The sequence below is a fragment of the Brevibacillus sp. GCM10020057 genome, assembly GCF_042683565.1.
Lineage (GTDB): Bacteria > Bacillota > Bacilli > Brevibacillales > Brevibacillaceae > Brevibacillus.
Window position 1 is genome coordinate 1 of the sequence record NZ_JBHUJW010000023.1, and the last position, 57,671, is coordinate 57,671.

At 55.3% G+C, this 57,671-nt stretch carries 57 protein-coding genes and 1 rRNA gene (1 of these 58 running past the window's edge); 4 read left to right on the plus strand and 54 right to left on the minus strand.

Going from position 1 to position 57,671, the window contains the following annotated elements; all coding sequences use genetic code 11:
- Positions 1–663: ribosomal RNA gene (locus ACFSO0_RS06885) — 16S ribosomal RNA — on the minus strand; the annotation flags it as partial.
- A 300-nt stretch (positions 664–963) separates the two neighbouring features.
- On the opposite strand from ACFSO0_RS06885, the gene ACFSO0_RS06890 reads away from it, so the two are divergent.
- Entirely contained in the window at positions 964–1,632 is a 669-nt protein-coding gene (locus tag ACFSO0_RS06890; RefSeq protein WP_376878243.1) for an endonuclease/exonuclease/phosphatase family protein, read from the plus strand.
- On the opposite strand, the gene ACFSO0_RS06895 is transcribed toward ACFSO0_RS06890, so the two are convergent.
- The 30 genes from ACFSO0_RS06895 to ACFSO0_RS07040 form a co-directional block, all read right to left on the minus strand.
- A complete protein-coding gene (locus ACFSO0_RS06895; protein WP_376878246.1) occupies positions 1,612–3,084 on the minus strand; it encodes an alkaline phosphatase family protein in 1,473 nt (490 codons plus the stop codon). The two genes, ACFSO0_RS06890 and ACFSO0_RS06895, sit on opposite strands and share 21 nt — an antisense overlap.
- Before the next feature lie 128 nt (positions 3,085–3,212).
- Positions 3,213–4,712 (minus strand): S41 family peptidase, encoded by a 1,500-nt coding sequence (locus ACFSO0_RS06900; protein WP_376878249.1) that lies wholly within the window; start codon positions 4,710–4,712, stop codon positions 3,213–3,215.
- Positions 4,709–6,709: an S-layer homology domain-containing protein gene (locus ACFSO0_RS06905; RefSeq protein WP_376878252.1), complete on the minus strand. Its 2,001-nt coding sequence runs from the start codon at positions 6,707–6,709 to the stop codon at positions 4,709–4,711. The genes ACFSO0_RS06900 and ACFSO0_RS06905 overlap by 4 nt, the downstream gene beginning before the upstream one ends.
- 62 nt (positions 6,710–6,771) lie before the next feature.
- A complete protein-coding gene (locus tag ACFSO0_RS06910; protein WP_376878887.1) occupies positions 6,772–7,887 on the minus strand; it encodes a Nif3-like dinuclear metal center hexameric protein in 1,116 nt (371 codons plus the stop codon).
- Positions 7,863–8,597 carry a tRNA (adenine(22)-N(1))-methyltransferase gene (locus ACFSO0_RS06915; RefSeq protein ID WP_376878255.1) on the minus strand — a complete coding sequence of 245 codons (735 nt, stop codon included), beginning with the start codon at positions 8,595–8,597 and terminating at the stop codon, positions 7,863–7,865. The genes ACFSO0_RS06910 and ACFSO0_RS06915 overlap by 25 nt, the downstream gene beginning before the upstream one ends.
- Positions 8,598–8,736: 139 nt before the next feature.
- Positions 8,737–9,876, minus strand: coding sequence for an acyl-CoA dehydrogenase (locus tag ACFSO0_RS06920; protein WP_376878258.1), 1,140 nt, complete (start codon positions 9,874–9,876; stop codon positions 8,737–8,739).
- 200 nt (positions 9,877–10,076) lie between these two features.
- Positions 10,077–10,241 (minus strand): hypothetical protein, encoded by a 165-nt coding sequence (locus ACFSO0_RS06925; protein WP_376878261.1) that lies wholly within the window; start codon positions 10,239–10,241, stop codon positions 10,077–10,079.
- Between the two features lie 90 nt (positions 10,242–10,331).
- On the minus strand, positions 10,332–11,246 hold the full coding sequence (locus ACFSO0_RS06930) for a hypothetical protein (protein WP_376878264.1): 915 nt from the start codon (positions 11,244–11,246) through the stop codon (positions 10,332–10,334).
- Positions 11,247–11,342: 96 nt separating this feature from the next.
- Positions 11,343–12,470 carry an RNA polymerase sigma factor RpoD gene (rpoD, locus tag ACFSO0_RS06935; RefSeq protein WP_376878267.1) on the minus strand — a complete coding sequence of 376 codons (1,128 nt, stop codon included), beginning with the start codon at positions 12,468–12,470 and terminating at the stop codon, positions 11,343–11,345.
- A 34-nt stretch (positions 12,471–12,504) separates the two neighbouring features.
- Positions 12,505–14,370 (minus strand): DNA primase, encoded by a 1,866-nt coding sequence (gene dnaG / locus ACFSO0_RS06940; RefSeq protein WP_376878270.1) that lies wholly within the window; start codon positions 14,368–14,370, stop codon positions 12,505–12,507.
- Between the two features lie 201 nt (positions 14,371–14,571).
- Positions 14,572–15,408 carry a pyruvate, water dikinase regulatory protein gene (locus ACFSO0_RS06945; RefSeq protein WP_376878273.1) on the minus strand — a complete coding sequence of 279 codons (837 nt, stop codon included), beginning with the start codon at positions 15,406–15,408 and terminating at the stop codon, positions 14,572–14,574.
- An 11-nt stretch (positions 15,409–15,419) separates the two neighbouring features.
- On the minus strand, positions 15,420–16,064 hold the full coding sequence (gene ccpN / locus ACFSO0_RS06950; RefSeq protein WP_376878276.1) for a transcriptional regulator CcpN: 645 nt from the start codon (positions 16,062–16,064) through the stop codon (positions 15,420–15,422).
- Positions 16,065–16,182: 118 nt separating this feature from the next.
- A complete protein-coding gene (gene glyS, locus ACFSO0_RS06955) occupies positions 16,183–18,252 on the minus strand; it encodes a glycine--tRNA ligase subunit beta (RefSeq protein ID WP_376878279.1) in 2,070 nt (689 codons plus the stop codon).
- The gene (gene glyQ, locus ACFSO0_RS06960) at positions 18,245–19,165 is read right to left on the minus strand and encodes a glycine--tRNA ligase subunit alpha (RefSeq protein WP_376878282.1); all 921 of its coding nucleotides are present in this window, start codon (positions 19,163–19,165) and stop codon (positions 18,245–18,247) included. Before glyQ ends, glyS begins: the two co-directional genes overlap by 8 nt.
- A gap of 284 nt (positions 19,166–19,449) precedes the next feature.
- A complete protein-coding gene (recO, locus tag ACFSO0_RS06965) occupies positions 19,450–20,217 on the minus strand; it encodes a DNA repair protein RecO (RefSeq protein WP_376878285.1) in 768 nt (255 codons plus the stop codon).
- Positions 20,208–20,363 (minus strand): YqzL family protein, encoded by a 156-nt coding sequence (locus ACFSO0_RS06970; RefSeq protein WP_376878288.1) that lies wholly within the window; start codon positions 20,361–20,363, stop codon positions 20,208–20,210. Before ACFSO0_RS06970 ends, recO begins: the two co-directional genes overlap by 10 nt.
- Before the next feature lie 102 nt (positions 20,364–20,465).
- Positions 20,466–21,383, minus strand: a complete 918-nt coding sequence (era, locus tag ACFSO0_RS06975) for a GTPase Era (RefSeq protein ID WP_376878291.1) — start codon at positions 21,381–21,383, stop codon at positions 20,466–20,468.
- Positions 21,376–21,774: a cytidine deaminase gene (locus ACFSO0_RS06980; protein ID WP_376878294.1), complete on the minus strand. Its 399-nt coding sequence runs from the start codon at positions 21,772–21,774 to the stop codon at positions 21,376–21,378. The genes era and ACFSO0_RS06980 overlap by 8 nt, the downstream gene beginning before the upstream one ends.
- A 171-nt stretch (positions 21,775–21,945) precedes the next feature.
- The gene (locus tag ACFSO0_RS06985) at positions 21,946–22,329 is read right to left on the minus strand and encodes a diacylglycerol kinase family protein (RefSeq protein WP_376878297.1); all 384 of its coding nucleotides are present in this window, start codon (positions 22,327–22,329) and stop codon (positions 21,946–21,948) included.
- A gap of 9 nt (positions 22,330–22,338) precedes the next feature.
- Entirely contained in the window at positions 22,339–22,818 is a 480-nt protein-coding gene (ybeY, locus tag ACFSO0_RS06990; RefSeq protein ID WP_376878300.1) for an rRNA maturation RNase YbeY, read from the minus strand.
- 30 nt (positions 22,819–22,848) lie between these two features.
- Positions 22,849–23,823: a PhoH family protein gene (locus tag ACFSO0_RS06995; protein ID WP_376878303.1), complete on the minus strand. Its 975-nt coding sequence runs from the start codon at positions 23,821–23,823 to the stop codon at positions 22,849–22,851.
- Between the two features lie 39 nt (positions 23,824–23,862).
- The gene (gene yqfD, locus ACFSO0_RS07000) at positions 23,863–25,077 is read right to left on the minus strand and encodes a sporulation protein YqfD (RefSeq protein WP_376878306.1); all 1,215 of its coding nucleotides are present in this window, start codon (positions 25,075–25,077) and stop codon (positions 23,863–23,865) included.
- Between the two features lie 22 nt (positions 25,078–25,099).
- Positions 25,100–25,396: a sporulation protein YqfC gene (yqfC, locus tag ACFSO0_RS07005; RefSeq protein ID WP_055743267.1), complete on the minus strand. Its 297-nt coding sequence runs from the start codon at positions 25,394–25,396 to the stop codon at positions 25,100–25,102.
- A 264-nt stretch (positions 25,397–25,660) separates the two neighbouring features.
- Positions 25,661–25,855: a sigma-70 RNA polymerase sigma factor region 4 domain-containing protein gene (locus ACFSO0_RS07010; RefSeq protein ID WP_376878310.1), complete on the minus strand. Its 195-nt coding sequence runs from the start codon at positions 25,853–25,855 to the stop codon at positions 25,661–25,663.
- 178 nt (positions 25,856–26,033) lie between these two features.
- Positions 26,034–26,519 (minus strand): hypothetical protein, encoded by a 486-nt coding sequence (locus ACFSO0_RS07015; protein ID WP_376878313.1) that lies wholly within the window; start codon positions 26,517–26,519, stop codon positions 26,034–26,036.
- An 11-nt stretch (positions 26,520–26,530) separates the two neighbouring features.
- Positions 26,531–27,529, minus strand: coding sequence for a flotillin-like protein FloA (gene floA / locus ACFSO0_RS07020; protein WP_376878316.1), 999 nt, complete (start codon positions 27,527–27,529; stop codon positions 26,531–26,533).
- A gap of 7 nt (positions 27,530–27,536) precedes the next feature.
- Positions 27,537–28,886, minus strand: a complete 1,350-nt coding sequence (locus tag ACFSO0_RS07025) for an NfeD family protein (protein WP_376878319.1) — start codon at positions 28,884–28,886, stop codon at positions 27,537–27,539.
- A 161-nt stretch (positions 28,887–29,047) separates the two neighbouring features.
- The gene (locus tag ACFSO0_RS07030) at positions 29,048–29,494 is read right to left on the minus strand and encodes a GatB/YqeY domain-containing protein (RefSeq protein ID WP_376878321.1); all 447 of its coding nucleotides are present in this window, start codon (positions 29,492–29,494) and stop codon (positions 29,048–29,050) included.
- Positions 29,495–29,511: 17 nt separating this feature from the next.
- Entirely contained in the window at positions 29,512–29,685 is a 174-nt protein-coding gene (gene rpsU, locus ACFSO0_RS07035) for a 30S ribosomal protein S21 (protein ID WP_376878324.1), read from the minus strand.
- A 108-nt stretch (positions 29,686–29,793) separates the two neighbouring features.
- A complete protein-coding gene (locus ACFSO0_RS07040; RefSeq protein WP_376878327.1) occupies positions 29,794–30,123 on the minus strand; it encodes a histidine triad nucleotide-binding protein in 330 nt (109 codons plus the stop codon).
- A 182-nt stretch (positions 30,124–30,305) separates the two neighbouring features.
- On the opposite strand from ACFSO0_RS07040, the gene ACFSO0_RS07045 reads away from it, so the two are divergent.
- On the plus strand, positions 30,306–31,688 hold the full coding sequence (locus tag ACFSO0_RS07045; RefSeq protein ID WP_376878330.1) for a UDP-N-acetylmuramoyl-tripeptide--D-alanyl-D-alanine ligase: 1,383 nt from the start codon (positions 30,306–30,308) through the stop codon (positions 31,686–31,688).
- Positions 31,689–31,746: 58 nt separating this feature from the next.
- On the opposite strand, the gene ACFSO0_RS07050 is transcribed toward ACFSO0_RS07045, so the two are convergent.
- The 3 genes from ACFSO0_RS07050 to ACFSO0_RS07060 form a co-directional block, all read right to left on the minus strand.
- On the minus strand, positions 31,747–31,881 hold the full coding sequence (locus ACFSO0_RS07050; protein ID WP_376878332.1) for a hypothetical protein: 135 nt from the start codon (positions 31,879–31,881) through the stop codon (positions 31,747–31,749).
- Between the two features lie 25 nt (positions 31,882–31,906).
- Entirely contained in the window at positions 31,907–33,070 is a 1,164-nt protein-coding gene (locus ACFSO0_RS07055; RefSeq protein ID WP_376878335.1) for a TolB-like translocation protein, read from the minus strand.
- Positions 33,071–33,278: 208 nt separating this feature from the next.
- Positions 33,279–34,409, minus strand: coding sequence for a D-alanine--D-alanine ligase (locus ACFSO0_RS07060; RefSeq protein ID WP_376878338.1), 1,131 nt, complete (start codon positions 34,407–34,409; stop codon positions 33,279–33,281).
- 225 nt (positions 34,410–34,634) lie between these two features.
- On the opposite strand from ACFSO0_RS07060, the gene ACFSO0_RS07065 reads away from it, so the two are divergent.
- The gene (locus tag ACFSO0_RS07065) at positions 34,635–35,126 is read left to right on the plus strand and encodes a hypothetical protein (RefSeq protein WP_376878341.1); all 492 of its coding nucleotides are present in this window, start codon (positions 34,635–34,637) and stop codon (positions 35,124–35,126) included.
- A 52-nt stretch (positions 35,127–35,178) separates the two neighbouring features.
- On the opposite strand, the gene ACFSO0_RS07070 is transcribed toward ACFSO0_RS07065, so the two are convergent.
- Positions 35,179–36,474, minus strand: a complete 1,296-nt coding sequence (locus ACFSO0_RS07070) for a class I SAM-dependent rRNA methyltransferase (RefSeq protein ID WP_376878344.1) — start codon at positions 36,472–36,474, stop codon at positions 35,179–35,181.
- A gap of 121 nt (positions 36,475–36,595) precedes the next feature.
- Here ACFSO0_RS07070 and ACFSO0_RS07075 point away from each other — a divergent pair, with 121 nt between their 5' ends.
- Positions 36,596–37,537 carry a Na/Pi cotransporter family protein gene (locus tag ACFSO0_RS07075; protein ID WP_376878347.1) on the plus strand — a complete coding sequence of 314 codons (942 nt, stop codon included), beginning with the start codon at positions 36,596–36,598 and terminating at the stop codon, positions 37,535–37,537.
- A 14-nt stretch (positions 37,538–37,551) separates the two neighbouring features.
- Here ACFSO0_RS07075 and ACFSO0_RS07080 read toward each other — a convergent pair whose 3' ends face one another.
- The 19 genes from ACFSO0_RS07080 to ACFSO0_RS07170 form a co-directional block, all read right to left on the minus strand.
- The gene (locus ACFSO0_RS07080) at positions 37,552–38,217 is read right to left on the minus strand and encodes an LrgB family protein (RefSeq protein ID WP_376878350.1); all 666 of its coding nucleotides are present in this window, start codon (positions 38,215–38,217) and stop codon (positions 37,552–37,554) included.
- Positions 38,210–38,605, minus strand: a complete 396-nt coding sequence (locus tag ACFSO0_RS07085) for a CidA/LrgA family protein (protein ID WP_376878353.1) — start codon at positions 38,603–38,605, stop codon at positions 38,210–38,212. Before ACFSO0_RS07085 ends, ACFSO0_RS07080 begins: the two co-directional genes overlap by 8 nt.
- 105 nt (positions 38,606–38,710) lie before the next feature.
- The gene (deoC, locus tag ACFSO0_RS07090; protein ID WP_376878356.1) at positions 38,711–39,376 is read right to left on the minus strand and encodes a deoxyribose-phosphate aldolase; all 666 of its coding nucleotides are present in this window, start codon (positions 39,374–39,376) and stop codon (positions 38,711–38,713) included.
- A gap of 3 nt (positions 39,377–39,379) precedes the next feature.
- Positions 39,380–39,808, minus strand: coding sequence for an NUDIX hydrolase (locus ACFSO0_RS07095; protein WP_376878359.1), 429 nt, complete (start codon positions 39,806–39,808; stop codon positions 39,380–39,382).
- Entirely contained in the window at positions 39,805–41,163 is a 1,359-nt protein-coding gene (gene mtaB, locus ACFSO0_RS07100; protein ID WP_376878362.1) for a tRNA (N(6)-L-threonylcarbamoyladenosine(37)-C(2))-methylthiotransferase MtaB, read from the minus strand. The genes ACFSO0_RS07095 and mtaB overlap by 4 nt, the downstream gene beginning before the upstream one ends.
- A 23-nt stretch (positions 41,164–41,186) precedes the next feature.
- Positions 41,187–41,945, minus strand: a complete 759-nt coding sequence (locus tag ACFSO0_RS07105) for a 16S rRNA (uracil(1498)-N(3))-methyltransferase (protein WP_376878365.1) — start codon at positions 41,943–41,945, stop codon at positions 41,187–41,189.
- A gap of 18 nt (positions 41,946–41,963) precedes the next feature.
- Complete coding sequence (gene prmA, locus ACFSO0_RS07110; RefSeq protein ID WP_376878368.1) at positions 41,964–42,905, minus strand: 50S ribosomal protein L11 methyltransferase; 942 nt, start codon at positions 42,903–42,905, stop codon at positions 41,964–41,966.
- 69 nt (positions 42,906–42,974) lie between these two features.
- Positions 42,975–44,096, minus strand: coding sequence for a molecular chaperone DnaJ (gene dnaJ / locus ACFSO0_RS07115; RefSeq protein ID WP_376878371.1), 1,122 nt, complete (start codon positions 44,094–44,096; stop codon positions 42,975–42,977).
- Positions 44,097–44,247: 151 nt separating this feature from the next.
- Positions 44,248–46,080 (minus strand): molecular chaperone DnaK, encoded by a 1,833-nt coding sequence (dnaK, locus tag ACFSO0_RS07120; RefSeq protein ID WP_376878374.1) that lies wholly within the window; start codon positions 46,078–46,080, stop codon positions 44,248–44,250.
- A 50-nt stretch (positions 46,081–46,130) separates the two neighbouring features.
- Positions 46,131–46,670, minus strand: coding sequence for a nucleotide exchange factor GrpE (gene grpE / locus ACFSO0_RS07125; protein ID WP_376878377.1), 540 nt, complete (start codon positions 46,668–46,670; stop codon positions 46,131–46,133).
- Positions 46,671–46,726: 56 nt separating this feature from the next.
- Positions 46,727–47,755, minus strand: coding sequence for a heat-inducible transcriptional repressor HrcA (gene hrcA, locus ACFSO0_RS07130; protein ID WP_376878380.1), 1,029 nt, complete (start codon positions 47,753–47,755; stop codon positions 46,727–46,729).
- 145 nt (positions 47,756–47,900) lie between these two features.
- A complete protein-coding gene (gene hemW, locus ACFSO0_RS07135; RefSeq protein ID WP_376878383.1) occupies positions 47,901–49,043 on the minus strand; it encodes a radical SAM family heme chaperone HemW in 1,143 nt (380 codons plus the stop codon).
- 57 nt (positions 49,044–49,100) lie between these two features.
- Positions 49,101–50,918 (minus strand): translation elongation factor 4, encoded by a 1,818-nt coding sequence (lepA, locus tag ACFSO0_RS07140; RefSeq protein ID WP_376878386.1) that lies wholly within the window; start codon positions 50,916–50,918, stop codon positions 49,101–49,103.
- Positions 50,919–51,189: 271 nt separating this feature from the next.
- The gene (locus ACFSO0_RS07145) at positions 51,190–52,281 is read right to left on the minus strand and encodes a M24 family metallopeptidase (protein ID WP_376878889.1); all 1,092 of its coding nucleotides are present in this window, start codon (positions 52,279–52,281) and stop codon (positions 51,190–51,192) included.
- Between the two features lie 162 nt (positions 52,282–52,443).
- On the minus strand, positions 52,444–53,337 hold the full coding sequence (locus tag ACFSO0_RS07150) for an ABC transporter permease (RefSeq protein WP_376878389.1): 894 nt from the start codon (positions 53,335–53,337) through the stop codon (positions 52,444–52,446).
- A gap of 13 nt (positions 53,338–53,350) precedes the next feature.
- A complete protein-coding gene (locus ACFSO0_RS07155) occupies positions 53,351–54,361 on the minus strand; it encodes an ABC transporter permease (protein ID WP_376878392.1) in 1,011 nt (336 codons plus the stop codon).
- Between the two features lie 124 nt (positions 54,362–54,485).
- Positions 54,486–56,147, minus strand: coding sequence for an ABC transporter substrate-binding protein (locus tag ACFSO0_RS07160; RefSeq protein ID WP_376878395.1), 1,662 nt, complete (start codon positions 56,145–56,147; stop codon positions 54,486–54,488).
- Positions 56,148–56,268: 121 nt separating this feature from the next.
- A complete protein-coding gene (locus ACFSO0_RS07165; protein WP_376878398.1) occupies positions 56,269–57,240 on the minus strand; it encodes an ABC transporter ATP-binding protein in 972 nt (323 codons plus the stop codon).
- Between the two features lie 18 nt (positions 57,241–57,258).
- Positions 57,259–57,671: the 3' portion of an ABC transporter ATP-binding protein gene (locus ACFSO0_RS07170; protein WP_376878400.1), read on the minus strand. The gene runs 556 nt beyond the window's last position; 413 of the gene's 969 nt are visible here — the last part of the coding sequence; the start codon falls outside the window, past its right edge; the stop codon is at positions 57,259–57,261.

Here is a 57,671-nt window from a genome sequence, read left to right on the forward strand (position 1 = left end):
TTCCTCTTCTGCACTCAAGCTCTGCAGTTTCCGATGCGAACCGGGGTTGAGCCCCGGGCTTTAACACCAGACTTACAAAGCCGCCTGCGCGCGCTTTACGCCCAATAAATCCGGACAACACTTGCCACCTACGTATTACCGCGGCTGCTGGCACGTAGTTAGCCGTGGCTTTCTCGTCAGGTACCGTCAAGGTACCGCCCTGTTTGAACGGTACTTGTTCGTCCCTGACAACAGAACTTTACAATCCGAAGACCTTCATCATTCACGCGGCGTTGCTCCATCAGACTTTCGTCCATTGTGGAAAATTCCCTACTGCTGCCTCCCGTAGGAGTCTGGGCCGTGTCTCAGTCCCAGTGTGGCCGGTCACCCTCTCAGGTCGGCTACGCATCGTCGCCTTGGTAGGCCGTTACCCCACCAACTAGCTAATGCGCCGCAGGCCCATCCGTAAGTGATAGCTTGCGCCACCTTTCCGTCTTCTCTCATGCGAGAGCAGACTCTATCTGGTATTAGCATAAGTTTCCCTATGTTATCCCAGTCTTACGGGCAGGTTGCCTACGTGTTACTCACCCGTCCGCCGCTAGCCTCCGAAGAGACTCGCTCGACTTGCATGTATTAGGCACGCCGCCAGCGTTCGTCCTGAGCCAGGATCAAACTCTCCAATAAAGTTTGATAGCAATCTGACTTCAGTAAAACACAAGCTTCTTGCACAGATTCATTCTATCCGGTTTTCAAGGAGCATCCTGTTTTCCTCGTCACCACTAGCAGAGGCGACGTTTTTTAATATAGCATAGGCTAAAACGGATTGCAACAGGAAATTATAATTAAGTTTGAAGTTTTTTTGTGTCTTAAAAATCCCCGGGCATCGCCGGGTTTTTCAAAATAACATGGACATCCCCGGTGAATCCAATGGGTATTCCGTCCATACTAAATACAAACATACATCACACGATAAGGAAGTCGAGTATGCTTCGAGCAGTCAGCTACAATATTCATAGCGGGCGCGACCTTTTCTGGCGCAAGCGTCTCGTACAAATGGCCCAGACCTTGCAAGAGCTACAGCCGGACATCATCGGGCTGCAGGAAGTACATCAAAACAGCAAGTACGGCGATCAGGCCGCTCATATCGCGGAACAGTTGGGCTATGAGTATGTATTCGCTCCGTCCATTCCGCTGGCCGACGGGTATTATGGCATTGCGCTGCTGACCCGGCTGCCGGTCGCAAGCTCCCAAGTCATACCGCTCCCGGCCAAGCGTGAGAAACGCACCTTGCTCACCGTGAACGTCACTTGGGCGGGCCAAAACATCTCGATTTGGAACACCCATTGCAGCCTGAATCAGGCGAGCCGCAGATACCAGCTGCAAAGACTGACAGAGCTGACTCGCGCTCAACGGGACATCCCCCGTCTGCTCATGGGCGATTTCAACTCATCCGCGATATCGTTTTCCCCGTATTATGTGGATTGCGCCAAGGAGCTCGGCAAAGAAAGCTTGCACACGATTCCCGCTTTCCGCAGAAGGCTCGACTACATCTTCGCTTCCCATCACTGGCAAGTATGCAGCTACGAGCTCTCCCCCGTCTCCTGGTCCGATCATTTGCCTGTCATCGTCGACTTACGGCTGCTTGACGCCTAGCTCTTGCAGGATAAAATCTTTCACATCGACCAGCCTGGCCGGTGTAGGGAAGCGCTGGGCGGCGCCGACAACAAGCAGCGGAATGATGGAATCCTGCTTGTGCAAGGAGCCGTGGCTCCCGCCGCCCAAGTGAGTAGGGGCACATTCCGACAAAAATTCATACCCGATGGCCGCACTTACGACAATTACGGGTGCCGTTTGCGAAAAAAAGGCGCCATACAATCGCGAAAACGCATCCGGAAACGTGTCGAACAGGAGCAATTCTCCATCCGTGGCCACATCCAGCACGGCGAGCTCTCCCTCCACGCTCCAGCGTCTACCGTACACGTCCCGATACGGACCGCCGCGCCAGAAGCGCATCAGCCGGTCCGTTCCTCCACGCCGCACTACGATCTGACTGTCTTCGCGCCAGGCAATCAGGTCGATTCGCTCGTCTACGGAAACTGCCTCCACGATCGGCAGCAACTTGCTCTCGTCGGTCGGGTACAGGTAAGACATCCGTTCATTGTTGCAGATCACCACATCCATTTGCGGGGTTACTTGCGCCCCTAACGGCTGAATGGAAAAGCGGGAGAGCAGGCTGTCCAAGCGAATGTTGTGATCTTCACTCTCTCCAATCAACGTCTGCCCGTGGTCGCTGATCAGAATGCAGACGTTGCGCTCCAGTACCTGCTCCCACGAGTCGAAGCTGTCCAAAAAGCGGACCAATTGCTTGTCCACATCAGCCAAATGCGAAATCGCATCCAGTGGCGATTTGTGCAGCTTGTGATCGTTTTCGGGTAAATAGACAAGGGTAAAATCCGGTTGGTTGCCGCTGCGAATGACTTCAATCAGCACATCGATCGCATACGTGTCGTTGATGCCGTAGCCTTCCGATAACGTCTGTGCCATATTCCACGTAATCGGACGAAAAATAGGCGGCCGAACCAAAGTTCCCAGGCTCATGATCGTCGGGCCGCTCACCTTTTCCCGCAGTTGAAAGGCTGTCAAGGCATCGAGCAGCGGCGGGATATGTACCTGGTGCTGCTTGTGGCCCCGATGTGCGATTACGTTAATGGAGCCGGAGACGAGCTTGTTCTCCTCGAGAATTTCGTGGATGGTCGGCACATCCTTGCTCAAATGCCGTTCGTTCAAATCAAAGAGCACATTCGTGGCACAATGCGTGATCCCTAGCTTCTTGACAGGAATGGCCCCATTAATATAGTTGTACATCTTCCCTTTCGCAGGATCATACCAGACCAGCCCGGGAACTTTGTGTTCATCCGGATACACCCCGGTAATCAGCGAGCAGTCGATCGAAGCGGTCATAGTCGGAAAAACGGTGACACAATCAGGAATATACTGCCCTCGCTCCATCAGAAATTGCATAGCTGGCGCTTTTTTCGCGGCGATGCATCGCTCCAGGACGTCCGGCATCATGGAGTCGATCAGGAAAAGAATTACCTTTTTCATCCGTCTGCCATCCTTAGTCTGACATGTCATCGTACATGCTAGTGTTCGATTTCTATTCCCCTGCTATTCGCACCGCGCGAAAAAGCCCGTCCGCCACATTCACTGGCAGACGGGCTCTGGCCGCTCTCTTACCTTCCCTGGTATACAAGCGTATTGACGCCATCTTTGCGTTGAAGCTGCAAGACAGGATGGCTTTTCAAATAAGGAGCAAGCGCAACGTAGTCTTTCTCCCCGATGGACGTATCCCCCAAAAGATGCTGGAGAACGGCTGCTTTGATCTGCAGTCCATCGGCTCCCTGCTTGAACAGCGGATCGACAGTTGGAAACGGCACCCCGTTGATGACCGTATCGCCGTTTTCATCACTCAGTTCCCACGATTTTACATTCAAGGAGCGGAGAGCTTCCACGACCTGTGCGGCATAGTCCTCGACGACCAGATCCGGCGTGAGGCCGATGTGGTTGACGACGGTATGCTTCGGCGTAAAGTATTCGTTCAAGGTCAGCTTCAGGGCGTCTCCATCTGAAAGCGGGATTACTTGCTGTGCGCTGCCTTTTCCATACGTCTTGGTGCCGACCAGCTTGGCGATGCCGTGATCGCGCAGCGCACCGGACAAAAGCTCCGACGCGGAGGCCGTGCCGCCGTTGACCAGGATGCGCACCGGAACCCCGATGTCCCGCCCGTTGCGAACCCATGTCTCTACTTCCACCCCATTGCGGTTCGTCGTGTACATCAGAAGGCCTTCTTCCATGAACAGGCTGGCAATGTCGCGGGCCGTCGACAAATAGCCGCCGCCGTTATCACGCAAATCAAGGACGAGACCTTTCAACGCTTGGCCGGAGCGCGCAAACTCTGCCAGCTTGTCCCGCATCTGGACGGCCCCATCGGAACCGAACGTCTCGAGGCTGATGTAGCCAATCCCGTCTTTGGAAAACATCTGTCCTTCGGCTTCCGGCAGCGACATCATGGCCCGCTTCAGCTTCACCTGAAATTCGCGTTGCTCGGACGGACGATAAACGGTGAGGATGGCTTCGCTGCCCGCCTCGCCTTTCAGATAGGCGTACGCCTCCTCGAATGTTTTGCCCAAAAGTGAAATATCTCCGACCTTTTTCAACTGATCGCCCCGCTTGAGCGGGGAAGAAGCTGCGGGAGAACCGGGGACGATCTCCCGGACAATCAGCCCGTCGTTTTGCATGCGCAGCCTGAACCCGAAGCCTACGAACTGGTTCTCTACGTCGGATTGAAACAGTTGCAGCTCGTCAGCCGTAAAAAAGACGCTGTGCGGGTCGTTCAAAGTAGAGAGCATGCCGTCGATGGCCCACATGTTGACAGTCGCAGCATCCCATTTTCCTTTGGCTTGCCATTCTGCCATGCGCTGCTCCAGCTCCGCCAGCGTATCGTCTTCCGAAGAAACCGGAAGCGACAAATGCGCTTTGGCCTCTGCCTGCTCGCTGATGGCTTGCAAAGCCCCTTTTACCAGCTGTTTGGCCTCCGGCTTGCTCAAGTGGTTCGTCATGACGTGGTAAAACACTTCTTCCGTCTCCTGGTAAGGGCTGTCTGCCGCATGCACCGGAAGCGCGGTGGCGACGAACAAAAGCGCAGCAATGGCCCATTGACTCAACCGTTTCATCGTGTCACCTCTTTCCGGACTGAACCCGGGATGAATACTTTCACATTTGCCGACAGATCATAGTGGTCTGTACCGGAGAAGGCGACGTACTCGCCGCTTTCATACAGCTCCTCATAACGCCACACATGCTCGATCAGCTCGTCGCTCTCGCGGTCAATGTAGTATTTATTCATATAAAGCGGAACGTTCTTGATCTTTCCTCTGCCCAGCGACACGCTCTTCGCCTTGGCCTCCAGAGACTGGCTCGGAATCCACTCCGTGATGATGTCGTAGCGGCCGAACGATTGCTTGTAATAGCGGGCCCCCAGCTCTCTCAGCCGCTCCTGAATGCTCTTGGTTCCGACCCACTCATGCAAATAGTCGATGACTCCTGTTTTGCTCGCATACCAGCCCTGTTTGTCGGAGTCGTAGTTGTACTGAAGCATCTTCTGCCCGTCTGTATACGTCTCCAGCTTGTCGGAGACCAGTTGCTGCGGAGACTGGTAGAAGCCGATAGTATGGCTGGTGTTTCTTTGCGCATCCACGTCCTGCGCGTACTTGAAGGCGTAGCCGCTCAGGAGCGCCTCCCCTTTTACCTGATAAGACGAGGCATGATCCAGACGGCGCAAGGTAAAGGCCAAATCTGTCGCGATAGACGACTGCTGTTGAAGCGATTGCAGATCTTTGGCCAGCAGCTTGACAAGCTGAACCATCCGCTCGTCCGATACCTTTGGCTTTTGCTTGACGAGCAGGTTCTGGGCATCTTCCGTGCGACCTTCCTGCACCAGGTAGTACACGGAATTCAGCAGCGCCTCCGGATGCCTGGACGCGAACGACTGGTACCGCTCCAACGCTTTCTCGGTATGGCCCGCCTTGACCTCCAACGCCCCGAGATAGATGGACAGCGACTCCCATTCTTTCGTTTCCCGCTTCAGTTTCTGCTCGTAGGCGGACAGGCGCTGCAAAATGGTTTCGTATTCATCAGGGTCGTTTGCTCCCATCTGCAGGGCGATGTCGTACACGTTGGCAGCGAGCAGGCGCAGCGTATCAGGCAGGACGACCTTGTCCTGGAAATACGCATCAATCGCGCGGAACGCCTCGTCCAAATTGGCTTCCAAGGGCGTGGAAGGGTCCCAGCTCAAGTAAAAGTGCACACCAATCTGATTGGAAAAGGAGTTCTCCGCCAGCTTGGTCAACTTGCTGTATGTCTCGTCTGTATCTTCGTGATTGCGAATGGCTTCAACCGCATCGACATACGTCTGCTCGTCAGCCGTTTTCGGGTCTGTATACGTCACGAACAAAGGAAACAGCTCCTGAATCTCCGGAACCATCGGAAACTTTTGACCGTCGTAATCGAGCAGCGGCAGGATCGTGTCCTGCATCAAATAGTTCATCAACCGGTCAGCCGCGACGGCAGCCTCGCCACGCTTCAGCAGATCAGTACGCTCGCCATCGAGCCAGCCCCAGCCCTTCACTTCCTCCCACGCTTGCCCGCTGTCGCCTGTCATCGTGAACATTTGCAGCAGCTTGGCCGCTTCTTCCTGGGTGATCGGCTGGTTCGGCTTCATCAATTCGCCGGGAAACACCTGCTGGATGGCATTCGGTCCGTACAGCCGGTCCATCAGATAAGAAACACGCAAAGTCGGGGCGTACATCCACGTCAGACGATCGACGTCCTTGTAGGGAAGGTACGGTTCATCAAAACCTTCTCCCCTGTTCAAATCGGCGTGCTCGGAGAGGAAGGTCAACGGATAAAGCTGAAACTGGCCTCCGTTGTACAGCCGGTCAATCAGAGCGACAAACTCCGCTCTCGTCATCGCGCGGTTCGGGTAAAACAGCGGCGCTTTGCTGCCTGCCGCAAAAAGCCCTGCCTGCACCCCGCGAATGATCGATGCCTTCGCCCAGTGCCTGCTAATATCTCCATAGGGCATGAATCCCCCAGCCGCAGAGGTAAGGCCGGGGGTCATCAGAGAAGCAGCCAATAGCACACTAGAAATCGTTCGGAATAGTCTTTGCACATCAAATCCTCCTACACTTCAACTGGCAGGCAAGAGCCTCCTTGAGGTCTTTCCCTGTTCACCTAAACAAACTGGAACGGATCCGTGTGCACATCAGATGCGACGACCTCCGTCTGGTAGCCGTTCGCAATCAGCTGCTCGAGCAAATAATGCGCCAGCTTTTGCTTCATGATCTTTTCGATATTGTGGCCGGCATCGATGATCGAAAGTCCTTCCGCCTGCGCATCGTGCGCGGTATGATACCCGATGTCGCCGGTCAGAAAAACGTCTGCGCCCCTGAAAATTGCTTTGGAGACAAACGAGCTGCCATCGCCGCCGACGACCGCAACCTTTTTCACCTGTGCGTCCAAATCTCCCACGACGCGCACGCCTTGCAAGGAGAACCGCTCCTTTACCAGCTCCGCCAGTGCGCGTAGCGTCAACGGCTCCGGCAGCACGCCAATCCGGCCGATGCCAAAGCCTGCCCCCGCCTGCTCCAGCGGAATGATATCGTACGCCACTTCCTCATACGGATGCGCGGACAGCATCGCCTTGATGACTGTCGATTGGCGGGATGCTGGCACGACCATCTCCAGTCGGACTTCCTCGACGCGCTCCAGCTTGCCTGCAGCGCCTATGTACGGATTCGCTCCTTCTCTCGGCAGGAAAGTCCCTGTACCTTCCGTCTGGAACGAACAATGGCTGTAGTTTCCGACCCAGCCTGCGCCTGCTTCGGCAACCGCCTGAAAAACGGCATCGCGGTGGCTCGCAGGAACAAACACAACCAGCTTTTTCCACATGTCGCGATGGAGAACGTCCAGCACATCTACCTTGGTCAGGCCGATCGCCTCTGCCAGCCAGTCGTTCATCCCGCCGACCGCTACGTCCAGATTCGTATGCGCGGTATAGACGGCGATGTCGTGCTTGATCAGCTTTTCAAAGACGCGTCCCGCCGCCAGATCGGTGCGGATGTTTTTCAGCGGACGATAAATGACGGCGTGGTGAGCGACGATCAGGTCCACCCCTTTCGCAATGGCTTCATCCACGACTGATTCCAGCACGTCGAGCGCGACCATTACTTTTTTTACCGGTTTTTGCAGCGTGCCGACGTGAAGGCCGATCTTGTCTCCTTCCATCGCCAGCGACTTGGGAGCCAGACGCTCCACATATTGAATCACGGTCTGTCCGTGCGCAAACATGCGATCACCCCATCTATCCATTCAACTTCCGCCTTGATTTCACGGATTCGTGTTGCCGCCTCCGGCTTGTCCGAGCGGTTCAGCTGCGCGAGGACCTTCTCCCACTTATCCCGCTCATTCTGCCATTTTTTCTTTAGGGCAGGCGGTTTTTGCTCCCACAAAAACGGCCCGATTCTGAGCAACTCTTCTTTCGTGCGGTCCTTGTGTTCGTAAGGCAGGTCCGGATTCCCCCGCTCCGCCACCAAAATTTCGTATAGAATCCCGTCTTCTTCGAGAATCGTCTCTGCGATCAGCTGCCAACCGTGGAGAAGCAACCAGCGGCGGACGATTTCCTCGCCGACATTCGGCTGCAGGATCAGCCGCGTGACCCCTTCCAGCTTGGCGATTCCTGCTTCCAGTATGGACGAGATGAGCTGGCCGCCCATCCCCGCAATACAGATGACATCGACCTCACCCGGTTCCAGGACAGCCAGGCCGTCCCCTCTCCTCACCTGGGCGCGGTCCCGAATCTGCAGCGTATGTATTTGCCGAAGCGCAGCCTGATACGGCCCCTCATTCAGCTCGCCTGCAATGACATGCGACGCAATTCCCTGCAGAAGCAAATAAGAAGCCAACAACGCATGATCCGATCCGATGTCGGCGACGCGGGCTCCTTGTGGGCAATAGCGGGCAATCGTTTCCAGACGCTTGGAAATTGTTACATATGTCATGTTTCTCTTCACCTTCCGTTAGCCTCTATTCTACCCTATTTGGGAGCGATTGCCTAATCTTAAATACCTGACAAATCGTAAACAAAGAACGACAAAATCCCCGCCGATCAAGCAGCGGGGATTCGCCAAACAAATGGGATCAGCACCCGATCTCGCGGGCGATGATGTTGCGCAGTATTTCGGATGTGCCTTCACCGATCTCCAGAAGCCGGGCGTCGCGGAAAAAGCGCTCTACCTGATATTCGCGCATGTAGCCGTAGCCGCCGTGAATCTGGATCGCCTGATGGGTGGCGGACATGGCGACTTCTGAAGCGTACAGCTTTGCCATCGCTGCTTCCTTCGTAAAGCGGCGGCCGTTGTCCTTGAGCCACGCTGCCTTGTACACCATGTTCCGCGCCAGCTCGATCTGCATCGCCATATCGGCCAGCTTGTGCTGGATCGCCTGGAAGTGGCTGAGCGAATTTCCAAATGCGGTCCGTTGTTTCGCATATTGCAGCGCTTTGTCGTACGCAGCTTGGGCGATCCCCACCGCCATGGCACCAATGCCGATGCGGCCGCCGTCCAGCGTGATGAGAAACTGCTTGAAGCCCTCTCCTTGCTTGCCCAGAACATTTTCTTCCGGAATTTTCACATTTTCGAGTATGAGCTCTGTCGTGTTGGAACTGTGCAGACCCAGCTTTTCGTAATTGGCCAGCACGGTAAAGCCCGGAGCATCAGTCGGAACAATAAAGGCGGTAATTCCGCGCGAGCCTTTCTCTTTGTCCGTAACTGCCGTCAGTGCCAGGAACGAAGCGTGTGAAGCGTTGGTAATAAAACATTTCGAGCCGTTGAGCACCCATGACTGGCCGTCGCGCACCGCCGTCGTGCGCGTACCGCCTGCATCCGAACCAGCCCCTGGCTCTGTCAGGCCGAAAGCGCCAAAGCTTTCACCGGAGCAAATTTTGGACAAATACGTACGCTTCTGCTCCTCTGTCCCAAACATGGCAAGCGGTGCACCGCCCAAGGAAATATGGGCGGAGTAGGTGATGCCCGTCGAGCCGCATGCACGGCTTAGCTCCTCCACCACGATGGCAAAGCTGACTGTGTCTGCCCCTGCCCCTCCGTATTCTTCTGGAAAAGGCAATCCCATCAAATTCAGCTCCGCCATTTGCTTGAAAACATCTACCGGAAATTGCTTCGTCCTGTCGCGTTCATCCGCTCCCGGCGCCACGACTTCATCGGCAAATTCCCGAATCATTTTTTTCAGCATTTGCTGTTCCTGGCTCAAATCATAATTCATGTAAAATCCTCCTTGTAAGCGCTTAAGCGTAATGGTGAAGAGCTGTTCACAATTTCGACTGAGCGTTTGTTCAGATTTCTCACTCCATTATACACCATCCCTTGCCTCCTGTGTGTGAATCTTGAAAAAGTTCGCGCTTCACAGTCATTACGAAAAACCCCCTTTCTGCACCAAGGAGCCTTGGTATTGAAAAAGCACGCCTATTTCTGGCGTGCTCCGATGATAATCGCCCCGGTAAAAGAAAGGGCTCCCAATATGTACCCTACACTGTAGGTTTTGACACCCATAATCTGCGCAGCCGTTTCTCCGCCAAGGAAAACGGCTGCGAGCAAGATCCCGATCAATACTTGCCACCTGCTGCTCACCCAATCACCTCTATCCGCTTTCCAGCTATATTGTAGCAAACAGCGATTGCAAGGGAAACAGGCTTTTCCACGGCCGGCAGTCATGCGAACCTACAAGCGCAGCCATGCATACCAATAGCGACGGGTGAAGAAAAACAGCGCCGAAGCCAAAAACACTTTGATGAAAAGGAGCAGTTGAATGACATCCCGCTTCGCCTCATGGATGTAGAGCGCTTGCACCTCTGCACCGAAAAAGGTTGCCAATCCGCAAAAGGCAAAGACACCCGCCCACTTCGGATTGCCGCCGCTCATGAGAAAGCCAAGGCCGGTCAGCAATCCCGCCAAAGGCACCCAGTACAGTTCCGACTTCCACCACGTATAGTCGAAGCTCACCCGGTCAACGGTCGCAAAGCCGTACAGCAGCGCCAGCCCAAGCATGCCGCAATAGAGCAAATACGAATACCCGAAAACAAACGCGCTGGCACAGAGCAGAACACAGATCAAACCAAGGTAAAACAGGATGAACGGGAGCGATCCGCCAAGCTGCTGAATGCAATACACCCCGCCAGCCAGCAGGATTACAAAGGAAAAGACTAAAAACAGATGCGTCAGCGGGGGCGCAGAACGGCGGAAAACTAGCCCCAGTATATAGAAAACGAGAGCGAAACAGGAAAAGATGGTAATTTGCATTGGGGTCTGAAAACGGTTAAAATGAAAAGCAAGCAAGATCAATCCCGCGATGATAAAGGCTCCAAGAAGCCAAGCCATTACCATTTTCCCGGTTACGGGAGAAAGTCGACTAGGGTCGTACGTTGAGGAAGCTGCGGCGAATTCGTTTCCCGCCCCTCCCAGTCTGGCATCCGTCTTTTTTCGACCGCCTCCTGTGGCTGCTGGTGCCGACGATGGCGGACGATCTCCTTCGGTATACAAATTCAACAGGAAAATGCAGTAATGTTCAGGCAGCAGATTGTTCCTTCGCCAATTTTCGATCTCCGCTATGATGGTTCGTTTGCGCTGGTCGTCCAACGCGGCCCCTCCTTACTATCGACGGCAATGGTCGGGATTGGTCGAAAAAGAAAAGCCTACGTAGGCTTTACGTAGGCCACATATTCTATATATCGGTTATTCCAGAAAATCTTTTAAGCGCTTGCTTCTGCTTGGGTGGCGAAGCTTACGCAAAGCCTTTGCCTCGATCTGACGAATCCGCTCACGGGTCACGCCAAATACTTTTCCCACTTCTTCCAGCGTACGGGTGCGACCATCGTCGAGACCGAAGCGCAAGCGCAGTACGTTCTCTTCCCGATCCGTCAACGTATCCAGTACGTCTTCCAGCTGTTCTTTCAACAGTTCATACGCAGCCGCATCGGATGGCTCCAGGGCATCCTGGTCCTCGATAAAATCACCCAGATGGGAGTCGTCTTCTTCCCCGATCGGCGTCTCCAGCGAAACGGGTTCTTGCGCGATTTTCATGATTTCCCGCACTTTTTCCGGCGTGAGATCCATTTTTTCCGCGATTTCTTCCGGCATCGGCTCGCGGCCCAACTCCTGCAGGAGCTGCCTGGATACCCGAATCAGCTTGTTGATCGTCTCCACCATGTGCACAGGAATCCGGATGGTACGTGCCTGGTCGGCAATCGCACGAGTGATCGCCTGACGAATCCACCAGGTGGCATACGTACTGAACTTGTAGCCTTTGCGGTAGTCAAACTTTTCCACCGCTTTGATAAGACCCATGTTCCCTTCCTGGATCAGATCGAGGAACAGCATGCCGCGCCCTACATAGCGCTTCGCAATCGATACAACCAGACGCAGGTTGGCTTCTGCCAGACGGCGTTTCGCTTCCTCGTCGCCCTGCTCGATCCGTTGAGCCAGTTTGATCTCCTCTTCGGCGGAAAGCAGAGGCACACGCCCGATTTCCTTCAGGTACATCCGTACAGGGTCATTGATCTTGATTCCGGGTGGAACAGAGAGATCGTCAAAGTCGAATTCTTCACTGTCCTCGTCCTTCATGATCATTTGATCGACTTCATCGTCATCGTCGCTCTCTGTGTTATTGATTTCAATTCCTTGATCACCCAGGTACTCGAAAAATTCATCCATTTGATCAGAGTCCTGCTCAAAGCTGGAGAGGCGATCCGTAATTTCCTTGTAAGACAGCACACCGCGTTTCTTGCCTAATTCGACCAATTGTTCCTTCACTTGTTCGATGGACATTGCTTCCATGTCTGAAGTGATGTTTTGCTTGTTCATCTACTATCCCTCCTTCCCCGGGAATGATCTGATGCTACCCTTCTCTTAAAGCATTTTCCAATTCAAGAATATTCATCCCTACGATGGCTGCTTGAATTTCCAGTTGTTTGCGCGCATCCTCGCTGTCCGCTGCGGCCGCCTGGAGGTGTAAGCTCCGCTGCTCTTCGCGCAATCGTTCCAACTCGGCACGCTTCGGGTAGTTATTCACTTGTTTGATGTAGTCACTGATCTCCAAATCAGATACGTCTTCCTTATACTCCATCATGGCCAATCCCGAGGCTAATTGCTTTAACGATTCGTCTTGCACGTAATGTATAAACTTTCCGGGGTCTTCCGTGTTACCCTCTGCGTAGTATGCGTACAAGTAAGCGGCCAGCGCATCGTGTTCGTCCACTTGAAAGCGTGCGCCGCATTCCTGCTGCACGCGGAGGGCGATGTCTGCATTCCGCATCATGTAAAACAGCAGCTTGCGTTCGGCCGTGTAATACGCGGGCGGCAGTGTTTTCGCGAGCGTAACTTTGCCATTATTTATACTATTATTCCATGCTGGCGATACTTTATCCCTTTGGCGCTCACTTTTTTGCTGTCTATAAGCGCGTTTTGACTCCCATTTCAAATCGCCCAGAGTCAGGGAATACTCTTCTGCCAACTGCCGCTGGTACAGGTCCCGCTCAATCGGGCTGTCCAGTTCGTTGATGATTTCGATCGCCTTGGAAATCAGGCGGGCCTTGTCTGTCTCATCCTGTATTACGGACTGGCTCCGCAAATGTTTCAAGCGGAAAGCAGTAACCGGCATTGCCTGCAGTAAGACTTGCTGGGAAAACGCTTCGGGCCCATGCTGGCGGATGTAATCGTCCGGGTCGGTCCCCTGTGGCAGAGGAGCGATCCTCACTGTCAATCCCGCCTGTTGCAAAACGTGAATCGCCTTGCTCGTAGCTTCCTGACCGGCTGCATCGCCGTCGTAACAGAGCACGACCGAATCCGTATTCCGCCGAAGGATTTGGGCCTGCTGCTCGGTCAGCGCCGTCCCCAATGTGGCTACCCCTTGTGTAAAGCCAGCCTGCCACGCAGATACCACGTCCACATACCCTTCAAACAACAACGCCTGCTTTTTCCTGCGAATATGCGCGCGAGCACGATGAAGATTGAAGAGGGTGGCACTTTTGTTGAACAGCAGGCTTTCCGGACTATTCAAATACTTGGGCTGCTGTGACTTGGGCTGGCTGTTGTCCAGTAACCGTCCGCCGAATCCGATGACATTTCCCTGTGAATCGTGGATGGGAAACATGACGCGACCGCGAAACCGGTCAAACACTTTTCCGCTCTCGCTCTTGGCCAAAAGCCCCGCTTCTACCATCTGATCCAGAGAAAAACTCCGCTTCTTGAGAAACTGTGTAACGAAATCCCATGAATCCGGGGCAAACCCAATTTGATACTCGGTTAACGTCTGCCTCGACATCCCGCGCCGCGTAAGGTATTTCATCGCCTCCGCGCCGTACGGGGTCTCTGTCAGGACGTAGTGATACAGCCTGGAAACAAGCTGATGCGCTTCCAGCATCGCCTGTCTCGCCCGCTTTTCCGGAGAAATCTCTTCTTGCTGCGGCGCGGGCACCTCGATCCCGGCGCGTTCTGCCAGTTTGTGGAGTGCCTCCGGGAATGTCAGCTGCTCCAGCTTCATTAAAAAGGAGAAGACATCCCCGCCTGCTCCACAGCCAAAGCAATGAAAAAACTGTCGCTCCGCATTTACGTTGAAGGAAGGGGTCTTCTCTGAATGAAATGGGCATAGACCGAGAAAGGCACGACCGCTTTTTCTCAGCTGCACATACTCTCCAACAACATCTACGATGTCGACAGCAGAACGCACCTGGTTCACAAACTCATCAGAAGTGGGACCTGCCATCACTATCCACCTTTTCAGGAGAATGAACGACGAGAATATTTAGTTCGTCAAAATTCGCCATTTTCCTTCTTGGGTTCGCACTTCTTTTCTTCTTTTCTACTTTTCCACATTTCCGTTAGCAATAAACGCTCGTTGCTGCGGAGAACGTGATTGTCGCCCTATTTTCGTTTCTACAAAAAACGCCAAATTCCTTCCTTCGACCTATTTCTTTTCATTGCGCAACTTGTTTTTGCGAATCATCTCGAGAATGATGTTGGCCGTCTCCTCAACCGCCTTCCTGGACACATCAATGACCGGGCAGCCCAAGCGCTCAATGATCTTGTTGGAATACGCCAGCTCTTCTTCGATCCGTTCCAGATTGGCGTAGTTCGCCTGCGCTGTCAGCCCAAGCGCCTTCAAACGCTCGGTGCGAATACCGTTCAGTTGCTCGGGATTGATCGTCAGCCCGATACAGCGCTCCGGCGGCAACTGGAACAGCTCCTCCGGCGGCTCCACCTCGGGCACCAGCGGCACGTTTGCCACCTTCAGGCGCTTGTTCGCGAGGTACATGGACAGCGGTGTCTTGGAGGTGCGCGAAACGCCGATCAGAACCACGTCGGCGCGCAATAGTCCACGCGGGTCGCGGCCGTCGTCGTACTTCACGGCAAATTCGATTGCGTCCACTTTGCGGAAATACTCTTCGTCCAATCGGCGCACCAAGCCCGGTTTACCGCTCGGCGGCACCTGCAGAATGTTTTGCAGCGTCTGCATGAGCGGGCCCATGACGTCGATAGCCGGGATGCCGTGCAGGGCTGCCTGCTGTGTGATGTACGCGTTCAGTTCGGGAATGACGAGTGTAAATACGATCATCGCTTTGGACTCTTTGGCGGAGGCGATGATCTCGTCGATGGATTCTTTGTCTTCTATGTAAGGATACTTCTGCACGTCAATCAAAAAGCGGTCAAACTGGCTGGCTCCAGCGCGAACGACAAGCTCGGCCGTTTCGCCGATGGAGTCCGAGACCACGTAGATGAGTTGTCCTTGTTGATTTGCTTGCATCGCTTCTCCTCCTACACTTTCGGTTCGCTGCCGAGTTCTACAAACGCCTTGGCTATCGTCGTCTTCGTTACCCGCCCGATCAGTTCCATCTGCTTCGGCTCATTCTCGGCGGGGCGCACAACCGGCAAGGAATCAATCTGAAAGTCGATCAGCTTTTTCGCTGCTGCGTACAGCGTATCCTCGGGCCCGCAGGTAATGATATTGGGCATCCGCGACATGATGATGCTGACAGGAACATCTTCCAGCGTCTTGTTGCCGAGCGAAGCCCGCAGCAGGTCTTTCCGCGAAATGACCCCGGCGAGATACCCCTTCTGATTCACGACGAACAGCGTGCCGACATCCTCCAGGAACAAAGTCACGATGGCGTCATACGCCGAAGCTGATTCGGACACAACGATAGGAACCGCTTTGTAGTCATTGACGAGAAGCTTGTGAAGCCGTTCACTAATGGCTGAACTGGCGGGTCTGCCGGCATAAAAATACCCGACCCGAGGTCTGGCTTCTAAGTAACCTGACATCGTGAGGATGGATAGATCGGGGCGCAGCGTCGCACGGGTCAAATTCAAGCGATCGGCGATATGCTCTCCCGTAATCGGCCCTTCATCCTTCACGATCTGTAAGATCTGCTCTTGTCGTTTGGTAAGCTCGATGACCAATCACCCCGGTTTACGTCTGTCTACCTCTTCCTAGTATTACTCTATTCGACCGGATATTCCTTCTTTCGCATGGAAAAAAGCTGCCCCCGTCGCGTTCGGACGGAGGCAAGCTGTTTTTTTATGCAAACACGAGCTTGGAGAAATCGGCGTATGCGTAGATGAGGCGGGAGAGACGGAGCAAAAGTCCCAATCTGTTGGCGCGGACAGCCTGATCTTCCGCCATGACCATCACGGAATCGAAGAACGCTTTGATCGGATCGCGCAAAGTAGCCAGCGTAGCCAGCTTCTTGTCCTGGTCCGTCAGGTTCTGCACTTCCTGCTGGACGGACAGGTACGCCTGATACAGCGCGCGCTCCACGTCTTCCGCAAAGACGGCTTCGTCTACGGCGTCGGCTTCCGCTTTTTGCGCCAGGTTGTTCACCCGGTTGAACTGCTCCACGATCAGCTTGAACTCCTCGCCTTCGACAGCGGCCATCAACGCTTTTGCTTTTGCCAAAATGTCCGGCACGAAGGACAATTCCGCAGACAGGACAGCGTCTACCACGTCGTAGCGCACGCCGTTTTCCTGCAGGACGTTTTTCAGGCGAAGGGCGAAGAAATCAACCAGGTCTTTTTTCACTTCGGCTGCCGTCCGCTTGTTCACGCCTTGCGCAGCGTACGTCTCGAGAGCCGCATCCCACAGCTGCTCCAGGGAAAGCTGCCAGCCCCGCTCCAGCAAAATGGTGACGATCCCGGCGGCCATCCGGCGCAGTCCGTACGGGTCCTGGGAGCCAGTCGGCACGATGCCGATGGAGAAAATTCCTGTGATCGTATCCAGCTTGTCGGCCAGGCTGACGATCGCGCCTTGGGCGGACTTCGGCGTCATGTCTCCGGCAAAACGCGGCAGGTAATGCTCGAACACGCCGTTCGCGACGATGTCGCTCTCGCCTGCTTTACGGGCGTAGTCAGCACCCATGATCCCTTGCAGTTCCGGGAACTCCCCGACCATGTTCGTCACCAGATCGAACTTGGCAATCTGGGCGATCCGGTCAACCTGCTTCGCTTCTTCCTGGCTCACGCCGAGCTTTTCCGCGATTTGCGCTGCCGTCTTGCGCACCCGGCGCACCTTGTCGCCGATCGTGCCCAGTTCTTCGTGGAAGACGATGGTTTCCAACCGTTTCAGGCAGTTTTCAATCGGCAGCTTCTGGTCTTCTACGTAGAAGAAGCGAGCGTCCGAGAGACGGGCGCGAAGCACTTTCTCGTTTCCTTTGGCGACATTCTCGAGCGCACGCGCATCGCCATTGCGCACGGTGACGAAATGGTTCAGCAGCTTGCCCTCGGCATTTTCCACCGGGAAGTAGCGCTGGTGCTCGCGCATGGAGGTCACCAGCACCTCGCGCGGAATGGACAGGAACTCCTCTTCAAACGTCCCGTACAGAGCCGTCGGATATTCCACGAGGTGCACGACTTCGTCCAGCAGTCCTTCGTCCATCGGAATGGTCCAGCCGTTTTCCTGCTCCATCCGGCGGATTTGCTCGACGATGGCGGCACGGCGCTCATCCGGGTCGACCATGACGTGCTGCTCGGCCAGCTTGCTCGCGTACTCGGCCGGGTGGTTGATTTCCACTTCGGTTCCGAGGAAACGGTGCCCGCGGGTGATACGGCCGCTCTTGACACCGGCGATCTCCATGTCGATCAGCTCGTCTCCGAAAAGGGCGACCAGCCAGCGGATCGGACGGACGTATTTCAGATCATAAGCGCCCCAGCGCATGTTTTTCGGGAAGTTCATGCCAGCGATGACATCGGCGAGCTGCGGCAACAGTTCTGTCGTCGCTTTGCCTGCTTCCGACTTGCGGGCATGGACGTATTCCACGCCGTTCACTTCTTTCAGGTACAGCTGATCCGGCTCCACGCCGTTGCTGCGGGCAAATCCGAGCGCGGCCTTCGTCCAGTTTCCGGCTTCGTCCTGGGCGATTTTGCGGGCAGGTCCTTTCGCTTCATCGTTGCGGTCCGGCTGTTTTTCCGCAAGACCGCTCACCAGCACGGCAAAGCGGCGCGGCGTTTCCATGGACGCGATTTGCTCAAACGGAATCCGCTCGGCTGCCAGCCACTTCTCCACTTTTTCTTTCAGCTGCGCTGCCGCGGCTGCGACGAAGCGCGCAGGCATTTCTTCCAATCCCACTTCCAAAAGCAGGTCACGCTTACTCATTTGCACCCTCTCCTTTCACGGCAGATCCACCAGTCGTTCCTTTTTGCAGGAGCGGGAAGCCGAGCCGCTCGCGCTCCTTGTAGTAGGTCTGTGCCACTTCGCGGGACAGGTTGCGCACCCGTGCGATGTAGCCGGCGCGCTCCGTCACGCTGATGACGCCGCGTGCGTCGAGCAGGTTGAACGTATGCGAACATTTCAGCACGTAGTCGTAAGCCGGGTATACCAGATTTTCTTTCATCAGGCGCTTTGCCTCTGCCTCGTACGTGTTGTACAGGTTGAACAGCATGTCCACATCCGACAGCTCAAACGTGTATTTGGAGTGTTCGTACTCCGGCTGGAGGAAGACGTCGCCATAGGTGAAGCCGTTCACCCATTCCAGATCGAACACGTTTTCTTTTTCCTGAATATAGGAAGCCAGACGCTCCAGACCGTACGTCAGCTCTACAGCGACCGGCTTGCACTCCAGACCCCCGACTTGCTGGAAGTAGGTGAACTGGGTAATCTCCATCCCGTCGAGCCATACTTCCCAGCCCAGCCCCCAGGCTCCGAGACCGGGGTGCTCCCAGTTGTCTTCGACGAAGCGGATGTCGTGCTCCAGCGGCTCGATGCCGAGCTGGCGCAGGCTGTCCAGATACAGCTCCTGAATGTTGTCAGGCGACGGCTTCATGATGACCTGGAACTGGTGGTGCTGATACAGGCGGTTCGGGTTTTCCCCGTAGCGGCCGTCCGCCGGGCGACGGGAAGGCTCTACGTAGGCGACGTTCCACGGCTCCGGGCCGATGGAGCGCAGAAACGTCATCGGGTTGAGCGTACCTGCCCCTTTTTCTACGTCATACGGTTGCACGATCAGGCAATTTTGTTTCGCCCAAAAGTTTTGCAGCGTCAAAATGATGTCCTGAAAAGTCATTTTCATGCTCTGTCCTCCTCAACAAAATAAAAACCTCCCGCCGCCTACACCGTCTGCATGAGACCGTGTAGGGACGAGAGGATTCTCGCGGTTCCACCCTACTTGGCGAAAAACTTCTTCGCCCACCTTGGAATCAAAAGATTGCTCCGGAACGCCCTTCATCAGCTTGGTGACCGGGCTTTCACTCTCCCCGGTTCGCTTGTTTCAGCCAGCGGCCGACTACTCCTTTCCTTCATGGCAACATTCGGTATCAAGTTTGGTACTTATAATAGCGAAAAGAAATTCAGATGTCAATTGTTCGTATCCGGCATCGGCATTCGCTCCAATTGTTCCAGAAACGAGCGACTTTTCAGCCGAAGGTCGAGATGCTCGTCCATGTAGCTGCGCAGGATATGCTTGAGCTGGCTGCGCGTCGCCGGCTTGACCTCGATCTCGCCGAGCCGCTCCAAATCAAATACCTGGAACAGCCGCAAAAGCTTCCAGGTCGAAGGCGTCACCGTGATGGCATACGGATCGGACGGAAGGCAAACCGGGCACAAAAGTCCGCCCTGCGACACGCTGATCGCATATGGCTCCCGTTCTGCGCCACAATTTGCGCAAGCGGATAATTGGGGAGAAATTCCGGCCACGCTAAGCATCTTGGTCTCAAAAATCCGGCAAAGAATTTCGGCATCGCGCCCCTCATCCAGATACCGGAACGTATGGAGCAATAGCTGAAACAGGTACGGATTTGGTTCCCGCTCGTGTGTGAGACGATCCAGCAGCTCTGCTATGTATGCGGCATAAGCCGTCGCATGGAGGCTTTGCCGCAAATCCCGGAACGATTCCATGATGTCCCCCTGGGAAAGATCAGGCATACCGCTGCCGGGTCCTGCCTTGCACAAATAGTATCCGTGTGAAAACAGCTGGGAGACGGCGGCCAGACGGCTCTTGGTCTTTTTGGCACCACGCGCCATGATGCCCAGTTTGCCGTGCTCCCGGGTAAACAACGTCACCACTTTGCTGGACTCCCCATAGTCCACGCTGCGGATGACAATTCCTTCCCACTTTACAAGCATGCCTGCGAGTCACCCAATTCTTCCTGGGCGAGATCAAAGGAGGCCTCCTCGTCAGCACCATCCATTTGACGGTGATCCCGGTAGAGAAGGTAAGCATGGATGTCACCGGTTGAAGCGAAAACTCTCCAAGAAAAGTCACGAAGCATGGAGCATCATCCTTTCCTGTATCGGGTCAATCCACTTCCTTCTTAGAATCACCTTTGCCCGTTATTCTATCCCTTGGAAAAATTAACACGTAGGCGCAAAACCTACTCCTCGTCGTAAAAACCGAAGTTGCGCAGCATCCGCTCCTGGTTGCGCCAGTCCTTTTTCACCTTGATCCACAGCTCCAAAAAGACCTTGTCGCCCATCAAGAGCTCGATGTCCTTGCGCGCCCGGCGGCCGATCTCCTTGAGCATCTGTCCTTTTTCCCCGATCAGGATTCCGCGCTGCGAGTCGCGCTCGACGTAAATGGCCGCGTAGATGTACAGCGTCTTGCCGTTCTCTCCGCGCTTCATTTCCTCGACGACGACCGCGATGGAGTGCGGCACTTCTTCGCGCGTCAGATGCAGCACTTTTTCCCGGATCAGCTCGGCCACGACGAAGCGCTCCGGATGGTCCGTCACCTGATCGGCCGGGTAGAACATCGGGCCTTCTTCCATCTCGTCAAAAATGGCTTTGGTCAGAGCGCCGGTGTTGTTGCCCTCGAGCGCGGAAATCGGGATGATCTGCTTGAAATCGTACAGCTTGCGGTAGTCGTCAATGATCGGCAAAAGCGCCTCCGGGTGCACCTTGTCAATCTTGTTGATGACCAGAAACACCGGCGTCCTGACTTGCTTCAACCGTTCGATGATGTACTCGTCGCCCGCCCCGCGCTTCTCTGTCGCATCCACGACGAACAACACGAGATCGACCTCGTTCAGCGTATTTTCCGCGACCGTCACCATGTAGTTGCCCAGCTTGGACTGCGGCTTGTGAATGCCCGGCGTATCGAGGAAGATGATCTGCCCTGCCTCTGTCGTATGCACCGCCGTAATCTTGTTGCGCGTCGTCTGGGGCTTGTTCGACATGATCGCAATCTTGTGCCCCACGACATGGTTGAGCAGTGTCGACTTTCCGACGTTCGGCCGTCCCACGATGGAGACGAAGCCGGATTTGAAGCTTTTTTTGGTCTTGCGGTTATCCACGTAAATCCTCCTTGGCAAACGCCCCTGGGAGCAGGGCGGATACTGTCGTTTCCCAAACATCGCCGCTCAGGTTGGTCAAATAGACTGGCATGTCCGGCGGGCACAGTTCGGCCATCACTTGCCGGCACGCGCCGCATGGAGACACCGCTTTCGGGGTATCAGCAGCAACGGCCAGCGCCTTGAACTGTTTGTCCCCTTCGGAATACGCCTTGAAAAGGGCCGTGCGCTCTGCGCAGTTGCACAAGGAATAAGCGGCGTTTTCGATATTGCCCCCCAGGTAGACCTTGCCTTCCTCCGTCAGCAGGGCAGCCCCGACCTGAAAATTGGAATACGGCACATAGGCCAGCTTCCGCGCTTCGATCGCCTGCTGCAGCAACGCTTGTTTATCCATTCTCATCATTCCACCTATCGTTATTCTCTAATAGCGCTTAGCGGAATCTTTGTCCGCACAGACACCAAGAGACCAGGCTTCTCTCGTCGAGACAGCATCTGGTCCACAGTAGCGTGATTCAACTCGTTTCAGCACTTTGCCCGGGCGCGAGCCAGACGAGCCGCGCTTGCGTCAGGCCAGCAGCCAAGCAGCCAGCTTCTGGTACAGCGGAGGTCCGAAGATCATGACCCCGATTACCGCAGAGACGACAGCCGCGACGAGGACCGCCCCGGCGCTCGCATCCTTGGCGATTTTGGCCGTACCGTGCCATTCGGGGGATGCGAGGTCCACTGCCGCCTCGATCGCCGTATTTACCAGCTCCAGGGCGATCACCAGCGCGATAGAAAAAAAGACCAGCAAAACATCGCTGCGTGGAATGTGCAGCCACCAAGCCGCCGCCAGCACGATCACAGCGGCGGCTACGTGGATTTGCATGTTTCGCTGGGTCTTCACCGTATGGACGATCCCTTGCAGGGCGTACGAAAAGCTGCGCACAAGGCGGTCCCACTCTTTCACGGGCATCTCCTACCTCGTCAAGCCGATTTGCTCCAGTACCGCTTCCTGGCGGGAAAACATTTCCTTTTCCTCTTCTTCGGTGCCGTGGTCGTAGCCGAGCAGGTGGAGAAAGCCGTGGACAGCCAGGAAACCCAGCTCTCGGTCCAGCGAATGTCCGTAGTCTTCCGCCTGCTCCTGAGCTTTGGGCAGCGAGATGATGATGTCCCCGAGCATGTTCGGAAACTTTGCGAGTTCGCTCTCGTCCATATAAATTTCCATCTCTCCCTCGCCCGGTTCATTCATGGCAAAAGACAGCACATCTGTCGGCCGATCCACATTCCGGTAGTCGCGGTTCAGTTCGTGAATCCGCTCGTTGCTGACGATTGTGACCACGACTTCTCCGTTTACATCCTCCTGGACTGCCGCCGTTTCCAGACATTTGACAATCAGGTTTTGCAGGCGCTCCTCGATCGGCTCGATATCTTCATGAAGAATTTCAACAGCTAACACGGACGCATGATCTCCTTTATCCGAAACGATTTATCGATATGGATGATCGACTTCTTCCTTGGCGTACGCCTGGATGATTTTTTGCACCAGGCTGTGGCGGACGACGTCTCCCTCCTGGAAGTGGATAAAAGCAACATCGGAAATCGGGCTCAAAATGCGCTCTGCCTCGCGCAGACCCGACTTTTTCCCTTTGGGCAAATCCACCTGGGTGACGTCACCCGTAATGACCATTTTGGAGCCGAACCCGAGACGAGTCAAAAACATTTTCATTTGCTCGGGAGTGGTGTTTTGCGCTTCATCCAAAATGACGAACGAGTCTTCCAGCGTGCGGCCGCGCATGTACGCCAGCGGTGCGACCTCGATCAGACCGCGCTCCATCATTTTGGCTACCTGTTCATTGCCCAGCATGTCGTACAGGGCATCGTAGAGAGGCCGCAGGTACGGGTCTACCTTTTCCTGCAAATCCCCAGGCAAAAATCCGAGACTTTCTCCCGCTTCCACAGCCGGCCGGGTCAGGACGATTCGCTTTACCCGCCCGTTTTTCAGCGCGTTAACCGCTGTGACGACAGCCAGATACGTCTTCCCTGTTCCTGCCGGTCCAATTCCGAAAACGATGTCTTTCTTTTTGATTGCCGATAAATAGTGGCGCTGCCCCAGTGTCTTCGCACGGATGATCTTGCCGCGCTGGGTGCGGGCGACTTCTTCATCGTACACTTCCAGCAGCTGGGCTGCCTCTCCCTGATTGCTGAGCATCATCGCGTACGAGATGTCGCGTTCAGACAGTGCCATCCCCCTGCGGATCAACTGCAGCAATATCCCGACCAGTTCGGCCAGCTTATCCACTTCCGGCTTGTCGCCTGAAATGACCAGCTCGCCTTCCCGCGTCATGATTTTGGCGGAACTGTTTTCTTCGATCAAGGTTAAGTACGCGTCCTGTGGTCCGAACAACAGCAGGGCCTCAGATGCGTCTGCAAACGGGATTCTTACCTCATCGTGTTGGTGCAACAGGCTTCCATCTCCTTGCAACGGTAATCAAAAAATACGTCACCGGTTGCCAGCTTCAGCCGGCGGCTGGGTCACTCCCACGATCGGCTGTTCAACGGCAATATCTTCAATGACGGAAAAATGAATGCTCAAGTAAACTTTACCATTCTCTGTAGTGCTGTGCAAAACTTTTTCGTCAGAAATCGTCGCATCCTTGCCAGCCTTGCGCAAGATGTCCTCTCTGGCGAAGCGTTTGGCCAGCTCCGTTGCTTCCTGCACACTAAGCCGGTACTGCACAGGCTCCGTCTCGGAAGCGTGTACCGTCTTCCAGCCAAGCGGGGAGATGAAGCCTGCGTACGAAGGAACAAAGCGCGATTCGGTCTGTTCAGCATGGGCAAACGTCTGCTTACTCCAGGGCCATACCTGGACAGCGTACGGCCCAACGAGCAAGTATTGCCGCTCCTGCTTCTCGCCGGTCAGCCGATACATCGTCTGGGTCAACGGGACGGAGACATCGCTGACGTACCACACTTCGCCTCTCACCTTGCCGCGCGCCGATACGGCCTGCTGTCGCGTTTCGTTGCCGATAATGCCGGAGATAAGCACTTGCCCCTTTTCCACGAGTTGGTTGACTGCCACCTGGCTTCGCCCGACTTCCGGCAAAATCGTGGAAATAACGGCCCGCTTCTTGGCCACCAGATGACGAGGGCTCGTCGGCAAGGGCTTGACCGGCGCATCTTTCTCCACGACCTGCAAGCGCACTTTTGTCCCTTGAATCTCTACGCCCACCCAGGTCACTTCAGGCAGCAAGCCCATCAGTTCTTTTTGCATGACGAGCGGTTCTTTTAGTTTGACCTTCCATGCCCCTTCTTTAATCCCGACCTTTTCTGCCGCTTGCAGCACCTTCTGCGGGTCCATATGGCGCGTGCCGCTGACCTCTACCGTCCAGACGAACGAAGACAGCATGTACAATCCGAGAAAAAAAAGAAACGCCCCGATAACCAGTCCGGCCCGCTTGCGCAATCGGATGAGCCAGAACGGCAAGCCCCCCCTGCCTTCCACATGGCTGCGACAGCCTGTCTCCCGAAGCAGCGGACGCAGTCGGACGTAATCGCGAATGAGAATGTCGCAGCGGGTCAGCTCCTCCCCTACCCGGCGAATATTCCAGATCCGAAATCCATTCCGTATGGCCATATTCAACAAGCGCTCGAACCGCTTCCCGCGCACCGTGATGGTGACATGGCCGTCCACCCACTCTTTCAGTCCGTTTCGCATGCAGCTTCCCCCTTCCTCATTGTTATGAGCCCTGCGGCCCGGTCTCCAGAAATTTTACGCCTCCGATTCTTCCTTCCAGCAGAACCTCCTCCGGCAAAATCGCCCGGATGACGAGTTGTTCGCCCGATACGATCATCTGCCCATTCGTGAGCAGCAAGCGAAGCTCTTTTTCGCTGAAATGCAAAACTCCGCGATGGTTTTCTATGTACATTTGCAAATGACCGATCATCGTGATGCGCGGGACCTCCAGGACAACATCTTGCGGCAGCTCCAAAACCCCTCCCGCCAGTTGGCGCAGACGGCGGCTCCAACGCTTCATGGATAAGCCCCCTCTCTTACTAGCGCTACTGCGCCGAATATGCTTCCTCTTTCGCTGCGGCAGCATAGGTACGGTGACCGTGCAAAACCGTTCTTACCTATGCGTATGCTCCTGGCGGGAATGTCATTCATAGGAATCGCTGCAGGCTGCCGCAGCTTTTGGAAACCTTGTCCGCCCCATGCGATTGCCACCATAGAACACAACTGCGCAAAAAGACCCTTGCCGCCATTTCAAAGAGCGACAAGGGTCTCGTCGGTTAATCGGTTATTGTTCATCCGGTGAAAGTGCTGCTGCTTCATTGCGTGTGACAAGCTTCCACTTCTTCATGACTCGCTTGACTTTTTCCGCCGTGCAGCCGCACGCAATCGCCGTCTCGTAGATGGATTTCTTTTCCACGTACACCAGCCGGATTACTTTTTGCCGGAAACGCCCCATTTTTTCAAACGCTTGTTGATTCATCGCGCGTCCTCTACTCCTTACTCGAGATTGAAACGTAATTCTATATCATCAGAATAGTCAAGCGCAAGAAACGGTACAAGACAAGTTATTCGCGATCTTTCGACAAAGACTTGCGCAAAAAGCTGCGAAGCAAAAAACAGGCACCCCGTATCATCCGGGCTGCCTGTCTTCCATGCGACTATTCGTTTCTTCGCGCGGCCGGAGAGCGATGCGGCGCTTTGGCGCGCGGTTCTCCGAAAATGATGGCCCACTTCATCCCTTCGCGGGGATCGAGGAACGGCGCAGACGAATCGGCTGTCTCCCGGACAGCGGGCGGCGGCGATACGCGCTCGCTCTTGGGCATTACAGAATGGTCCGGCTCTGCATACGCCCACTCCTGCTCGATCCCGACGCCTTCCAGCGATTCTTCGCGAGCCTCTGGCTCCTCTGGCTCATACCGGGATGAGAAGGGCTCCTGCTGACTCTCATCCCGCGCTTCCGGCAGAGGGAAGCCTCCGTTTTCCACCGGCGTCAGCACGCGGCGGGGCTTGCCTTGGGCCATCTTCCTGGAGCCCTTTCCGAAAATCTTGTACCCGATCCACGCCAGGATGAGCAGCCAGAACTTGCCGATCAGGAAAATCATCCAGCCTAGGAGAGTAAAGAGCAGATCGATGAGAGCATCCATGGCGATTGCCCTTATTCCTGTCCGCCAGGCGGCGTCGTTTTCGGTTTGTCGCTGCCTGCGCCGAACGATTGACGCATTTGCGTGTCAGCGGCAATGTTTTGCAGGTTGTAGTAGTCCATGACGCCCATTTTCCCGCTGGACAACGCCTCGGCAAGGGCGAGCGGCACTTGCGCTTCGGCTTCCACGACCTTGGCTTTCATTTCCTGTACGCGGGCTTTCATCTCCTGCTCGTGGGCGACTGCCATCGCGCGGCGTTCTTCGGCTTTAGCCTGGGCAATCCGCTTGTCTGCTTCTGCCTGGTCTGTCTGCAGCTGGGCACCGATGTTTTTGCCGACATCCACATCCGCGATGTCGATGGACAAAATTTCAAAAGCCGTCCCGGCATCGAGTCCTTTGTTCAAAACCGTCTTCGAGATGAGGTCAGGGTTTTCCAGCACGTCTTTGTGGCTGGTGGAAGAACCGATTGTCGAGACGATCCCTTCCCCGACACGGGCGATGATCGTCTCTTCGCCAGCCCCCCCGACCAGTCGGTCAATATTGGCGCGCACCGTCACCTTCGCCTTGGTCCGCAGTTCGATCCCGTCTTTCGCCATCGCAGCGACGATCGGAGTCTCGATCACTTTCGGGTTTACGCTCATTTGCACGGCTTCCAGTACGTCGCGTCCCGCCAGGTCAATGGCAGCCGCACGCTCGAAGCCGAGCGGAATATCCGCACGCTGTGCAGCTACGAGGGCATCGACGACCCGGTCTACGTTACCGCCTGCAAGGTAGTGGCTCTCCAGCTGGTTCGTATCCAGCTCCAGCCCTGCCTTGCGCGCCTTGATCAGCGGATTCACGATCCGCGACGGAATGACGCGGCGCAGACGCATGGCCACAAGCGTAATAATCCCGATGCGCACCCCCGATGCCAATGCCGAAACCCACAGCATGAAGGGGACGAACGAAAAAAATACCGACAGAACAATGATGGCTATTGCCAGCAGAAAAATAAGCGGAATCAATCCCGACATGTACGTCTCACTCCTTTTTTGCGAATTCTTGCTCCTGTACGACAATGCGCGTGCCTTCTACCTGGACCACGACGACAGGCGTACCTGCCGCTATATAGCCGCCTGCGCTCACGGCATCGACGCGTTTGCCATCCACTTTCACCATACCCGCTGGGCGAAGAGGAGTCAAGGCAACTCCCGCTTTGTTCATCAGGTGCCGCTGATCCTTCTGCGCGACGTAACCTTCTTCATTGCGCTGGACGTCTTTTAGAATGAACTTCCTGAACAATCCGTTCACCCCGAATCGTTTCACGAGCAGGACCGCGACAATCACCGTGATCAGTGCGGCGATGCCCAATGAGGCAAGTCCTTGCTGAGTGTCGTAGGCTGCCATAATCAATCCCGTCACGATGCTGATGAAGCCGATCGCTCCAACAATGCCTCCTGGCAAAAAAATCTCCAGGACCATCAATAAAATCCCGATGAGAAACAGTGCGATATGCAGCCAGTTGGCAAAGCCGGCGACAAAGTGTCCGAAGAAGTACAAGCCAAAGGAGACAAGCGAGACCGTACCTGCCACACCAAAGCCTGGTGCGAAAAGCTCCACCACAATGCCAACCAGTCCAACGATCAACAGCACGCTCATGACTACCGGGCTGGTCACCCATCTGGCGACGCGTTCACCTGCCGTAGGCTCAATCGTCTGAATGTCCGCAGCCTTCACGCCAAGCTGCTGGAACAGCTCTTCCTTATTGGCGACCAGGCGATCCGCATACCCGACTTTATGGGCGGTCAGGGCATCCAGCGAGAGCACCGTTCCCTTTCCTTTTAGCCCGGGAAAGTCTGTGTCAATCTCCACCATCGCCCGCGCCACTTCCGGGTTGCGGTTGTGCAACTTGGCTACGCCCTGCATTTGCTCGGACCAGGCGGAGATGATTTTCGCATTCGCCGCGTTTCCGGCCAGATCGATCGGCGCCGCTGCCCCCATGCTGCTGCCGGGGGTCATCACAATCTCAGTGGCATTTAAGGCAATGTAGGTCCCCGCCGAAAACGCCTGATTGTCAATATAGGCGACGACGTGCATCGGGGCTTCCCGAATCAGCTTGCCGATCTCGCCGGCTGCCCTCACTTCCCCGCCCGGCGTATTGATGTCGAGGATGACGAGGTCCGCATGCTGCTCCTCCGCCTCGGCGAAAGCCCTTTTCAGGAAGCTTTCCAACCCTCGCTCGATCGTGTTGTCAACGGGAATCCAGAACGCTTTTTGATAGGTCGCTGCGGCGGCTGTCTGGACGGACAAGCACATCATGAGACCAGCCAGCACGCTAAGCAGCGATAGCACGACCCGCAAGCGGCGCATGGCCTTCCAGGCAGTGTTCATCGATTTCCCTCCTCTCTACCACCAGCTTCAACGAATGGCTACTATGGTATACGGAATACAGAGAAAGGGGTTTCAAATTTTTTCATAAATAACCAAAAGAAAAAACCCAACCGCGGAACGGCTGGGTTTTCCTGTTCGTATCTATATGAGGTGTTTCTCGTCTACGATGGTAGTTCCTCAGATACAATCTTTTGCACGAGGCTTCCGTCAGCTCTGCCCTTCACCTTCGGCATGATCGCGCCCATTACTTTGCCCATCTCTTTTTTCGAGGTGGCATTGGTGGCAGCGATCGCTTCCCGAACGATTTCGCGTACTTCTGCTTCGCCAAGCTGAGCGGGTAAGTAAGCGGCGAGCACGTCCATCTCTTCGCGCGCTTTCGAGGCGAGGTCCACGCGGCCTGCCTTTTCAAATTCGTGGAGGGATTCACGGCGTTGTTTTAACTCACGAGTCAAGATGGTCAGCACTTCATCGTCAGACAAAAGTCTGCCTTGGTTAATCTCTTCATTCTTTAACGCGGCTTTCACCATGCGAATAACAGAGAGTTTGAGAGCAGCCTTGTCTTTCATTGCCTGTTTCATATCTTGATCGAGTCGCTCCATTACACTCATGATGGGCCCTCCGTCAATTAGTACTTGCGTTTGCGAGCTGCTTCGGATTTCTTCTTGCGTCTAATGCTTGGCTTCTCAAAGTGGCGACGTTTACGCAGCTCCGCCAACACCCCGGATTTTGCGCTCTCACGCTTGAAGCGGCGAAGTGCGCTATCCAAAGACTCGTTTTTCTTGACTCGAATTTCTGCCATTTGTCTTCCCTCCCTCCGCTAAAACCGTGGGACGCCTGAATCGAAACGTACGAACAGACTGTCACACTTCATTATAGGATAATTGACTGGAGAAGGTCAACCTTTAGTTCACTGTTCTTTATGAAAGCCTGCCAGCAGATGGTAATGAATGTGGAAGACTTCCTGCCCGCCTTCTTTGCCGCAGTTGTTGATCAGGCGAAATCCTTTCAGATCCAGTTTTGCCGCCAGCTTCTGGGCAACCGTGTGAATATGGCCGATCAGCGGCAAATCTTCAGCCTGCACATCCATGAGGGTAGGGATTGGCTTGCGCGGGATAATCAACAAATGTACCGGCGCTTGGGGAGCGATGTCGTGAATGACGATGACCTGCTCGTCCTCGTACTCCACGCGGGCAGGAATCTCGCCCTCCATGATTCTCGTAAAGATGCTTTTTTCCATTTCCGATCACCTTTCGTCTGCGTTTACAATCGTTTATGTAGCAAAAGATATTCCCATGATAGCGGACACTTCAAAGGAAAAGCAATCTCTTCGACAGCAAAATCCCCTTGCGGCGGCAAAGTGTGCGTGTTAGCATGGCTTCGAGGTTTGGACCTATTCCATCGCAAAAGGAGCTTGTGGACATGAAACCAATCGCATTGAAACATGCGGTCATCAAAGCGGAAGGGATGCTTGTCGCAGGCGATCCGGGCTTGCTTTTGTCTGCCGTTCACTTCGATACGCGCCAGCTAGCGCCCGGAGCCCTGTTCGTCGCCTTGACCACAGGCGCCAGAGACGGCCATGACTTTCTTCTGCAAGCTGCACAGCAAGGCGCCGTTGCAGCGCTGATCTCCGATGAAAGCAAGGTTCCGCAGGGCTTGCCACAAGGATTCGGGCTGATCCTGGTCAATGACACGCTGCGGGCTATGCAAAAGCTCGCAGCCGCATACCGCAAGGAGCTGACGATCCCGCATATCGCCGTCACTGGCAGCGTCGGCAAAACGACGGTCAAGGACATTGTCGCGCACGTGCTCGGGAGCCATTTTCCCGTCTATAAGACGTATAAAAACCTGAACAACCATATCGGCGTGCCGTACTCCCTGCTGCAGATCGAGGAAGAGCATCAAGCTGCCGTCCTGGAGCTGGGGATGAACCATGCGGGCGAAATCGACCTGATCGCTTCGCTCGTGAAGCCCGAGATCAGCGTCATTACCTACATAGCCGACTCGCACATTGAACATTTCGGCTCGCGGGAAAAAATCGCCCTCGCCAAAGCCGAACTGCTGCCTCACACGTCTTTGGACGGTCTCGTTCTCCTGAACGGCGACTCGGCGTACTTGCGCATGATCGCCCACCTTTATCCGGGGCAAATCTCCTTTTATTCGGTGGAAGGACCTGCCGACATCTGGGCAGAGGAGATCCGCTCCGCTGAAGACGGCATGCACTTTACGGTGTGCTTTGCTTCGGGAGAGCGCTTTGCCGCCTTCCTGCCGCTGTATGGCAAGCACAGCGTACTCAACGCCCTCCCGGCTGTCGCCATCGGCAAACGGCTCGGGATGAGCAACGCGCAGATCACCGACGCGCTCTCGACTGTCAAGCTGTCCGCCATGCGCTTCGAGCAAGTGAAGTCCGCGCACGGCCCGGTGTACATCAGCGATGCGTACAACGCCAGCCCGACGTCTATGAAAGCGGCCATCGGCACGTTTGCCGAGCTGTTCCCGGATCGGCAAAAGGTGCTGGTCCTCGCCGACATGTTTGAACTCGGCCCGGACAGCGACGCCATGCACGCCCAGGTTGGGGCATATGCAAATGGGCTGCGCGACCGTTTTTCCCTCCTGGTGACGGTCGGAGAATATTCCCGCCATATCAGCGACGCGTACGAAGGCGACAAACTGCACTTCGCGACCAAGGACGAAGCCGTCGCCGCTCTCCTGCCGCTGCGCGACGCCCGGCACGCCTTTTTGTTCAAGGCTTCCCACGGGATGGAGCTGTGGACGATCATCGGCGATCTGGAGAACCGGCCGTAGTCCCGCTTCACGCGACAAGACGCCGCTCCTGCGACTAGCGCAGAATAGCGGCGTCTTTTTACTCCTCCCACAAGCGCGTGACGTCCTTCAAGGCATCCCCGTCAAAGGTCAGCCTGTACACATCAGGCTGGGTCGTCTGCTTCCAGAACGCGAAATCGTACCATTCGTCGAAGTGACCCATGATGAGTGTCATGATGGGCTCACTCCGTTCCTCACCCTCAATATTTTTCGGAGGCGACGTACGAGTCATTTTCAATCACTTGATAAAAATGAGACAGCTTTTCCGGTGCAAAATCGGAAAAGTGAATGGATGACCAGTCCGCGACGTAAAATGATTTGCCGTCTTTGGCCCAGCCGATCAGGCGTACGTTGTCCTTTTTGCTCAAGAACGGACTGTACTGGCTCGCGCCCACTCCGCCAAAGGGAAGTGAGTATTTCGGCGCTTCGCGATAATACTGGAGAATACAATAGGCATCCTGGCTGTTGGATGGGCGGAAAAATTTCTCAGCAGCAAAGGCGTGACCGGCAGGAGACCAGGAGAGGAAGCTCAAGTTTCCTTCCGTGATCGGCTGCGCCTGCTTTAGCAGCATCACCTTTTTCCCCGTCTGCAAATCCAGCAGGTACTCTTCCTTCTCCGTCATCACATACCGGTACTTCATGTCCGCTGAATACGAAGGAAACGAAGTCAGCTTGTGCACATACTTCAATCCTGTCGGCAGATCCAGTTCCTTGATTCCACCCTGCGTGCAGTAGAACAGCTTTTTCGAGGTAGGCAGCCAGTAGAATTGCTCCTCGCCTCGCGAAGCGGGAGGCTCCCAGGCAAAGCGGTCGTTGATTTTCATCTTGCCTGTCGGCAGGTGCTGCAGGTACAGATGAGTCGCCGTGCCGTGGTCGACGCTTTCCAAATCTTTGCGCAGAAAGGCCATGTACTGCTCATCCGGCGAAACGAGAAAATCGAGCACGGGATATTGCGGATCGGCTGCGACGAGCACAGACTTCGTGCCATCTGCCGGATTTACCAGGATGATGCCCCCTTTTTCCAGGATGTAGAGCATGTCCCGTTTCGGCGACCATTTGGCAAAACCGCTTAGCTGCGTGAGCTTTTTGGTCTGCAGGTTGTACAGGTAAGGCACCGTGGGATCGGTCTTGCCGTAGCCGATGCGCTCGGCATACAGGTAGCGCCCGGATGGTGAGATGGCGCCCCTGTGCATGTAAGGCAGCTGTGCCACAACTTTTTTGGAAGTGCCGTCGGCGGCGATCTGGTAGATGACGGACGGCTCATGAGTCTGTTGGACAGTCTGGTCTGCCGCGGCAGCTCCTGCCGGCAGGACAGAGCCAAGCAAGCCCAGCGTGAGGAAGCACGCGAAAACAGCTCGTTTCACTCAAAACACTCTCCTGATTAACGGAATAGCTTGAAGGTATGACCATTATTTGACGACACACAGGTGCCTTTTGTTGCGGCCGACTTTTCCCAAAATGGGCGAGTAGGCATGAGAAATGGCAACGATGCAGCATACTGAACACGCAGAAAAGGATGCCCTCATGCTGGCATCCTTTTCTGTCTCCTATGGTAACGCGGCGGGCAGCGATTCACTCCAGCTCTTCCGCTTCCACGATATTGCGCTGTTTGTCCGCGTGGCGCTCCAGCCCCAACTGGACCAGCCTGTCGATCAGTTCGCTGTAGCTGATGCCGGATGCCTGGAACAGCATCGGATACATGCTGAACGGGGTAAAGCCCGGCATCGTGTTGACCTCGTTGATGTACAGCTTGTCGTTTTGCTCATCCCAGAAAAAGTCCACGCGCGAAAGGCCAGAGCCGTCCAGGACTTGGAAAGCCTTCTTGGCAATCTCGGCGATTTGGGTGGACACGTGCTCAGGTATATTCGCCGGAATGGCCAGCTCTGTTCCGGCCCCTTTGTATTTCGCTTCGTAGTCGTAAAATTCTTTCGCCGCGATGATCTCCCCGACTACGGAAGTAATCGGCTCTTCGTTGCCCAGCACGCCGATTTCCAGTTCGCGGGCGTTTACGAATTCCTCAACGATCAGCCGACGGTCGTACTTGGCAGCAATGTCGAGGGCGTGCGCCAGCTCTTCCCGGTTTTTCGCCTTGTTGATGCCGACGCTGGAGCCCATATTGGCAGGCTTCACGAAGCAAGGATAGCCGAGCTCCTGCTCGATTTTGTCCATACTCTCTTCCCGCTGTTTCTCCCATTGCGAGCGAAGCAGGCCGACGTATTTCACCTGCGGCAACCCCGCCTGGGCAAAGACCGTTTTCATCATCCATTTGTCCATGCCGACCGCAGATGCCATCACACCCGTCCCTACGTACGGCAAGTTCGCCAGCTCCAATAGCCCTTGTATAGTACCATCTTCTCCGTTCGGTCCGTGGACCACCGGAAAGATCACATCCACCTGCTGACCGATTGAAAACAGGGAAGCAGGCTTGGAGGAAGGAACCAATTGCTGTCCTGTCGAGTCGTTGTCTGCCGTGATCTCTTTGTTGCCTGGCGACAGCCTGAGTGCATCGATTCGCTCTGGCAATTGTCCGGCGATCGCATCCCCTTTCACCCATGAGCCATCCAGCTGAACGTAAATAGGCGTCACTTCATACCTGTTCGCGTCCACCGCCTTCATGACGGACAGGGCCGTGCGCAAGGAAACCTCATGCTCCGAGGATTTCCCACCGTAAATGATACCCAGACGAATCTTCCCGTTTCCCATCTTCCTTACTCCTTTCCTCTCTGCTGCGGCAGAGAGCCTGCCGAAGTATCTTTCTCTCCCATGCTATGCAAAAGCCCAGCTTTTGCTCTTTTTACCGGGCCAAGCCCACCACTCAGCATACACAAACCGCCCCCCGATTTCAAGCGATTCACCTATGGACGCCATCCGTCATATCATGGCATATAAACTTCCTTTCATGGAGCTATTTATGTTGGGGGGATGTCCATGAGAGATTATCTGGTCTACTGCACGTACTGCTCGAGCTATACGCTCTTGCACAGCTATGACAAAGACAGCGGGTCATTTTTAGGAGAATACTCCCTCTTGCACAACAATTACACGCGAAATGCCGTCATTCTGAACAAATTTCTGCTCGCTCATCTCGGCCACGCCATCCGCCCCATTCCCTCCCAGACGGAAGACTACCGCAACATCATTTGCACCGCTTCGCACTTTCTGGAAAACGACATCGACAAATACGTCGAGGAAAGCCTGGAAAAGCGGAAGTACAGCGAACGTGACCGGCGAAGCGAGCGGGAAATCGGGCAAGTGCAACTGTATTTGGTCGAACACCTGCTGACCCACGAGCTGCAAATGATGTCGCAGGCTCGAGCTGCTACGCCGGCAGAAGGACAAGTATTGCTGGGCAAGGAACTGGGGTTAAAACAGTCCCTGGAGCTGGTCCGCCGGGTCAGAAGCGACAAGCAATTCGCGTGAGTTTGCAGGCAAAAGAACCCCCGTAGCCAAATTACGGGGGATTGTTTTGCTCCTATTTCCGATCCCGCACTTCAAAGATCGCAAATTTCAAGTAATGCGCCTCGTCCGCGCCAGTGATCTGCGGGTGGTCTTTGCCTGCTCCCCGCCACTCGATCAGGCGGAGAATCTTTTTCGCGTCCACAGCCGCCTCCTGGATGGTGTCGAGGAACAGCTCGGGCGACATGTGGTACGAGCACGATGCCGTCACGAGGAAGCCTCCCGGACGCACCAGCTTCATACCGTTCAGGTTGATGTCCTTGTAACCGCGAATGGCGCCTTTGACGGCTCCCCGCGATTTGGCGAAGGCTGGCGGGTCGAGGATGACGACATCCCAGCTGCGGCCGGCTTCGACGCTCTCGCGCAAGTAATCAAAGGCATTGGCTACCACAAATTGTACGCGGTGCAAATAGCCGTTCAAGGTGATGTTGCGCTTCGCCGTCTCGATGGCGTGCTCGGAAATGTCCAGGGCCGTCACCTTTTTCGCGCCGTGTTTGCAGGCATTCAGCGTAAATGAGCCTGTATGGGTAAAGCACTCCAGCACTTCGGCGCCGTCCCAGAACGGATTTTTCACGACCTTTCCCCGTTTGTCTACCGGGACGAGCTTTTGCTCGCCGTCTACATCGACTGATTGCAGCGAGATGCCATGCTTTTCTCCCCATCCCTTCATCAGCGGGGCGATGGACGCGCGATTTTCCCGCTGGTCGTAGAAAAATCCGGTCTTTTGTCCTTCCACGATGTCTACGTAATACTTCAGTCCATTTTCCTCGATCAGGACTTCACGCGGGCACTCCCCGTACAGGACTCCCTTCCCCTGGTCCAGACCTTCGAGCTTTCGCACCGGCACGTCATTGCGCAAATAGATGCCGACTGGCGCAAAGACTTCCACCAGCGCGTCGCGAATCCAGTCGAGTCGCAGCTCCATTCCGAGCGACAGCACCTGCACGACGAGCACGTCCTCGTACCGGTCCACGATAAGGCCTGGCAAAAAGTCGGCTTCGCCGTAGATGACCCTGCAGGCGCGCGGGTTGTCTACAAAGCGCGTGCGGAACTGGGCGGCCTGCCTGATTTTTCGCAGGAAGAAAGCGTAGTCGATCTCTTCGTTCGGATCGTAGCTCAAGATGCGGACGATCATCTGGGATGCGGGGTTGATGTAGCCTTTTGCGAGAAAATGGCCTTTGTGGTTGGTCACTTCCACGATTTCTCCCGGTTGAACGTCTCCCTGAATTTCCAGCACTTCTGATTGGAAAACCCACGGATGGCCGGATTCCAGCCGTTTTTTTCGATGTTGATTCAAATAGACTCTTGCCACAGTTATGGAGCCTCCTTGTCATGCTCGTCTCGGTACAGGCATAGCGTATAAGTATCGTCAGAAATTTTCCTCTCCGTTCGGGGAGGGCGCATGTATGTCCAGGGAAGGAGGATTTTGCTTTGTGATCGTGTCCATCCTCGCCCCGTTCACCTTTGGGCTTAGCTTGTTTCTGTGCGGTATGTATGCCATGCGGGCCGGCTTTCAAAACCTCGCCGGCAAAAAAATGGAACAGTGGATGGGCAGGTTTACCCAGACGCCTGTCCACAGCTTTTGGATGGGGCTTTTGTCCACCTTTGTCCTGCAAAGCTCCAGCGCTGTCACTGTACTGACAATCGGGCTGACCAACGCCCGAATCATCGGGTTCACGCAGACGGTCGGCATTATTCTCGGTACGAATCTCGGCACGACCGTCACGACTGAGCTGATCGCCCTCAAGCTGGAATCATTTGCCATCCCCATGCTCCTGATCGGAACAGCTCTTTGGCTCATGCCGCGGCGCAACATTCGCTGCACGGGCCTCGTCGTCGCAGGCTTCGGGCTGATTTTTCTTGGAATCGACATCTTGAAGCTGATGGGAGCGCCGCTGGAACAGTCGCAGACGTTCCGCTCGCTGTTCATGGAGAGCCGCCACTCGATCGGGGTCGGGCTGCTCACCGGAATCATTTTTACCGGATTGATCCACAGCGGGTCAGCTACTACCGTCATCACGATGGGGCTCCTCTCGCACGGCGTCCTGTCCATGGAGACTGCACTGGCCATCGTGCTGGGGGCGAACATCGGCACCTGCTTTACCGCCGTTATCGCCAGTATCGGCACTAATACCGCCTCCAAGCAAGTGGCGTGGTGCCACACGCTGTTCAACGTCGCAGGCGCCATTGTCTTTTTGCCCCTTCTCCCACAGCTTGCCCTGGTCAGTGCCCTTTTAACGAGTAACCCTTCCATGCAGATCGCCCATTCTCAAACGATCTTCAACCTGATCTGCTCCCTGGTCGCGCTGCCGTTCACCAGCCAAATCGCCGCCTTCATCCAGTGGCTCATTCCGGACAAGCGAAAACGAGCCTAGACAGACGGGCTTTGTCAAAAAGAAAAGGGAATCAAATAAATCGAGGTAATGACGCCTGCCACGATCATCGCCACGCTGGAAGCCGCTGTCTGTACAGGGGAAATCCGGTTCAGGCTGGCCGTTCCGATGGCATGGGCACTCGTGCCTACGGCGATACCGATGGCCCAGTCTTCCCGGATGCCGCCCCACTTCAGGACAGGGCGCGCGATCAACACCCCGATCATTCCCGTCAAAGCCGTAAATAAAGCAGTCAATGCGGGCACCCCGCCGACAGAGCGGGACAGCTCGATGGCAATCGGCGTCGTCACCGATTTGCTAACCATGCTTTTTACGAGCAGCTCATCAGAACCAAGGCACCAGTGGATGGCGTAAACGACGAAGATCGCCGCCGCACTCCCGACGGCCACGCCGAGCAGGACGCCTTTCCAGATCTGGGCGAATTCCTTGATCTGCTTGGCCAGCGGAACCGCCAGCGCGACGGTAGCCGGGCCCAGCCAGAAAGAAATCCACTGGCCGCCGGCTGCAAATGCCTCCCAGTCGCCGCTGACCAGCCACCACAAGAGGCCGACGACAACGACCGCCACGATGAGGGGCTGGAGCCGCGGAAGGCGTGCCGTGATCGCGGTCGCTCCCCTGTAGCCGATGAGCGTCACAACGATCGCAAACAGCTGACTAAGCATCGATGGCCCTCCCTTCCTGTTTCATGGAAGGCTCCACAAGCTTTTGCTGACGCTGCAAATACCATTGAACCACGCGCCCGGCAACCAGCATGACCACCAGCGGACCGAGCACCATAGAGAGAACGATCGTCCACGGCGCTTTGACGATCCAGCCCATGTACGAGCCGACACCTACAATGATCGGGACAAAAAACAGCATCATATGCCGCACCAGAAAAACGCTCGCTTGCTCGACCCACTCCATACGAATCCAACCCGTACACAGGCACAGCGTCAAAAGCAGCATCCCCAGCAAATTGCCCGGCAATGGTATTTGCAGCCATCTGTTCATCAGTGTGCCCGCTGCGTAAAAGACGAGCAGGATCAATACGCCCTGGACGATCTTCATCCCAGCTCCCCCCTATTTCTCCCTCGAGCTTCTCTTCCCAGAATACCGATCTACTATAAAAAGTATAAAAAGCCCGGCCCATCCTTGGCCAGGCTTTTCTAGCTCCTAGTAACCGCTGCCTGTCGTCTTCGCTCCTGTGACGATGGAAACGCCAGAGCTGGTTCCAATGCGGGTCGCACCGGCTGAAATCATCGCCGCAGCCGCTTCCGCATCGCGTACGCCGCCCGAAGCCTTGACACCGATATCAGGACCTACTGTCTTGCGCATCAGCGCGATATCTTCGACTGTCGCTCCCCCTGGCCCGAAGCCGGTGGACGTCTTCACGTAGTCGGCTCCTGCTTCAACGCACAGCTTGCAAGCAATTTCTTTCTCTTCGTCTGTCAAAAGCCCGGTTTCCAGGATGACCTTGAGCAGCACAGAGCCTGCTGCTTCTTTGACCGCAGCCACATCGCGCTTGACAGTCTCCAGATCGCCGGATTTCAACGCGCCGATGTTCAGCACCATGTCTACCTCGGTCGCCCCGTTCGCGATGGCGTCGCGCGTTTCCGCCGCTTTCACCTCTGGCGTATTCGCTCCCAGAGGAAAGCCGATCACCGTGCAGACTTTCACGTCCGTACCCGCCAGCAATTGGGCGGAACGCTTCACCCAGTATGGATTGACGCAAACCGATGCGAAGTCGTGTTCTTTTGCTTCCGCGCACAGCTTATCGATCATGTCCGCCGTCGCTTCCGGCTTTAACAAGGTATGGTCGATATATTTATTGATATTCACCCGTTACACCTCTATCCCTAATTGTTGGAATGCCAAGAGGAACACATTGTCGTTGTTGCGATAGCCGCGCGCCTGCTGGAGCTCCCATGCTTCCGCTGCCGGATGCCAGTGGACATCGTTGATCTCCTCCAGCTGCACGGTGATCTCGGTATTGTACGCCTCGACCAGATAGTAGTGGACTTCCTTGTCGACGTGCTCGCCTGTCACCGGATGCTGGTAGACATACGTGATCGTGTCCAGCTTGGCACCCAAGCGGCCGGCCACGCCCGTCTCTTCCAAAACTTCTCGCAACGCCGTCTCCTCGATCGTCTCGCCGATCTCCTGCTTTCCTTTTGCCAGCGTCACCTTGCCATAGCGGTCTTCGATCAGGAGGAGCATGTAGACTCCATCCTGCTCGCGATATACGACCCCTCCTGCCGAAATTTCCTTCATATGGCTCGCTCCTTCAAAAGGGGCAGCTGCTCATCTTCCAGCACACGAACGAAGGTCCCTTTGCAGTATTCAGAGCCTGGTTCATCCAGTCGCACCTTGCAAATTTTTCCGATCATGCTCTCATCGCCGGGGAAGACGACGTTGAGGTAGTTGTCGGAGTAACCCATCAAGAGGCCGCTCTCCGGCGCTTCCTTGTACGGACGCTCCGGAATGACCTCCAGCACGTCGCCGACAAACTGCGAGGAGTAGGCGAGCGTGAGCTGTTGGTTCAGCTCGAGCAGCCTGGTGACGCGCTCGTGCTTGACTTCTTCCGGAATCTGGTCGGTCATGCGGGCAGCCGGTGTGCCGGTGCGCATGGAGTACGGGAACACGTGCAGCTCGGCAAAGCCGATCTTTTTGATAAACTCGTAGCCGTTCATGAACTGCTCCTCGGTCTCTCCCGGGAAGCCGACGATGACGTCCGTCGTGATCGCCACGCCTGGCAGGGCCTCGCGCACTTTCACCATTTTTTCGTAGAATTCTGCTGTTGTATACTTGCGGCGCATGCGTTTCAGCACATCGTCATCGCCCGCCTGCAAGGGCACGTGCAGATGGCGCACGACACGGTCGGAATGGTTGATGACTTCGATCACTTCATCGGTGATCTGGCTCGCTTCGATCGAGCTGATGCGGATGCGTTTCAGTCCGTCTACTTGATGCAAGTCAACCAGCAGCTTGGCGAGGTTGTAGTCTTCCAGATCTTCGCCGTAGCCTCCGGTGTGAATCCCGGTCAGCACGATCTCCAGATAGCCTGCCTCTACCAGCTTTTTCGCCTGTTCCACGACGCTCTCCGGCTTGCGGGAGCGCATCAGTCCGCGCGCCCAGGGAATGATGCAGAACGTGCAGAAGTTGTTGCAGCCTTCCTGAATTTTCAGGGAAGCGCGCGTGCGGTCCGTAAAATTGGGAACGTCCAGTTCCTCGAATTCACGGGCTTTCATGATGTTTCCGACGGCGTTGATCGGCTGCCGCTCCGCTTTGATCTGGTTCACATATTCGAGCAGCTTTTCCCGCCCTTGCGTCCCTACGATAATGTCGACACCAGGGATTTGCGCGATCTCACCCGGAGAAGTTTGCGCATAGCAGCCCGTCACGGCGACGATCGCGTCCGGATTGCGGCGGATCGCCCTGCGGATCACCTGGCGGCTCTTTTTATCTCCTGTATTGGTAACGGTGCACGTATTGATGACGTAGACGTCGGCTTCATCCTGCTCAAAGTCGACGCGCTCGTAGCCTTCGTTTTTAAACAGCTGCCAGATCGCTTCTGTTTCATAGCTGTTTACTTTACAGCCCAATGTATGAAAAGCAACGGTAGACATTGCGATTCCTCCTTTCTTCCTGGTCAAACTTGGCGTGGTGCCGGAGTTATCCGTTCAAACTGGTACGAGGCGCAGGAGAGAACGTACTGGCTGGCCGTTTCCGTGCGCAGGATGCGCGGACCGAGCGAAACGGAAAGGAAACCCTTTGCCTCTGCTTGTGCCACTTCCTCCGGGGAAAAACCTCCTTCAGGGCCAATGAGGACAAGCAAGGAATCGTCTGCCTGCATGTCCGACAGCACATGATGCAAGGAAGCGCCGCCTTCCTTCTCATAAGCGATGGCGCGGCGGGTATACTGTTCTCCCGCTTCGAGCGCCTCGCGGAACGAGACCGGGGGCAAAAGCTGCGGCAGCACGCTGCGATGGGACTGCTCCGCTGCTTCCTTCACGATCTTGCGCCAGCGCTCCAGCTTCTTCGCCTCTTTTTTCGCATCCAGCTTGACGATGGTACGCTCCGATGAAAACGGGAAAAAGGAGTACGCTCCAAGCTCCGTCCCCTTTTGCAAGATCCACTCCATCTTGTCGCCTTTGGGAAGCCCCTGGCCGATCGTCACGCGAATCGGCAATTCCCGCTGCTCCGCGAGCATTTCGACCACAGTCGCCCTTACTTCCTTGGCAGACAAATAGACAAGCCTGGCTACAGCAGACCTGCCTGCTCCGTCAGAGACGAAGATTTCTTCGCCTTCTCTGGCCCGCATCACATTTACGATGTGGTGGACGTCGTCTCCGACAATCGTGACTTCCTGTTCGGTAAAGTGGTCTGGCAGGGCAAAATATCGTTGCATCTCGCCAACCTCACTATTCTATCTTTTTTTCGAGACAATTGCTACCCAGTCGTCGATCATAATCGTTTCCACTACTTCCAGACCGGAATCGGCCAATGCCTTTTTCACGTCGGCTTCGCGCGCCTGGATGATGCCCGACGCGATGAACACGCCCTGCGGCTTCAGCACGCGATACACGTCATCGGTAAAGCGGACGATCACTTCCGCCAAGATGTTGGCGACGACGACCTCAACCGGCTCCTCGATGCCATCCAGCAGGTTGTTTTGTCTCACGGTAATTTTCTCGCTGACGCCATTCAGCTCGGTATTGGTCTGGGCAGAGCGCACGGCGACTTCGTCCAGATCCATCGCCAGCACGTGCTCGGCGCCGAGCTTGGCGGCGGCAATGCTTAGAATGGCAGTGCCTGTCCCAACGTCATAGACGCGGTCCCCTTTGACGAGGTACTTTTCCACGGCGCGCAGGCAGAGGATGGTCGTCGGATGGGTTCCGGTGCCAAACGCCATCCCCGGGTCCATCTCAATGATGATCTCTTCCGGATGACGCGGCTCGTACTCCTCCCAAACCGGCTTGATCGTCATCCGGTCGGTGACGTGCACAGGCTTGTAATACTTTTTCCAGGCGTGGGCCCACTCGTCTTCGTGCACATCGTTTACGGCAATGGTCGCCCCACCGATGTCCAAACCGTACTCGGTCAACTGGGCCAGCTGTTCCTTTAATTCCTCAACGACATCAAACAGCTCGCTGCTGTCAACCGGCAAGTATGCTTTGACGAATACGCCCTCGTCCGGAAAATCATCAGGAGAGAGCTGGTAGATTTCACCAAACGGTGTATCCCACTCACGATACAGCACCTCCGGGTCTTCGATGACGACCCCGTTGGCACCCATTTCATACAAAATGCTGGAAACCGCCTCCGTAGCCTCCGCTGTTGTATGGATACTGATTTCTGACCATTTCACGAATCTACCACTCCCTACGTGTGCTCCCTAGTTTACCGATGCTGTCCGAAGCGGACGAAACCGCGGCTGTTACTCGCCGCGGAATGCCCGTTTCATTTTTTCAAAAAAGCCTTCGTCTTCCCCGCCGTGCTGGCCGGGCTTTTCCCCCGACAATTCCGCCAGTTCCCGCAGCAGTTCTTTTTGCCTGTCGCTCAGTCTGGTCGGCGTGATGACGCGCACTTTGACGTGCTGATCGCCTCGTCCGTTGCCGCGCAAATGAGGAACGCCCTTGCCCCGCAAGCGGAAGAACGTATCGGTCTGTGTCCCTGCCGGAATCTTCAGCTTCACACGTCCATCGACCGTCGGCACCTCGATCTCGTCGCCAAGCGCTGCCTGCGCAAACGTGAGCGGCACTTCACAGTAAATATCATTGCCTTCGCGCTCGAAAAACTCATGGCTCTTCACGCGCAGGACGACGTACAAATCTCCAGGAGGTCCGCCGTTGATCCCCGGTTCGCCTTCGCCGGCGACGCGCAGTTGCGCTCCGTCATCCACACCGGCCGGAATGTTGAGATGAATTCTGCGGCGCACTTTCACGCGGCCACTGCCTCGGCAGGTCGTGCATTTTTCCTTGTACACCTTCCCTTTGCCTTCGCACACGGAACATACTCGTCGGTTGACGATCCGGCCAAACGGCGTGTTCGCCGCCACTTCCTGCTGTCCGGTCCCGTGACATGTCTTGCAAGTCTCAACGCCCGTACCCGGTTTGGCTCCAGAGCCGTGGCACGTATCGCACTCCGCTTCCTTGGGAATTTCCACGTCGGTTTCTTTCCCGAAGACCGCGTCGATAAATTCGATGCTAAGTCCGTATTGCAGATCGGAGCCTTTGCGCGGCGCATTCGGATTCGACCGCCGACCGCCGCCGAAAAACATATCAAAGATGTCTCCGAAGCCGCCCATGCCGGAGCCGTCGAAACCGCCTCCGAAGCCCTGGTTCGGGTCCTGATGGCCGAAGCGGTCGTACTGGGCGCGTTTTTGCGAATCGGACAGGACATCGTACGCTTCCTTTACTTCCTTGAACTTTTCTTCCGCGTCCGCGGCTTTATTTACATCCGGATGGTACTGGCGCGCCAGCTTGCGGTACGCTTTTTTAATCTCGTCATCGCTCGCGTCCTTGCTGACTCCCAGCACCTCGTAATAGTCGCGTTTCATCTCCTAGTATCACTCCCATGACAGTCAACTGTTATCATAGCATGCGGCAGACTTGAAAAAAAGTCAAAGTCAGCATTCCGTGACTTTGACTTTCATGGGTCACATCGCGGGGAGGCAAGGGGAAAACTCCCCCTGCCAGACTCCAACGTGATTACTTTTTATCGTCTACGACTTCGTAGTCTGCATCAACCACGTTGTCCTTCTTCGGCTCCTGGCCGCCTGCCGTTCCGCCTTGCGCAGCCTGGGAAGCTTGTGCGGCCTGCTCATACAGCTTCACAGAGATTTGTTGAACGATCTGGGCCAGTTCGTCTTTTGCAGCCTTGATCTCGTCGTTGTTGTTGCCCTCAAGCGCTTTTTTCAGCTTGTCTTTGGCTGCGTTGGCGCGATCGATTTCGCCCTGATCGACTTTGCCTTCAACGTCTTTCAGCGTTTTCTCGGACATGAATACGAGCTGATCCGCTTCGTTGCGGAGTTCTACCTGCTCCTTGCGTTTTTTGTCCGCTTCGGCATTCAGCTCCGCTTCTTTCACCATGCGCTCGATTTCTTCATCAGAAAGTCCGGAGCTTGCAGTGATGGTGATGCGTTGCTCTTTGCCGGTGCCCAAATCTTTCGCACGGACGTTTACGATCCCGTTCGCGTCGATATCGAAGGTTACTTCAATTTGCGGTACGCCGCGCGGTGCCGGCGGAATGTCCGTCAAGGTAAAGCGGCCCAATGTTTTGTTGTCGGCAGCCATTTGGCGTTCGCCTTGCAGCACGTGGATTTCCACGCCTGTCTGGTTGTCTGCTGCCGTGGAGAACACTTGCGATTTGCTGGTCGGGATCGTCGTATTGCGATCGATCAGCTTGGTAAATACGCCGCCCAGCGTTTCGATACCGAGAGAGAGCGGAGTCACGTCAAGCAGAACGACGTCTTTTACGTCACCAGTCAGTACCCCGGCTTGAACGGCAGCACCCAGCGCTACTACTTCGTCCGGGTTTACGCCTTTGTGCGGTTCTTTGCCGGTGAATTTTTTGATCGCTTCCTGTACAGCCGGAATCCGGGTAGAACCGCCGACGAGGATGACTTTATCGATTTCGTTCGGAGTGAGGCCTGCATCTTTGAGCGCTTGGCGGGTAGGACCCATGGTGCGCTCTACGAGGTGAGCAGACAGCTCTTCAAATTTCGCGCGGGTCAGGTTCATTTCCAAGTGTTTTGGACCTGTCGCATCTGCTGTGATAAACGGCAGGGAGATAGTCGTCGTCAGTACGCCGGACAAGTCTTTTTTCGCTTTCTCGGCAGCGTCTTTCAAACGTTGCTGTGCCATGCGGTCTTTGGACAGGTCGATGCCGTGTTCTTTTTTGAACTCGCTTACCAGGTAGTCGATGATGACCTGGTCGAAGTCGTCCCCGCCCAGCTGGTTGTCACCAGAGGTCGCTTTTACTTCAAAGAAGCCTTCGGACAGCTCGAGAATGGACACGTCAAAGGTACCGCCGCCAAGGTCAAATACGAGAACGGTCTGGTCATCCGACTTTTCCATACCGTATGCGAGTGCGGCTGCCGTTGGTTCGTTGACGATGCGCAATACTTCCAGACCTGCGATTTTGCCAGCGTCCTTGGTCGCCTGACGTTGGCTGTCGTTGAAGTAAGCAGGAACCGTAATAACTGCCTGCGTCACAGGTTGGCCCAGATAGCTTTCTGCGTCTGCTTTCAGCTTTTGCAGGATCATCGCAGAAATTTGTTGAGGGGTGTACTCATTGCCTTCCAGCTTTACTTTATGAGAAGTACCCATGTGGCGCTTGATGGAAATTACCGTATTGTCCGGGTTGGTAATGGCTTGACGTTTCGCCGCTTCCCCTACGATCCGCTCGCCGTTTTTGAAAGCGACGACAGACGGGGTGGTGCGGTTTCCTTCCGCATTGGCAATAACGACAGGCTCTCCGCCTTCCATGACTGCCACACAAGAGTTGGTAGTACCAAGGTCAATTCCAATTACGCGACTCATACTAAATGTCCTCCTAACGCATCACTGTCTAATGATATAGAGAAATGGATTTACTCGTTTACTTTGACCATCGCCGGACGAACGACGCGGTCTTTGAACATGTAGCCTTTTTGCAGCTCTTCTACAACGACGCCGGATTCAAATTCCGGGTCCTGCGCTTGCATCACTGCCTGGTGCACATGGGGATCAAACGGCTTGCCTTTTGCTTCGATCGGCGTCAGGCCTTCCTTGTCAAATACTTGCACCATCTGGCGGTAAACCATGTTCACGCCCGTCAGCAAGGAATCCAGCGTCATCGATTCCTTGTCGGCTGCCAAGGCGCGCTCGAAGTTGTCCAGGACCGGCAGCAGCTCTTCCACGATTTTCAGGGAAGCGTACTTGGCCAGGTCTTCCTGCTCCTTGCGTACACGTCTTCTCAGGTTTTCCATGTCAGCCAGGGCGCGCAGCATCCGGTTCTGGTGCTCTTCTGCCTGGGCCTTCCAATGGGCCGCTTCCTGTTCCCAGTTCACTTCTGCCGACTCTTGCTGCTCGGTCGCTTCTGTCTGCTCCTCTTCAGCAGTCGGGTCTTGCGTGATCTTTTCCTCGCTCAACGTCGATACCTCCTGCGGCTAACCCCGGCTACTATCCCGGGAGCCCTTCCTTCCATTTATTTCTCAAACTGCGAAGTCAGCATGCGCGAAAGGCCTTCCGCCAAATAGTTGAGCACGGTAATGACCTTGCCGTATTCCATTCGCGTCGGGCCCAGTATCCCTACCATTCCGACAGGCTTGCCGCCCAAGGAATACGAGGTAGTGATGATACTGCATTGCTTGATCGCGTCCAGCTGGTTTTCCTGACCGATGCGCACCGTGAGACCGTTTGTCGGAGTCCCGAACAGATGTACAAGCTGGTCACTTCGCTCCAATAGCTCCAAAATGTCCTTGACCTTTTCTACATCCCGGAACTCCGGTTGATCCATGATTTTGGTGGCACCGCGCAAATAGACACGGTCCTCTTCCTGTTGGACCAGTGATTTGTCGAGGAGATTCAGCATTTCTTCATACTGCTGTGTATGGCGGCGCATCTCGCCCGAAATCTCCTGGTAGAGGCGCTGGCGCAGTTGCCAGAGCGGCACGTCGGTGAGCTTGCTGTTGAGCAGATTGACGAGACGCTCGATCTCGGACGTCCCGATGCCATCCGGCAGCTCGATCAGCTTGTTCTCCACCCGGCCGGTGTGCGTGACCACGATGGCCACCGCCTGTTTTTCGTTCAGAGGAACGATCTGGATATGTTTTAACCGATGCTCAAAAATCTCCGGCCCCAGCACGACGGCCGTGTAGTTCGTCAGCTGGGAAAGCATTTGAGCGGTGTATTCCACTACCTGCTCGATATGCAGAATACGCTCGGCAAACAACTGTTTCAGCTTCCCCAATTCAGCTTCATTCAACAGGTGCGGCTGAATCAGGTTGTCAACGTAAAAGCGGTACCCTTTGGTAGAAGGGACGCGTCCCGCTGAAGTGTGCGGCTGTTCAAGATACCCCAGCTCCTCCAGGTCGGACATTTCATTGCGGATTGTCGCCGAGGACAACCCGATGTCTTCCCGTTTGGAGATCGTGCGGGAGCCAACAGGTTCGGCTGAATGAATGTAATTATCGACGATCGCATTCAAAATCAATTGTTGACGGTCAGATAACATAAATGTCTTTCGCCTCCCTGTTGTTAGCACTCATCGCCATCGAGTGCTAATTCTATTTACTAAGGTATCAATAGTAGAAGGATTTGTCAACGGACTTCATGTGTTCCGCCGTCAAAATGGTACAAAATTCGCCGCGGCAGAAGCATCACCGCAAAAAGCGGGCAAATACCTCATTGCCGAGCGGCAGCCCTCTTTTCGTCAGGCGAAGGAACCCGTCCCGCTCCTCGAGCATCCCTTTGGCAACCTCTTCTTCGATTATTTTTCCAAATATATCGTGTACAGATACGCCAAAACGCTGCGCGAACCGCTCCAGCTCCACGCCTTCCGTCAAGCGCAGGCCGAGAATCATCTGCTCCTCCATGGCGTCCTCGCGGGGAACGGCAAACTGTTCGACGCGCGGCAGCCCTTCCTTGCTCATCTGCATGTAGACCGCCAGCGGCCCCGCGTTTACATGCCGCTCGCCGTTCACGTAGCCGTGGGCCCCTGCACCCAATCCATAGTATTCGTTATTGAGCCAATAGGTTTTATTATGTTTGCTTTCAAAGCCTTTTTTTGCAAAATTGCTGATCTCGTACTGAAGGTAGCCGCGTTTCTCCATTTCCTCGATCAGGAGCATGTACATCGCCAGCTCTGTCTCCTCCGAAGGCAGGGGAAGCTGGTCTTTTTGGTACAAGGTATGAAACAGCGTGTTTTCCTCCACCTTCAGGCTGTACGCCGAAAAGTGGGTCGTGCCGAGCGCAAACGCCTTCTCAAGCGTATCGCGGAAAATCTCCATCGTCTGGTCAGGCAGCCCGAACATCAGGTCGATCGTAATATTTTCAAAGCCGACCTCGCGCGCATTGTCGATGCTGCGGTACACGTCGTCCGTATCGTGGATGCGGCCCAGCCGCTTCAGCAGAGCGTTGTCGAATGACTGCACGCCGAAGCTGAGGCGATTGACCCCCAGCTCGCGCATGACGCGCAGCTTTTCCACGTCCGTCGTGCCCGGATTGGCTTCCATCGTAAATTCGAGATCGTCCGTCCAGTATGCCCCAAGGCAATTCTGCACCGTCTCCAGAAACATCCGCATCTGCGCGCGGTCGAGAAACGTCGGAGTCCCTCCCCCGACAAAGACCGTCTTGACCGGCCCCGGCGGCTGGCAGGAAAAGGTCCGTTCCATCTCCTTTTTCAGCGCCTCGAGGTAGTCCCAGACCAACTGCGGATTGTTGGTGACAAATGAGTTGAAATCACAGTAATAGCACTTGTTGGTGCAAAAGGGAATGTGGATGTAAACCGATTGCGGCTGCATGTCCCTTCCCCTCCTTTTCCGTTAACAGAATGGAAAAGACCTGACACATGGTCAGGCCTACTTCTTGTCATCCATGCGCAACACAGCCATGAAGGCCTCCTGCGGCACCTCAACGGAACCGACAGATTTCATGCGCTTCTTACCTTCTTTTTGTTTTTCAAGCAGCTTGCGCTTCCGGGAGATGTCCCCGCCGTAGCACTTCGCCAAAACGTTTTTGCGCAGGGCGCTGATCGTCTCGCGGGCCACGACCTTCTGGCCGATCGCCGCCTGAATGGGCACCTCGAACTGCTGGCGAGGAATCAGTTCCTTCAGCTTTTCGCAAATAACCTTGCCGCGCGCGTACGCTGTATCTTTGTGCACGATGAAGGACAGGGCGTCCACCATCTCGCCGTTGAGCAAAATGTCCATTTTCACCAGCTTGGACGGTTTGTAGCCGCCAAGCTCGTAGTCGAACGAGGCGTATCCGCGCGTGCCGGACTTCAGCAGGTCGAAGAAGTCGTATACGATCTCGGACAAAGGCATGTCGTATTTGAGCTGCACGCGGTTTTCGCCCATGTACTGCATGTCAATGAAGTCGCCGCGCTTGCCCTGGCACAGCTGCATGACGTCGCCGACGTACTCTTTCGGCACCATGATCGTGGACATGACGTACGGCTCTTCGATCATCTCGATCTTTTGCACTTCCGGCATTTTCGACGGGTTGTCGATCTCCAGCACTTCGCCGTTCGTCTTCGTGATGCGGTAAATAACGCTCGGAGCAGTCGTAATCAGGTTGATGTTGAATTCCCGCTCGATCCGCTCCTGGATGATCTCCATGTGCAGCAATCCAAGGAAGCCGCAGCGGAAGCCAAAGCCGAGCGCCTGCGAGGTCTCCGGCTCGAACTGCAGGGAAGCGTCATTCAGCTGCAGCTTTTCCAGAGCTTCGCGCAGGTCGTTGTACTCGTTCGTCTCAATCGGGTACAGCCCGCAAAATACCATCGGGTTGATCTTGCGGTAGCCTGGCAGCGGCTCGGCGGCAGGACGGCTCGCATCCGTGATGGTATCCCCTACGCGCGTATCGCCCACTGTTTTAATGGAAGCGGCCACGTAGCCGACATCGCCGACAGTGAGCTCTTCCACCTGCGTCTGGCGCGGCGTGGACGTCCCGATTTCCGTCACCTCGAACGTCTTGCCCGTCGCCATCATTTTGATTTTCATGCCTTTGCGCAGCGTCCCGTTTACGACGCGGATCGAAGCGATGACACCGCGGTACGCATCGAAGTAAGAGTCAAAGATCAAGGCTTGCAACGGCGCATCCGGATCTCCCTCCGGCGCCGGCACTTTTTGCACGACGGCCTCCAGCACTTCCTTAATCCCGATGCCCGCTTTGGCAGAAGTGAGCACGGCCTCGCTGGCATCCAGCCCGATGACGTCCTCTACCTCTTGCTTCACGCGCTCCGGCTCTGCGCTTGGCAGGTCGATTTTGTTGATAACCGGAATGATCTCCAGGTTGCTGTCGAGTGCCAAATAGACGTTAGCCAGCGTCTGTGCTTCGATCCCTTGCGCTGCGTCCACGACGAGGATCGCCCCTTCACAGGCAGCCAGGCTGCGGGACACTTCGTACGTAAAGTCGACGTGTCCGGGGGTATCAATCAGGTGCAGGATGTACTCCTCACCGTCATCAGCTTTATAGTTCAAACGCACGGCATTCAGCTTGATCGTAATGCCGCGCTCCTTTTCCAGCTCCATCGTATCCAGAAACTGGGCTTCCATCTCACGCTCAGTGAGCGCGCCGGTCAATTCCAGAATCCGGTCAGCCAGCGTAGACTTCCCATGGTCAATGTGGGCAATGATGGAAAAATTTCGTATCCTTTTCTGTCTTTCACGGCGATCCATGTGTTGTTCGTTCCCTCCCACGCGAATCCATCCAAAACGTCCCGGATTGCGGTCGCAAAAAAATACACTAACGGTAATTATATCAAACGCATCACTTTGGGCGCAACAAAAGAGAATGGGGCATTTGTCTCGAGACTGCAAGTTCCCCAGCAAAAAGAGGGAAAAAGCAGGAGCATTGCCGCCACCGTGCCTGAGAAAAGCAAAAACGGACCTTCCTGAGAAGGCCCGCACCTTTCAACTTGATGACCCGGGTTTCGCCGCATTCGTCTGCCTAGCCAATGACGGTCAAGTTTTTCGGGAACTGCGTCAACACTTCGACTCCTGTTTCCGTCACGAGCACGTTGTCCTCGATCCGTACTCCGCCGAGACCTGGCACGTAGATTCCCGGCTCGATCGTAAACACCATGCCAGCGCGCAGCGTGTCCTGATTTTCTCCATGAACAGAAGGATATTCATGTACTTCCATGCCCAGTCCGTGACCAAGGCGGTGTATGAAATACTCTCCGTAGCCTTTCGCCGCAATCACGTCGCGGGCGGTCTTGTCGAGATGGGCAAACGTGACGCCAGGACGCACTTCGGCGATCGCCGCTTCATTCGCGGCCAGGACCGTCTCGTAAATCTCCCGCAGCTGGTCGTTGATCTCCCCAACGGCAAACGTCCGCGTAATATCAGAAACATAGCCGTTTGCCTCAACGCCGATATCAAACAGCAGCAGGTCACCTTCCTGCACCTGACGCGTACCCGGTTTTCCGTGCGGCAGCGCGGATTTTTCACCTGACAATACCATCGAAGTGAAAGACGGCCCTTCTGCCCCCAGACGCTTCATCTGGAACTCCAGTTCAGCCACGAGCTCCATCTCGGTTACACCCGGCTTTGCCTTTTTCAACGTCTCGCGCAGCGAATCCTCGACCAACCGGATCGCATGCTTCATACGAGCGACTTCATCCGCAGACTTGATCAGACGCATTTCGCGGATGGGCTCCTCCACATCCACGTAGCGGGAAGCCTGAACAACCGCGTTCATCGCTTCGTATCGTTCGACAGTCATGTGGCTTTTTTCAATGCCCAGCTGCCTGATATTCGCAGGCAAGGTTTGCTTCAAGACTTCGTACGGGTTTTGCGTATCCGTATGGGTGAAAATCGTTTGGACGGAAGAAGCCGCTGCTGCAGCTTCCCGATCCAGTGCAGGCACGATCAGCGACGGTTCGCCATGCGCCGGAATGATCAGACCCAGAAAGCGCTCATGGGGATCTGTAAAGAAACCGGTCAAATAGTACACATGCTTGGGAGAAGTAATCAGCACCGCATCGAGTTGTTGTTTGACGAGAAAATCGTGCAGCTTCTGAATGCGTTCCTGGAACAAGTTCGTCACCTGGCTTTCCCGAATGTAGTCTACTGCGAGGATACCATTTCACTCTGAAAAAAAGAAGCGTATTCCGGAAAATTTCAATACAATCATAATTTTATCCAAAAAGTGAACAGCGAAAGCGGGAGGGGAATATTCTCCCTCCCGTTGATTTGCCTTTTAGTTTTTCATCCTTGGATCGAGCGCATCGCGCAAGCCGTCGCCGATCAGGTTAAAGCCAAGGACCGTAAGCATGATGGACAAGCCCGGAAAAATGACCGTCCAGGGCGCTTTCTGGATGTATTGGCGGGAGTCCGACAGCATTTTGCCCCATTCCGGCTCCGGCGGCTGCGCCCCCAACCCGAGAAAGCCGAGAGCTGCCGCTTCGATGATCGCAGTCGCAATCCCCATGGTGCCGGTTACGATGATCGGCGCCAGGCTGTTCGGCAAAATATGCTGGAGCAAAATCCGCGAATCTTTCATCCCGATGGCCCGCGCCGCCATGACGAATTCTTCTTCCTTCAGGCTGAGGACTCGTGAACGGACGAGACGGCCAAACGTCGGGATGTTGATGATCGCGATGGCGAGCAGCGCATTTTGCAGCGACGGCCCCAAAATGGCGACGATCGCAATCGCGAGCAAAATGCTCGGAAACGCCAGCATGATGTCAAAAAGACGCGAAATGAGCGTGTCGATCCACTTGCCGTAATAGCCGGCCAACAGCCCAAGGATCGTACCGGCGACAACAGAACCAATCACGGAAAACGTACCGACCCACAAGGAGATGCGCGCACCGTACACGACACGGCTGAATACATCCCGTCCGTTGTAATCCGTGCCGAACCAATGCTCTCCTGACGGCGGCTTGTTCTTCATCACCAGTTCGCCTTCGTCGTACGGGTACGGCGCGATGAGCGGAGCGAACACGGCGACGAGAATGAAAAACAAAATGATGCACAGCCCGACCATCGCCAGCTTGTTTTTCCGCAAGGTCCGCCAGGCTTCCTGCCAAGGCGAAAGAATCTGTTCGTCCTTCACTTGCAAAGGTACAGTTTGCGCTTGAGTATTTGCCATGTCTCCTGTCCCCCTAGCGATATTTGATGCGCGGATCAATGTAGGCATACAGGAGGTCGACCAGCAGGTTAATCAGCACGAAGATCGTGGCGATGACCAGAATGCCTGATTGAATCACCGGGTAGTCGCGATTTCCAATAGCCGTAAAGATGTAGCGGCCTACCCCCGGCCACCCGAAGATCGTCTCCGTAAGCACGGCGCCCCCCAGCAGCAAGCCTGTTTGCAAGCCGATCACGGTCAGGACCGGGATCATGGCGTTCTTCAAGGCGTGCTTGTAGACGACCCAAAATTGCGCCAGACCTTTTGCCCTCGCCGTTCTCACGTAGTCCGCACGCATGACCTCCAGCATGCTGGAACGGGTGATGCGGGCGATGATCGCCATCGGGATGGTCCCCAGAGCGATTCCCGGCAAGATCAGATGTTTGATGACCTCCCACAGCTGATCCCACTGTCCGGCGATAAGCGTATCCAATATATAGAACTGCGTAATGGCCTCCACGGGATTACGCGAATTGTCACGACCAACTGATGGGAGCCACTTCAGCTCTTGTGCAAAGAGCCACTGCTCCATCAAACCAAGCCAGAAGATTGGCATGGAGACGCCAATCAAGGCGATCAGCATCGCACAGTAGTCAAACCAGGAGTTTTGTTTCCACGCTGAAAGAATACCTGCATTTACACCGATAATGACTGCGAACAGCATGCTGACGATCGTCAATTCCGTCGTCGCCGCCAAATAAGGACCAATTTCTTGCGTAATGCTGGCACCGGAGTGCAAGGATACCCCCAGGTCTCCGGACAAAATCTGCTTCAGATAATCAAAGTATTGAATGTACCACGGTTCATTCAGACCGAGCGCTTCCCGCAAGTCGGCGATTGCCTTTGGACTTGCTTTCTCCCCCAAAATCGTGAGAGCCGGATCACCTGGGATGGCACGTATAATAGAAAAAACGACGATGGACATGCCCAACAGAACGGGGATGAGCATGAGAATTCTTCGGATGCTGTAGGATAGCAACGCCATCTCCTCGCTTTCCATAGTAAAAGACTTGCGATGCTACAGAGCAAAGCGTTGAAAATACATAGGGAAAGGGCAAGAAGAGGGATGCTCTCCTCTTACCCTTTCAGCAAGTTGTTTTCGATTTGCCCTATTCTTTGAAATCAACCTTCTCCAAGCTCTCGGAGCCTTTTGGATGCGGTTTGTAGTTGATGACGTTTGCTTTTGCAGCCAACGCAGGAGTGGAGTGCGCCAGCGGAACCATCGGTACATCCTTGAAGATGATTTCCTGTACTTGCTGGTACAGTTTCTCACGTTCTTCCTTCGTAGTTGCAGATTGCGCCTGCATCAGCAGCTTGTGGGCTTCTTCGTTTGCCCAGCGTGTACGGTTGTTGCCGCCGATGTTGTTTTTGTCAAGCAAGGTAGCGAGGAAGTTGTCGGGGTCTCCGTTGTCACCCGTCCATCCAAGCAGGAACATTTCTTGCTCGCCCGCTTTGGTTTTTTCCAGGTAAGTAGCCCATTCCATGGTGACAATCTCGGCGTCGACGCCGATCTTTTTCAAATCTTGCTGGATGGCTTCAGCGATCTTCACGCCATCCGGCATGTACGGACGAGGTACAGGCATCGCCCAGAACTTGATTTTGAAGCCGTTCGGATAGCCTGCTTCTGCAAGCAGTTGCTTCGCTTTGTCCAGGTTGAACTCGCGATCTTTGATGCTGCTGTTGTAGCCCCAGATAGAAGGCGGCATCGGGTTGACTGCCGGTTCGCCCAGTCCGGCGAAGAACGCTTCAATGAGCGCCGGTTTGTTAATCGCATAGGCGATTGCTTCACGAACTTTTTGGTTGTCGAGCGGTTTTTTCTCCACGTTGAAACCGAGGAAACCGATGTTCATGGACGGACGCAAAATCAGTTGCAGGTCTGGATTGTCCTTCACTGTTTGCGCGTCATCCGGGTTCAGGCCGTCCATCAGGTCGATCTCGCCGGCGGTCAGGGCAGTCAGGCGAGCCGTGTTTTCAGGAATGACCTTGAAGACGAGCTTATCCACCTTCGGATAGCCGGCGTTCCAGTAATTCGGGTTTTTCTCCAGCGTGATCGTGTCGTTGCGCTTCCACTCCTTGAAAATGAATGGACCCGTCCCGACAGGGTTCTCATTGAACTTCTCTGGTCCCATCTTTTGCACGGCGGTCGGCGAAGCGATCGCGAAGCAAGACATTCCCAGGTTTTGGATGAACGGAGCCAACGGACGGTTCAGCGTGAATTTCACCGTCAGCGGATCGACCGCTTCCACGGATTTGATCACGTGATCCTTGTCGCCTTTGTAGCCGCCGAACATGTCGTTGTAGTATTCATAGCCTTCCTTGTTGTGCTGCGGATGGTTTTTGTCCATCCAGCGCTCGAAGTTCCATTTGACCGCTTCCGCATTGAAATCCGTGCCGTCATGGAATTTCACGCCGGAGCGCAGATGGAAGGTATAGGTCAGGCCGTCCGGGGAAATCTCCCATTTTTCCGCGAGGGACGGAACGACTTGCGTGGTCTCTTCCTCGTAGCCTACCAGGGTATCGAATACGTTTTCCGTCACTTTAAAAGATTCGCCATCCGTTTGCTGGATCGGGTCCAGGCCGACGGAATCGCCGCCGCGACCTACAATCAGCTGCTTGGGACCGGATTTTGCCGGTTCTGCTGCAGGCGTTGCTGTTTCTGTCTTTGGCTGCTCTGCCGGCTTTTGCGCCGTTTGAGATCCGCTGCATCCAGTCAGCAGCATGGCGATCGCCAGCAGGCTGGTCATGGCAGCAGAGAGAACTCTCTTCTTCATGAAATAAATCCCCCTCTTCTAGGTTTTCAGATTCTTCTCTTGGCAGAGAACAGTTTGAGTCGCTACTGCTTCGCATCCCCCCTTTGACGAGGCACCCGACGGCTCGCACGCTGGACGCCAGCTATGATTTGTACAGATGGCAAGCCACGAAATGTCCGTCTCCCACATCCTGGAAGGCTGGCCGCACGGTGCGGCATTCCTCTGTCACGTGAGGGCAGCGCGTATGGAAGGTACAGCCACTCGGCGGGTTGGCCGGGCTGGGCACATCTCCCTGCAGGATCACGCGTTCCCGAACTGCGTCCGGGTCCGGCGTCGGCACAGCCGAAAGCAGAGCTTTGGTGTACGGGTGAAGCGGCGTGCTGTACAGCTGCTCGCTGCTCGTCAGCTCCACAATGCGCCCGAGATACATGACCCCGACCCGGTCGCTGATATGCCGGACCACGCTCAGATCGTGCGCGATGAACAAATATGTAAGACCGAGGTCGCGCTGCAAATCTTGCATCAGGTTCAGCACCTGGGACTGGATCGACACGTCCAGCGCCGATACCGGTTCGTCTGCGACGATCAGCTTGGGATTGAGCATCAGCGCCCGGGCAATCCCGATGCGCTGGCGCTGGCCGCCGCTGAACTGGTGCGGATACCTGCGCGCATGATAGCTGCTCAGTCCGACGACTTCCAGCATCTCCTCCACCCGTTTTTTCCGCTCAGCTGCTGTGCCGATCCCGTGGACGACGAGCGGTTCTTCCAGAATCTTTTCAATATTGTGACGAGGATTGAGAGAAGCGAACGGGTCCTGAAAGACGATTTGCATATCGCGCCGCATTTTGCGCATTTCGTCCGCAGAGAGCGCCGTTACATTTACCCCGTCAAAATGCACTTCTCCTGCAGTCGGTTCGATCAGCCGCAGCAGGGAACGCCCGGTCGTCGATTTTCCGCAGCCGCTCTCTCCTACCAATCCCAGCGTTTCTCCCCGTTTGACGGAAAACGAGACATCGTCTACCGCCTTGACGACCCCAATCTCCCCTCCAAGGACACCGCCTGTGATCGGGTAGTATTTTTTCAAGTTTTTTACGACGAGCAGTTCTTCAGTCACCTGCATGCTCCTTTCGGGTTATTGGCTTATCCAGCAGCGCGAGCGATGGTTCTCTCCCACCGTCCTCAGCTCAGGCATCTCGGAGCGGCAGCGATCAGTCGCCTGGCCGCAGCGAGGCGCAAAGCGGCATCCCACTTTGAGCGAGCCTGGAACGGGCACGTTCCCTGGGATGGAATATAGACGCTCCTGTTGTTTGTCCAGCTTGGGCAACGACTGCAGCAAGCCGAGCGTATACGGATGCTGCGGATTTTTCAGGATTGTCCGCACATCCCCTTCTTCGATCACGTTTCCGGCGTACATGACAACGACCCGGTGGCACATCTCCGCCACAACGCCAAGGTCGTGAGTAATCAGCATGATCGCCGTGTCTGACTCCCGGTTGCACTGCCGCATCAGGTCCAGAATCTGCGCCTGAATCGTCACGTCGAGCG

Bases quoted from the DNA above. Each gene is read 5' to 3' on its own strand.
- ACFSO0_RS07150 (WP_376878389.1), bottom strand. From the start codon at position 53,337: ATGGCAAATACTCAAGCGCAAACTGTACCTTTGCAAGTGAAGGACGAA.
- ACFSO0_RS07045 (WP_376878330.1), top strand. From the start codon at position 30,306: ATGAAACCAATCGCATTGAAACATGCGGTCATCAAAGCGGAAGGGATG.
- ACFSO0_RS07065 (WP_376878341.1), top strand. From the start codon at position 34,635: ATGAGAGATTATCTGGTCTACTGCACGTACTGCTCGAGCTATACGCTC.
- ACFSO0_RS07160 (WP_376878395.1), bottom strand. From the start codon at position 56,147: ATGAAGAAGAGAGTTCTCTCTGCTGCCATGACCAGCCTGCTGGCGATC.
- ACFSO0_RS07025 (WP_376878319.1), bottom strand. From the start codon at position 28,886: ATGAACACTGCCTGGAAGGCCATGCGCCGCTTGCGGGTCGTGCTATCG.
- ACFSO0_RS06915 (WP_376878255.1), bottom strand. From the start codon at position 8,597: ATGACATATGTAACAATTTCCAAGCGTCTGGAAACGATTGCCCGCTAT.
- ACFSO0_RS07060 (WP_376878338.1), bottom strand. From the start codon at position 34,409: ATGGGAAACGGGAAGATTCGTCTGGGTATCATTTACGGTGGGAAATCC.
- yqfC (WP_055743267.1), bottom strand. From the start codon at position 25,396: ATGAAGCGTTGGAGCCGCCGTCTGCGCCAACTGGCGGGAGGGGTTTTG.
- ACFSO0_RS07015 (WP_376878313.1), bottom strand. From the start codon at position 26,519: ATGGATGCTCTCATCGATCTGCTCTTTACTCTCCTAGGCTGGATGATT.
- ACFSO0_RS06890 (WP_376878243.1), top strand. From the start codon at position 964: ATGCTTCGAGCAGTCAGCTACAATATTCATAGCGGGCGCGACCTTTTC.
- mtaB (WP_376878362.1), bottom strand. From the start codon at position 41,163: ATGTCTACCGTTGCTTTTCATACATTGGGCTGTAAAGTAAACAGCTAT.
- dnaJ (WP_376878371.1), bottom strand. From the start codon at position 44,096: ATGAAACGCGACTATTACGAGGTGCTGGGAGTCAGCAAGGACGCGAGC.
- ACFSO0_RS07155 (WP_376878392.1), bottom strand. From the start codon at position 54,361: ATGGCGTTGCTATCCTACAGCATCCGAAGAATTCTCATGCTCATCCCC.
- ACFSO0_RS07040 (WP_376878327.1), bottom strand. From the start codon at position 30,123: ATGGAAAAAAGCATCTTTACGAGAATCATGGAGGGCGAGATTCCTGCC.
- floA (WP_376878316.1), bottom strand. From the start codon at position 27,529: ATGTCGGGATTGATTCCGCTTATTTTTCTGCTGGCAATAGCCATCATT.
- rpsU (WP_376878324.1), bottom strand. From the start codon at position 29,685: ATGGCAGAAATTCGAGTCAAGAAAAACGAGTCTTTGGATAGCGCACTT.
- glyS (WP_376878279.1), bottom strand. From the start codon at position 18,252: ATGAGTAAGCGTGACCTGCTTTTGGAAGTGGGATTGGAAGAAATGCCT.
- ACFSO0_RS06910 (WP_376878887.1), bottom strand. From the start codon at position 7,887: ATGTTTGCGCACGGACAGACCGTGATTCAATATGTGGAGCGTCTGGCT.
- ACFSO0_RS07030 (WP_376878321.1), bottom strand. From the start codon at position 29,494: ATGAGTGTAATGGAGCGACTCGATCAAGATATGAAACAGGCAATGAAA.
- lepA (WP_376878386.1), bottom strand. From the start codon at position 50,918: ATGGATCGCCGTGAAAGACAGAAAAGGATACGAAATTTTTCCATCATT.
- ACFSO0_RS06980 (WP_376878294.1), bottom strand. From the start codon at position 21,774: ATGGATAAACAAGCGTTGCTGCAGCAGGCGATCGAAGCGCGGAAGCTG.
- ACFSO0_RS07105 (WP_376878365.1), bottom strand. From the start codon at position 41,945: ATGCAACGATATTTTGCCCTGCCAGACCACTTTACCGAACAGGAAGTC.
- ACFSO0_RS06900 (WP_376878249.1), bottom strand. From the start codon at position 4,712: ATGAAACGGTTGAGTCAATGGGCCATTGCTGCGCTTTTGTTCGTCGCC.
- hrcA (WP_376878380.1), bottom strand. From the start codon at position 47,755: ATGTTATCTGACCGTCAACAATTGATTTTGAATGCGATCGTCGATAAT.
- recO (WP_376878285.1), bottom strand. From the start codon at position 20,217: ATGCTTGTAAAGTGGGAAGGAATTGTCATCCGCAGCGTGGACTATGGG.
- ACFSO0_RS07050 (WP_376878332.1), bottom strand. From the start codon at position 31,881: ATGACACTCATCATGGGTCACTTCGACGAATGGTACGATTTCGCGTTC.
- ACFSO0_RS06895 (WP_376878246.1), bottom strand. From the start codon at position 3,084: ATGAAAAAGGTAATTCTTTTCCTGATCGACTCCATGATGCCGGACGTC.
- ACFSO0_RS06970 (WP_376878288.1), bottom strand. From the start codon at position 20,363: ATGCTTCGTGACTTTTCTTGGAGAGTTTTCGCTTCAACCGGTGACATC.
- rpoD (WP_376878267.1), bottom strand. From the start codon at position 12,470: ATGAACAAGCAAAACATCACTTCAGACATGGAAGCAATGTCCATCGAA.
- hemW (WP_376878383.1), bottom strand. From the start codon at position 49,043: ATGCAGCCGCAATCGGTTTACATCCACATTCCCTTTTGCACCAACAAG.
- ACFSO0_RS06920 (WP_376878258.1), bottom strand. From the start codon at position 9,876: ATGAATTATGATTTGAGCCAGGAACAGCAAATGCTGAAAAAAATGATT.
- ACFSO0_RS06945 (WP_376878273.1), bottom strand. From the start codon at position 15,408: ATGCAAGCAAATCAACAAGGACAACTCATCTACGTGGTCTCGGACTCC.
- ACFSO0_RS07095 (WP_376878359.1), bottom strand. From the start codon at position 39,808: ATGAAGGAAATTTCGGCAGGAGGGGTCGTATATCGCGAGCAGGATGGA.
- yqfD (WP_376878306.1), bottom strand. From the start codon at position 25,077: ATGCGAAACGGACTGAAAGAGTGGGTGGACGGCCATGTCACCATCACG.
- glyQ (WP_376878282.1), bottom strand. From the start codon at position 19,165: ATGAAAATGACTTTTCAGGACATCATTTTGACGCTGCAAAACTTTTGG.
- ACFSO0_RS07085 (WP_376878353.1), bottom strand. From the start codon at position 38,605: ATGAAGATCGTCCAGGGCGTATTGATCCTGCTCGTCTTTTACGCAGCG.
- ACFSO0_RS07080 (WP_376878350.1), bottom strand. From the start codon at position 38,217: ATGCTTAGTCAGCTGTTTGCGATCGTTGTGACGCTCATCGGCTACAGG.
- dnaK (WP_376878374.1), bottom strand. From the start codon at position 46,080: ATGAGTCGCGTAATTGGAATTGACCTTGGTACTACCAACTCTTGTGTG.
- ACFSO0_RS07010 (WP_376878310.1), bottom strand. From the start codon at position 25,855: ATGAATCAACAAGCGTTTGAAAAAATGGGGCGTTTCCGGCAAAAAGTA.
- dnaG (WP_376878270.1), bottom strand. From the start codon at position 14,370: ATGGCAGGTCCCACTTCTGATGAGTTTGTGAACCAGGTGCGTTCTGCT.